The organism is Erythrobacter fulvus (assembly GCF_028595285.1).
Lineage (GTDB): Bacteria > Pseudomonadota > Alphaproteobacteria > Sphingomonadales > Sphingomonadaceae > Erythrobacter > Erythrobacter fulvus.
In genome coordinates this window covers 164714-219903 of the sequence record NZ_JAQQXQ010000007.1, presented here as the reverse complement: position 1 = coordinate 219903, position 55190 = coordinate 164714, and the positions used below count along the sequence as shown (strand labels likewise).

Annotated in this window: 57 protein-coding genes and 1 tRNA gene (1 of these 58 cut by a window edge); 30 read left to right on the top strand and 28 right to left on the bottom strand. The window is 64.6% G+C overall.

What is annotated here, in order from left to right:
- The first annotated feature begins 41 nt into the window (after positions 1-41).
- From OIK40_RS11025 to OIK40_RS11015, 3 genes are read left to right on the top strand one after another with little or no spacing between them, the layout of a single operon-like run.
- Complete coding sequence (locus OIK40_RS11025; protein WP_273678378.1) at positions 42-446, top strand: hypothetical protein; 405 nt, start codon at positions 42-44, stop codon at positions 444-446.
- A complete protein-coding gene (locus OIK40_RS11020) occupies positions 446-910 on the top strand; it encodes a hypothetical protein (RefSeq protein ID WP_273678377.1) in 465 nt (154 codons plus the stop codon). The genes OIK40_RS11025 and OIK40_RS11020 overlap by 1 nt, the downstream gene beginning before the upstream one ends.
- A complete protein-coding gene (locus OIK40_RS11015) occupies positions 907-1743 on the top strand; it encodes a hypothetical protein (RefSeq protein WP_273678376.1) in 837 nt (278 codons plus the stop codon). The genes OIK40_RS11020 and OIK40_RS11015 overlap by 4 nt, the downstream gene beginning before the upstream one ends.
- Here OIK40_RS11015 and OIK40_RS11010 read toward each other — a convergent pair.
- From OIK40_RS11010 to OIK40_RS11000, 3 genes are read right to left on the bottom strand one after another with little or no spacing between them, the layout of a single operon-like run.
- Positions 1740-3077, bottom strand: a complete 1338-nt coding sequence (locus OIK40_RS11010; RefSeq protein ID WP_273678375.1) for a mechanosensitive ion channel family protein — start codon at positions 3075-3077, stop codon at positions 1740-1742. The two genes, OIK40_RS11015 and OIK40_RS11010, sit on opposite strands and share 4 nt — an antisense overlap.
- Positions 3078-3096: 19 nt before the next feature.
- Positions 3097-4437, bottom strand: a complete 1341-nt coding sequence (locus OIK40_RS11005; protein WP_273678374.1) for a serine hydrolase domain-containing protein — start codon at positions 4435-4437, stop codon at positions 3097-3099.
- A complete protein-coding gene (locus OIK40_RS11000; RefSeq protein ID WP_273678373.1) occupies positions 4418-5905 on the bottom strand; it encodes an alginate export family protein in 1488 nt (495 codons plus the stop codon). The genes OIK40_RS11005 and OIK40_RS11000 overlap by 20 nt, the downstream gene beginning before the upstream one ends.
- 121 nt (positions 5906-6026) lie before the next feature.
- Between OIK40_RS11000 and OIK40_RS10995 the strand changes: the two genes are divergently transcribed.
- On the top strand, positions 6027-6455 hold the full coding sequence (locus tag OIK40_RS10995) for a helix-turn-helix domain-containing protein (RefSeq protein ID WP_273678372.1): 429 nt from the start codon (positions 6027-6029) through the stop codon (positions 6453-6455).
- Positions 6456-6982: 527 nt separating this feature from the next.
- Here the strand turns inward: OIK40_RS10995 and OIK40_RS10990 are convergent.
- Positions 6983-7058 (bottom strand) — tRNA-Val (locus tag OIK40_RS10990).
- 141 nt (positions 7059-7199) lie between these two features.
- Here OIK40_RS10990 and OIK40_RS10985 point away from each other — a divergent pair.
- The 3 genes from OIK40_RS10985 (at position 7200) to OIK40_RS10975 (ending at position 9986) form a co-directional block, all read left to right on the top strand.
- On the top strand, positions 7200-7781 hold the full coding sequence (locus OIK40_RS10985) for a GNAT family N-acetyltransferase (protein WP_273678371.1): 582 nt from the start codon (positions 7200-7202) through the stop codon (positions 7779-7781).
- A 39-nt stretch (positions 7782-7820) separates the two neighbouring features.
- Positions 7821-8807 carry an asparaginase gene (locus OIK40_RS10980; protein ID WP_273678370.1) on the top strand — a complete coding sequence of 329 codons (987 nt, stop codon included), beginning with the start codon at positions 7821-7823 and terminating at the stop codon, positions 8805-8807.
- Between the two features lie 84 nt (positions 8808-8891).
- Complete coding sequence (locus tag OIK40_RS10975) at positions 8892-9986, top strand: 2OG-Fe(II) oxygenase (RefSeq protein ID WP_273678369.1); 1095 nt, start codon at positions 8892-8894, stop codon at positions 9984-9986.
- 54 nt (positions 9987-10040) lie between these two features.
- Here OIK40_RS10975 and OIK40_RS10970 read toward each other — a convergent pair whose 3' ends face one another.
- The 3 genes from OIK40_RS10970 to fmt all read right to left on the bottom strand — a co-directional run bounded on the left by OIK40_RS10970 (position 10041) and on the right by fmt (position 12896).
- Entirely contained in the window at positions 10041-11153 is a 1113-nt protein-coding gene (locus OIK40_RS10970; protein ID WP_273678368.1) for a zinc-binding dehydrogenase, read from the bottom strand.
- Positions 11154-11912 (bottom strand): tRNA pseudouridine(38-40) synthase TruA, encoded by a 759-nt coding sequence (gene truA, locus OIK40_RS10965; RefSeq protein WP_273678367.1) that lies wholly within the window; start codon positions 11910-11912, stop codon positions 11154-11156.
- 78 nt (positions 11913-11990) lie between these two features.
- A complete protein-coding gene (gene fmt / locus OIK40_RS10960; RefSeq protein ID WP_273678366.1) occupies positions 11991-12896 on the bottom strand; it encodes a methionyl-tRNA formyltransferase in 906 nt (301 codons plus the stop codon).
- A gap of 53 nt (positions 12897-12949) precedes the next feature.
- Between fmt and recR the strand changes: the two genes are divergently transcribed.
- From recR to OIK40_RS10940, 4 genes are all read left to right on the top strand, one after another.
- Positions 12950-13546, top strand: coding sequence for a recombination mediator RecR (gene recR, locus OIK40_RS10955; protein WP_273678365.1), 597 nt, complete (start codon positions 12950-12952; stop codon positions 13544-13546).
- Positions 13543-13758, top strand: a complete 216-nt coding sequence (locus tag OIK40_RS10950) for a hypothetical protein (RefSeq protein ID WP_273678364.1) — start codon at positions 13543-13545, stop codon at positions 13756-13758. Before recR ends, OIK40_RS10950 begins: the two co-directional genes overlap by 4 nt.
- A gap of 51 nt (positions 13759-13809) precedes the next feature.
- Positions 13810-14382 (top strand): peptide deformylase, encoded by a 573-nt coding sequence (locus OIK40_RS10945; protein WP_273678363.1) that lies wholly within the window; start codon positions 13810-13812, stop codon positions 14380-14382.
- A gap of 246 nt (positions 14383-14628) precedes the next feature.
- The gene (locus tag OIK40_RS10940) at positions 14629-16071 is read left to right on the top strand and encodes a DNA recombination protein RmuC (RefSeq protein ID WP_273678362.1); all 1443 of its coding nucleotides are present in this window, start codon (positions 14629-14631) and stop codon (positions 16069-16071) included.
- A 250-nt stretch (positions 16072-16321) separates the two neighbouring features.
- Here the strand turns inward: OIK40_RS10940 and OIK40_RS10935 are convergent, their stop codons facing one another.
- From OIK40_RS10935 to OIK40_RS10905, 7 genes are all read right to left on the bottom strand, one after another.
- Positions 16322-17119: a TrmH family RNA methyltransferase gene (locus OIK40_RS10935; protein ID WP_273678361.1), complete on the bottom strand. Its 798-nt coding sequence runs from the start codon at positions 17117-17119 to the stop codon at positions 16322-16324.
- Positions 17120-17153: 34 nt separating this feature from the next.
- Positions 17154-17432: an HPr family phosphocarrier protein gene (locus OIK40_RS10930; protein ID WP_273678360.1), complete on the bottom strand. Its 279-nt coding sequence runs from the start codon at positions 17430-17432 to the stop codon at positions 17154-17156.
- Positions 17433-17443: 11 nt separating this feature from the next.
- Positions 17444-17869, bottom strand: coding sequence for a PTS sugar transporter subunit IIA (locus tag OIK40_RS10925; protein WP_273678359.1), 426 nt, complete (start codon positions 17867-17869; stop codon positions 17444-17446).
- A gap of 106 nt (positions 17870-17975) precedes the next feature.
- The gene (gene rapZ, locus OIK40_RS10920) at positions 17976-18899 is read right to left on the bottom strand and encodes an RNase adapter RapZ (protein ID WP_273678358.1); all 924 of its coding nucleotides are present in this window, start codon (positions 18897-18899) and stop codon (positions 17976-17978) included.
- Positions 18900-18962: 63 nt separating this feature from the next.
- Complete coding sequence (locus OIK40_RS10915; RefSeq protein WP_273678357.1) at positions 18963-19385, bottom strand: HPr kinase/phosphorylase; 423 nt, start codon at positions 19383-19385, stop codon at positions 18963-18965.
- A 14-nt stretch (positions 19386-19399) separates the two neighbouring features.
- Positions 19400-20956, bottom strand: a complete 1557-nt coding sequence (locus OIK40_RS10910) for a sensor histidine kinase (protein ID WP_273678356.1) — start codon at positions 20954-20956, stop codon at positions 19400-19402.
- A complete protein-coding gene (locus OIK40_RS10905; protein ID WP_273678388.1) occupies positions 20949-21656 on the bottom strand; it encodes a response regulator transcription factor in 708 nt (235 codons plus the stop codon). The genes OIK40_RS10910 and OIK40_RS10905 overlap by 8 nt, the downstream gene beginning before the upstream one ends.
- Positions 21657-22049: 393 nt before the next feature.
- Between OIK40_RS10905 and OIK40_RS10900 the strand changes: the two genes are divergently transcribed.
- Together OIK40_RS10900 and OIK40_RS10895 are read left to right on the top strand one after the other, a co-directional pair.
- Entirely contained in the window at positions 22050-23663 is a 1614-nt protein-coding gene (locus OIK40_RS10900; protein ID WP_273678355.1) for a phosphoenolpyruvate carboxykinase, read from the top strand.
- Positions 23664-23740: 77 nt separating this feature from the next.
- On the top strand, positions 23741-24064 hold the full coding sequence (locus OIK40_RS10895; RefSeq protein WP_273678354.1) for a hypothetical protein: 324 nt from the start codon (positions 23741-23743) through the stop codon (positions 24062-24064).
- A 20-nt stretch (positions 24065-24084) separates the two neighbouring features.
- On the opposite strand, the gene OIK40_RS10890 is transcribed toward OIK40_RS10895, so the two are convergent.
- The 3 genes from OIK40_RS10890 to OIK40_RS10880 form a co-directional block, all read right to left on the bottom strand.
- The gene (locus OIK40_RS10890) at positions 24085-25644 is read right to left on the bottom strand and encodes a hypothetical protein (RefSeq protein ID WP_273678353.1); all 1560 of its coding nucleotides are present in this window, start codon (positions 25642-25644) and stop codon (positions 24085-24087) included.
- 107 nt (positions 25645-25751) lie between these two features.
- A complete protein-coding gene (locus OIK40_RS10885) occupies positions 25752-27377 on the bottom strand; it encodes an FAD-dependent oxidoreductase (protein WP_273678352.1) in 1626 nt (541 codons plus the stop codon).
- A 59-nt stretch (positions 27378-27436) separates the two neighbouring features.
- Positions 27437-29281 (bottom strand): DUF885 domain-containing protein, encoded by a 1845-nt coding sequence (locus OIK40_RS10880; protein ID WP_273678351.1) that lies wholly within the window; start codon positions 29279-29281, stop codon positions 27437-27439.
- A gap of 73 nt (positions 29282-29354) precedes the next feature.
- Here OIK40_RS10880 and OIK40_RS10875 point away from each other — a divergent pair, with 73 nt between their 5' ends.
- Positions 29355-29567: a hypothetical protein gene (locus OIK40_RS10875; protein WP_273678350.1), complete on the top strand. Its 213-nt coding sequence runs from the start codon at positions 29355-29357 to the stop codon at positions 29565-29567.
- A gap of 21 nt (positions 29568-29588) precedes the next feature.
- Here OIK40_RS10875 and OIK40_RS10870 read toward each other — a convergent pair whose 3' ends face one another.
- Entirely contained in the window at positions 29589-30269 is a 681-nt protein-coding gene (locus OIK40_RS10870; protein ID WP_273678349.1) for an energy transducer TonB, read from the bottom strand.
- A gap of 166 nt (positions 30270-30435) precedes the next feature.
- Complete coding sequence (locus tag OIK40_RS10865) at positions 30436-31092, bottom strand: alpha/beta hydrolase (RefSeq protein WP_273678348.1); 657 nt, start codon at positions 31090-31092, stop codon at positions 30436-30438.
- Positions 31093-31262: 170 nt separating this feature from the next.
- Between OIK40_RS10865 and OIK40_RS10860 the strand changes: the two genes are divergently transcribed.
- From OIK40_RS10860 to OIK40_RS10850, 3 genes are read left to right on the top strand one after another with little or no spacing between them, the layout of a single operon-like run.
- Positions 31263-32186, top strand: a complete 924-nt coding sequence (locus OIK40_RS10860; RefSeq protein ID WP_374211809.1) for a cysteine desulfurase family protein — start codon at positions 31263-31265, stop codon at positions 32184-32186.
- Positions 32183-33280: a cysteine desulfurase family protein gene (locus OIK40_RS10855; RefSeq protein WP_273678347.1), complete on the top strand. Its 1098-nt coding sequence runs from the start codon at positions 32183-32185 to the stop codon at positions 33278-33280. Before OIK40_RS10860 ends, OIK40_RS10855 begins: the two co-directional genes overlap by 4 nt.
- The gene (locus OIK40_RS10850; protein WP_273678346.1) at positions 33277-33612 is read left to right on the top strand and encodes a 2Fe-2S iron-sulfur cluster-binding protein; all 336 of its coding nucleotides are present in this window, start codon (positions 33277-33279) and stop codon (positions 33610-33612) included. The genes OIK40_RS10855 and OIK40_RS10850 overlap by 4 nt, the downstream gene beginning before the upstream one ends.
- Positions 33613-33684: 72 nt before the next feature.
- On the opposite strand, the gene OIK40_RS10845 is transcribed toward OIK40_RS10850, so the two are convergent.
- Positions 33685-34248 carry a type 1 glutamine amidotransferase domain-containing protein gene (locus OIK40_RS10845; protein WP_273678345.1) on the bottom strand — a complete coding sequence of 188 codons (564 nt, stop codon included), beginning with the start codon at positions 34246-34248 and terminating at the stop codon, positions 33685-33687.
- Between the two features lie 160 nt (positions 34249-34408).
- Here OIK40_RS10845 and parC point away from each other — a divergent pair, with 160 nt between their 5' ends.
- Positions 34409-36700 carry a DNA topoisomerase IV subunit A gene (gene parC, locus OIK40_RS10840; RefSeq protein ID WP_273678344.1) on the top strand — a complete coding sequence of 764 codons (2292 nt, stop codon included), beginning with the start codon at positions 34409-34411 and terminating at the stop codon, positions 36698-36700.
- 74 nt (positions 36701-36774) lie between these two features.
- On the opposite strand, the gene OIK40_RS10835 is transcribed toward parC, so the two are convergent.
- The 6 genes from OIK40_RS10835 to OIK40_RS10810 form a co-directional block, all read right to left on the bottom strand.
- Positions 36775-37371, bottom strand: coding sequence for a hypothetical protein (locus OIK40_RS10835; protein WP_273678343.1), 597 nt, complete (start codon positions 37369-37371; stop codon positions 36775-36777).
- 245 nt (positions 37372-37616) lie between these two features.
- Positions 37617-38807, bottom strand: a complete 1191-nt coding sequence (locus OIK40_RS10830) for a CCA tRNA nucleotidyltransferase (protein ID WP_273678342.1) — start codon at positions 38805-38807, stop codon at positions 37617-37619.
- Positions 38797-39423: a CoA pyrophosphatase gene (locus tag OIK40_RS10825; RefSeq protein ID WP_374211806.1), complete on the bottom strand. Its 627-nt coding sequence runs from the start codon at positions 39421-39423 to the stop codon at positions 38797-38799. The genes OIK40_RS10830 and OIK40_RS10825 overlap by 11 nt, the downstream gene beginning before the upstream one ends.
- A complete protein-coding gene (locus tag OIK40_RS10820) occupies positions 39420-39974 on the bottom strand; it encodes a DUF1285 domain-containing protein (RefSeq protein WP_273678341.1) in 555 nt (184 codons plus the stop codon). The genes OIK40_RS10825 and OIK40_RS10820 overlap by 4 nt, the downstream gene beginning before the upstream one ends.
- 46 nt (positions 39975-40020) lie before the next feature.
- On the bottom strand, positions 40021-40566 hold the full coding sequence (locus tag OIK40_RS10815; RefSeq protein WP_273678340.1) for a GNAT family N-acetyltransferase: 546 nt from the start codon (positions 40564-40566) through the stop codon (positions 40021-40023).
- Positions 40563-41717, bottom strand: coding sequence for a PQQ-dependent sugar dehydrogenase (locus OIK40_RS10810; protein ID WP_273678339.1), 1155 nt, complete (start codon positions 41715-41717; stop codon positions 40563-40565). The genes OIK40_RS10815 and OIK40_RS10810 overlap by 4 nt, the downstream gene beginning before the upstream one ends.
- Between OIK40_RS10810 and rnhB the strand changes: the two genes are divergently transcribed.
- The 4 genes from rnhB to OIK40_RS10790 all read left to right on the top strand — a co-directional run bounded on the left by rnhB (position 41716) and on the right by OIK40_RS10790 (position 46127).
- Positions 41716-42339 carry a ribonuclease HII gene (rnhB, locus tag OIK40_RS10805; RefSeq protein WP_273678338.1) on the top strand — a complete coding sequence of 208 codons (624 nt, stop codon included), beginning with the start codon at positions 41716-41718 and terminating at the stop codon, positions 42337-42339. The genes OIK40_RS10810 and rnhB overlap by 2 nt on opposite strands.
- Before the next feature lie 264 nt (positions 42340-42603).
- Positions 42604-43734: a site-specific DNA-methyltransferase gene (locus tag OIK40_RS10800; protein WP_374211808.1), complete on the top strand. Its 1131-nt coding sequence runs from the start codon at positions 42604-42606 to the stop codon at positions 43732-43734.
- A gap of 18 nt (positions 43735-43752) precedes the next feature.
- The gene (gene folP, locus OIK40_RS10795; protein WP_273678336.1) at positions 43753-44865 is read left to right on the top strand and encodes a dihydropteroate synthase; all 1113 of its coding nucleotides are present in this window, start codon (positions 43753-43755) and stop codon (positions 44863-44865) included.
- 83 nt (positions 44866-44948) lie between these two features.
- Positions 44949-46127, top strand: coding sequence for an alkaline phosphatase D family protein (locus tag OIK40_RS10790; RefSeq protein WP_273678335.1), 1179 nt, complete (start codon positions 44949-44951; stop codon positions 46125-46127).
- A 69-nt stretch (positions 46128-46196) separates the two neighbouring features.
- Here the strand turns inward: OIK40_RS10790 and OIK40_RS10785 are convergent, their stop codons facing one another.
- Both OIK40_RS10785 and OIK40_RS10780 read right to left on the bottom strand, forming a co-directional pair.
- On the bottom strand, positions 46197-46955 hold the full coding sequence (locus tag OIK40_RS10785) for an SDR family NAD(P)-dependent oxidoreductase (RefSeq protein WP_273678334.1): 759 nt from the start codon (positions 46953-46955) through the stop codon (positions 46197-46199).
- A gap of 32 nt (positions 46956-46987) precedes the next feature.
- Positions 46988-48433 (bottom strand): sigma-54-dependent transcriptional regulator, encoded by a 1446-nt coding sequence (locus OIK40_RS10780; protein WP_273678333.1) that lies wholly within the window; start codon positions 48431-48433, stop codon positions 46988-46990.
- A 269-nt stretch (positions 48434-48702) separates the two neighbouring features.
- Here OIK40_RS10780 and OIK40_RS10775 point away from each other — a divergent pair, with 269 nt between their 5' ends.
- The 8 genes from OIK40_RS10775 to OIK40_RS10740 form a co-directional block, all read left to right on the top strand.
- Positions 48703-48825 carry an aa3-type cytochrome c oxidase subunit IV gene (locus tag OIK40_RS10775; RefSeq protein WP_273678332.1) on the top strand — a complete coding sequence of 41 codons (123 nt, stop codon included), beginning with the start codon at positions 48703-48705 and terminating at the stop codon, positions 48823-48825.
- A gap of 13 nt (positions 48826-48838) precedes the next feature.
- The gene (locus tag OIK40_RS10770) at positions 48839-49963 is read left to right on the top strand and encodes an NAD(P) transhydrogenase subunit alpha (protein WP_273678331.1); all 1125 of its coding nucleotides are present in this window, start codon (positions 48839-48841) and stop codon (positions 49961-49963) included.
- Positions 49964-49966: 3 nt separating this feature from the next.
- Positions 49967-50248, top strand: a complete 282-nt coding sequence (locus OIK40_RS10765) for an NAD(P) transhydrogenase subunit alpha part 2 (protein WP_068862622.1) — start codon at positions 49967-49969, stop codon at positions 50246-50248.
- Between the two features lie 3 nt (positions 50249-50251).
- Positions 50252-51712 carry an NAD(P)(+) transhydrogenase (Re/Si-specific) subunit beta gene (locus tag OIK40_RS10760; RefSeq protein ID WP_273678385.1) on the top strand — a complete coding sequence of 487 codons (1461 nt, stop codon included), beginning with the start codon at positions 50252-50254 and terminating at the stop codon, positions 51710-51712.
- Positions 51712-52053 (top strand): hypothetical protein, encoded by a 342-nt coding sequence (locus tag OIK40_RS10755; protein WP_273678330.1) that lies wholly within the window; start codon positions 51712-51714, stop codon positions 52051-52053. The genes OIK40_RS10760 and OIK40_RS10755 overlap by 1 nt, the downstream gene beginning before the upstream one ends.
- A 90-nt stretch (positions 52054-52143) precedes the next feature.
- Positions 52144-53346, top strand: coding sequence for a parallel beta-helix domain-containing protein (locus OIK40_RS10750; protein WP_273678329.1), 1203 nt, complete (start codon positions 52144-52146; stop codon positions 53344-53346).
- Positions 53343-54359 (top strand): SO2930 family diheme c-type cytochrome, encoded by a 1017-nt coding sequence (locus tag OIK40_RS10745; RefSeq protein ID WP_273678328.1) that lies wholly within the window; start codon positions 53343-53345, stop codon positions 54357-54359. The genes OIK40_RS10750 and OIK40_RS10745 overlap by 4 nt, the downstream gene beginning before the upstream one ends.
- Positions 54359-55190 carry the 5' portion of an alpha/beta fold hydrolase gene (locus tag OIK40_RS10740; RefSeq protein ID WP_273678327.1) on the top strand. The gene runs 149 nt beyond the window's last position, so the window shows 832 of its 981 coding nt (coding positions 1-832); the start codon lies at positions 54359-54361; the stop codon falls past the right edge of the window. The genes OIK40_RS10745 and OIK40_RS10740 overlap by 1 nt, the downstream gene beginning before the upstream one ends.

Sequence of the window (55190 nt, the reverse complement as noted above, 5' to 3'; positions counted from 1 at the left end):
AGCATATCTTTCGCCGTGGGACGACATTCACGGGAGGGAATATGATCAAGGTTCATCTGCACTTCGCGGCGTGTTGCGGCTTGCTGGCACTCGCAGCGCCGGGGATTGCGGCGCAAAAGGATGCCTCGGCTGAAAGCGGCACGGCACAGGCGGCATCGGCCGATGGCGAGGAGCGGCTCGACGATGCGCTCAAGCGGTTCGGCTATCTTGCAGGCCTCGCCCGCGGGTGCGTGGTGGACGAGCAGCAGGCCGCGCTGGAACGCGAAGTGCTTGACCTCAACGGTTCGATCACGCGGCTGTTCGGCATTGATCGTGCGTTCCTGTTTTCCTCGGCTTTCGGCTACGGCACCTCGCTTGAAGTGAGCACCGACGAATGCGTCGAGGTGATGAAGAATTACGAGCTTCGCGTGGCGAGGCACCGCGCGGCGGCGGGAGGGGTCAAGTGATGCGCAGAGCATTGCGGTTCCTCCCGCTTTTCGCCTGCGGTCTGGCCGCCACGATTGCCATTCCCTCGGCCGCCAGTGCCCAGAGCTGGGAAATCCGGCGGGAAATCCGCGAAGCCAATCGCGAAGTCGCGCGAGAGCGTGCGGAAGGCGCGCGCGAGATCCTGCAATGTAAGACCCGCGCATGTGCCGAGCGTGAGTATCGCGAAGCCAATCGCGAGGTCGCACGCGAACGTCGCGAGGCCCGGCGCGAAGTCAGCCGCGAGATCCGCGAGGCCTATCGCGACCGCTGGTACCGCGGGAATGACCGCTGGTACCGCGACGGTCGGTACTGGAACCGCAACGACTACGAACGGCGTTATTACTCTCGGCGCGACAAGGACGGCAATATCCTGCCGGGCCTGCTAGTGGGCGCTGCGGTCGTCGGGGTGGTGGCAGCCATTGCCAATGCGGATGACGACGATTGAGCGCATTGCCGATGCTGCCTGCCGCGTTGCTGGCAGCCGCACCGCTTCCTGCTGATGCACAGACTGCTCCGGCTGCCGACGCGGCCGGAGCAGCGGTTCTTGTAGGGACCGAGGAAGCAGCGCCAGTGGTGGCGCCTCCCGCGCAGCAGAAGGAAGACGACTTTACCGTCATCGTCAGCCCCTATGTCTGGGTGCCCATGGTAACCGGCAAGATCGGAACCTCCGCGCAGGGTCTCGACTTCCGGCTCGATGCCGGGGACCTGCTCGACGTGTTCGAGTTCGGCGGGCTTATCCACGGAGAGGTGCGCCACAAGTCGGGTTGGGGTCTTGCGACCGATTACATCTTTGCCAATCTGGGCACCGGGGTCGATATCGTGATCGGCAATGTCGATGCCGATATCGATGCCGAGGTTCACGAGCTCGCGATTGTGCGACGGATCGATCTCGATCGCCACGCGCTCGACATTTATGGCGGCATCCGGCGCTGGGACGCCGATGTGGCTATTGCAATCGAAACCTTCTTTTTCGACGACACCATCGTGACCGGCGACGAATGGGTCGATCCGATTATCGGCGCGCGTTACCAGCACGAAGTCTCGCGCAAATGGAAACTGCTGTTCCAGGGCGACATCGGCGGCTTCGGTGCCGGATCGGACTTCAGCTGGAACGCGGTCGCAGGCGCGAGCTATTCGCTTTCGGACAAGGCCTCGTTCCAGCTTGTCTGGAAGACGCTGAGCGTCGATCGCAAGAGCCCTGCCATCGGCAACGGCGCGCCGATCGATCTGGACATCACGATCACCGGCCCGCTGATTGGCTTCGCCTACAGGTTCTAGCGCGCCGGCAATGCGCCTTTGATGCGCACTTCCTGCGTCGGGTAGGGCATGGTCAGTCCCTGCGCGTCGAAGGCTTCCTTCACCTGCCGGGTAAGATCCCAGTAGACTTCGAGGTAGTCTCCGGCCTTGACCCACGGGCGGCAGACATAGCTGACCGCGCTGTCACCGAGCTCGTTCGCTGCGACCTGGGTGGCGGGCTCGGCGAGGATCTTCGGATGCGCGGCAACGACCTGATTGATCGTGTCGAGCACCTGCTGGATCGGGTCGTCGTAGGACGCACCGAATACCAGATCGACCCGCCTGATGTCGCTGGCCGAGGCATTGACGATCACGTTGCCCCAGACATTGCGGTTGGGCACGACGATGATCTTGTTGTCCGCGGTGGCGATGGTGGTGGCGACGATGCTCACATTCTGCACTGTCCCGCTTACCCCGCCGACATCGATATAGTCGCCCTCGTCGAAGGGCTGGTTGACGAGGATCATCAGCCCGCTTGCGAGGTTGCCAAGCGTGTCCTGAAAGGCGAAGGCAAGGATGAAGCTTGCTCCGCCGATCAGCGCGAAGATCGGGGTAACGTCGACATCGATCGAGGCCAGCACCAGCAACAGCCCGATGACGATGAACAGCCAAAAGAACAGCATCGCGATGAAGTTCTGGAGCAGCCGCGAAAGCTGCGAGAAACGTCCCAGCCAGACATGCGCGAAGCCGCGCACGAAGCGCGCGACGAGCACGATGGCCACCAAAGCCAGCAACGCGATACCGATCCGCTTGAGCAGCGCCACTCCGCCGTCGGACCGGCCAGCCCAGGTCAGCAGCGCCCCGGCCAGCGCGCCGGTGCCGGCCTGCGCGGTCTCCTCGAACAGCACCGCCTCGCGATAGGCGCGAAGGTCCGCCACGCGCGCGGGATCGCCGCCTTTGCGTTCGAAGGAATCGACCGCCATCGAATACCTCGAAAGCAGGCCCGCGCGGTGCTCCACCATGCGCGCCAGACGGCTAAAGCGCGGGTCGCCCGGCTTGGCGGGATTGCGTTTGATCTCGGCTTGCAGGTCGGCGATTTCCTGCGTCGCAGCGCGGACATTGGCGAGCCAGCTATCGGTGACTTCGGCAAGCTCGGGCTTGGTCAGGGGGATCAGCAAATGCGCCAGTTCGCCCTGCGTCACGTCCGGATCGGTGACGCGTGCCGCGCTGGCCACGGCCTCAGAAGGCTCGTCGCCTGTCTGCGCTTCGACTGTTTCGACCGATGGCGAGGGCGCCGCCTCCTGCGCCAGAACCGGCCCTGCCAGCAGCGCCAGCACAAATATTGCCAGCGCGCGTAACAGCCTGCCGGTGATCATGGTTTCGCCCTCCCGGCGGTCAGTCCTTCGTCATCAGATATTCGGCCAGCGCCTGGTAGGCCGGTAGCGAGGTCGGATCGATCCGGCCGTTCTGTGCAGCCGGGAACGAGGCGAACCGCACCAGCACCATTTCCGCGGTCGGATCGACATAGATCGTCTGCCCGTGCACGCCGCGCGCGGCATAGGCGCCGTGCTTGTTATGGAACACCCACCACTGGCTGGTGTAGCTGCCGCCGGGAATGGTCGGGAACCCGGCAAACTTGGCCGGATCGCCGCCCTTGGCGATGCGCTCGGCAACGGCCGCCGGGAACAGCCGCTCGCCATTGATCTCGCCCTTGTTCAGCATCAGTTGGCCCAGCCGCCCCAGATCGCGCAAGCCCGCCGAGATGCCGCCGCCGGCGAAAGGCACGCCCTTGCCGTCAACCGTCTGATAGGCGTCCTGTTCGGCCCCCATGCGCCGCCACAGCCGTTCCGAGGCCAGCTCGGTCACCGACTTGCCGCTGACGCGCGAGATGATCCAGCCGAGCATGTCTGAATTGATCGTCTTGTAGTGGAAGGCGTCGCCGTGCTTGCCCTCGGGCGCGACCTGCTGGAGATATTCCCAGTAACCGTCTGGGCCGGAATAGCCCTCGGGCTTGGGCAGCGGGCTGGCAGCCTTGGAATAGAGCCAGATATCGGCATTGGGATCGGAATAGTTTTCCGAATATTTGACCCCGGTCGTCATATCCATCACCTGGCGGATGGTTGCGCTGGCAAAGGCGCTGTTGCCGATTTCCGGGATGATGTCGCGCACGCGCTTGGTCTCGTCCAGCTTGCCCTCGGCCACAAGGATCTGCGCCAGCAGGCCGGTAACCGACTTGGTCATCGACATTGCCGCGTGCTTTCCGTCCTCGTCCAGACAGCCGAAATAGCGTTCGTAGACGACCTTGCCCTTGTGCAGCACAAGGATGCCGTCGGTGTAATTGGCGTAGAGCGATTGCTCCCACGTCATCGGCGTGGTGCTGCCGATCGGCATGAAGGTGAGCGCGTCGATTTTCGCCCGCTCGTCGGCAAAGGCGCTGGGCGAGAGATAGGGCAGGGGCACCGGCGCGCCCGTGCCGCGGCTGATCTCCTCGGTCGGCAGGAATTCGCGCAGGTGGCACACCGACCAGCGCAGTTTGGGGAAGCTGAAATAGACCGAATCCGGCTGGGTGATGATCTTGTCGGCCGGCGGCGGGAAGCCCTGCATCCAGCCCATCACCCGCGGATCGGATTCCTGCGCCGAAAGCGGTGCCTGCTGTGCCGCGCCGGCGGCGGGCAGCAGCGCGGCGGTCAATGCCAGCGTCGAAGCAAGGGCCAGCCTAGAAATTGAAGACGACATTGACGAATCCTCCGGTCCATGCGGGCACACCGCCCGGTACGACATTCTCGATCCCTTCACCCGGTTCGGACACGCTCAGACCGGCGGTGAGGAACAGGTTGCGGGTGATGATCCTGCTGTATTCAAGGAACAGGTCGTCCGACACGTGCGACGCAGTCACCCCTGCGACCACGTTAGCAAGATCGCCGCCGTTCCCGAAATCGACCCGCTCGGCCTGTCCGAATTGCAGCGGGCTGCGCAGTTCGTTGGCATCGATGCTGTTATAGCGCAGCGTCAGCGTGTCCTTGGGCGATGGCTGCACCCGCAAGGCAACGCCGTGAGCGCGCACGTTCGAATTGATGAACACCATCGATGACTTGGAACCGGTTGACCATGCGCTTGGCGATCCTTCGTAGAACAGCGGATCGAAGCGTTCGAGTTCGGGCGTATCGGGATCGTCACCCGAAAAGGTCTGGTAGCTGTAAGTGATCGAGGGGCGCCATTTCGCGTTCGCGAAGGTGTAGCCAACCTGCACCCGTCCGGCCCATGCCGACTGGTCGATCCGGTTGTTCCACTGGTAGGCACCGTCGATCGCGAACAGCCAGTTTTCCAGCGCGCCCTGAAGCTTGCCGGTGCGCGCGTAGAAATTGACCGTGTTGGCACCGTCGCGTCCGCCCGGGATAAAGGTCGGCGCGCCGATCCCTCCCGGCGCGGCCTGGATGTAGGGCGTGCCGCTGCGCGTTACCGCGATGAAACTGCCGCCGACAAAGCCGCCGCTTTCGAAATCATGGCGCAGGTCTGCCCCGTAAAGACGGTTCTTGTTGTCGATGACCGGACGTTCGTTGGGGTTGAGGAAGAACCCGGTGATGCTGGTTCCGCCGGTGGTGACGCGGCCGATCACCGACATGTCCCACGCCTTGCGCGGCCCGAACTTGAGCGCGCCGAGTTCGAACCCGCTTGATCCGCCGCTGGCGATCAGCATGCCTGTGCCCAGCTTCAGCTCGCGCGCGCCGACCGAAAGATCGAGATCCAGATCATCGCCTGCCGCGAACTTCAAGCCGAGATAGGCTTCTTCGAGCGTGATCGCTCCCTGGTTCCGGAAATCGAAACCGTCGGTGCCCTCGGTGTAGGAAGCGACGCCCGAAACCTTGCCATAAACCTGCGCCGGCCCTTCGCCATTGGTCGTGAAACTGACCCCGGGTTTGAAATAGAATTCTAGCCACTGCGTATCGGGGTCGAACCCTTCCTGCGGGGCAAAGGCATCCGACAGGTTCCAGAACAGGTTGGTTTCGGCCACGGCATTGACGCCGCCCTGCAGGTGCCCGCGCACTGTGATCGGCCCATCCTCGGTCAGCACCATCGGATCGCGGTCTTGCGCGATTGCCGGCGTTACGGCTGCCGTCGCCGCCGCTGCCAGCAGCGCCGCCTTGACCGGCAGAAACGGAATTCTGCCGGTTGATTGCCGGATTTCGGCTTTGTTGCAGCGCACGATCTACTCCCCCAAGCCCGTGAGTGACGAGGATTTGTTACGCGAAGGGTTCTGGCAAGCGGGGCATTGCCCATTTTGGGCGCAGCGTTATTCTGCGCGGCGGGCAGGAGTGTTTCGAAGAATGGGAATTTCGCAGGCTAGGTTTGGCCGGATCTGGCCGGGACACGTGGATGGGCTGATCGCGTTCCTCACGCATCTGCGCGCCGCATTCGATGGCGATCTCGACGCGGCGTTGATTATGGCGGTGATCGGATCGGCTGCGTTGCCACGCGGACGGATGCCCGATGATCTGAGCTATGCCGAATTTCGCCGGATGGATAAGCGCGACGAATATTATTCGCCGCTTAACACCTTTTCGATCGCTCAGATCACCGGCATCCCGCGCGAGACCGCAAGGCGCAAACTGGCGCAGATGGCGCGCCGCGGCTGGATCATAAGGGACGAGCGCGGACATTGGCATGTCGAACCGACCGGCGCGGCGGAGCTTGAGCCGATGACCCAATATTCGCTCGAATATCTCAACCGCCTTGCCACGCTCCTGCGCGAGTAGGTCAGTCTTCAGGTCGCCCTCCTGTGATGGGGTGTGAAGGCTTTCGCAATTTCGCTGGAACTATATTGCAGATGGTTGTTGAGTGGGTCTTACATACCCCTGCGCCATATCTGCCTCATTGAAGATCGGGCAGCTTGAGCGTTGTGTCCCACAGCTGCTGCGTTTCCCATGACCGCCATTAGGGGCGCTTCCTGAATGTCGGATTTCAGGAAGCGGGCACGAGATAGCTGCAATCTTTGCCGCTCAACAGGGTCGTGTCCGCTTCTGGTGAAACCAGTCTTCCGGCAAGATGCTATTCAATGGCAGCAAAGTCCCAGACCCCGCCACTCAGGCCGATTGGAAGCGATGTCCGCTTTCGAACGATCGGTAGGCCATCCGCAATGATGTGGATGACGGCGCAAAAACGGTTATTGAATTGTGCGCTTCGAATAGATTCGCTGGATACACGGGGGATACACAGACCTGAGCGGGTCTGGTGGCTGGATCGTCTAAAATATCCGGAAACCGCGCTTTTCCGCGGTTTTGTGTGGTGGGCGGTGACGGGCTCGAACCGCCGACCCTCTCGGTGTAAACGAGATGCTCTACCAACTGAGCTAACCGCCCCTGTATCCGGGACCCATCGTCTGGAGTGTGTGCGATGTAGCGGCGAAGTCGCGGCGGTCAAGCGTCTGCTGCGCCCGCGCTGCCGGATCGGGCACAAAGCTGCTAGAGGAACAGGCTGGCACCAGCGGGATTGACGCTGCAATGATCATCGAGACCCGACTCAATGATGGTACGCCCGTGTGCATCCGCCGGGTGCGGCGCGAGGACGAGGCGCGGCTGAAGGCGGGAATCGCCCGACTCTCGCCGCAATCGCGCTATCTCCGGTTCTTCTCCGGCATGCGCGAGGCGCCGCCGCAGGTGTTGCGAGCATTGGTCAGCGTCGACGGGTACGATCATATCGCCTGGGGTGCGCTGCGTTCGGACCTTGCCGATACGCCAGCACTGGGCGTGGTTCATGCCTTCCGCGACAGCGATGAGCCGGATACGGCCGAATTTTCCGTGGCGGTGATCGATGACTATCACGGTCGCGGCCTTGCACGGCTGCTTACCGCAGTGCTGTTGCTTGACTGCGCCCGCGAAGGCCTGTCGCAATTCATCGTCCATATCCTGCCCGAGAACCGCCCGGCACTGACGCTGGCGCGATCGCTGGGGGCCGAGGGGGTGAAGCAAGAGGCGGGCGTGTCGGTGCTGGAGATCGACATTGCCGAGGCGCTGGCATCGCTCAGGAAGCAATCCGACGTGCCCGGGCTTGCCGCTGTATTCGCCGCTTTCGATGGATCCTGACCCTAGGCGCGGGGCCTGCCAGCGGCTAGGAGCGGCGCCATGAGCACCCCCTGCATTCTTGTTCTGGGCACCGGCGGCACGATCGCGGGGTCGGCCGGTTCGGCCACCAGCGGCGGATATAGTGCAGGCGGTTTGCCGTTGGAGACCATGCTGGCGCCGCTTGCCGCGCTCGGCCTTGATGCCGCGCTGAAGGGGCAGGAGATTGCGCGGATCGGCTCGCAGGATATCGGCTTTGCCGAATGGCAGGCGCTCCACGCGGCCTGCGCGGACGCCATGAACGATCCGGCGATCACCGGGATCATCATTACCCACGGCACCGACACTGCCGAGGAAACGGGCTTCCTGCTCGATTTCACCTTGCCGACCACAAAGCCGGTGGTGCTAGTGGGCGCAATGCGTCCGGCCGATGCGGTGGGTACGGACGGGATGAGGAACTTCGCCAATGCGGTGAAGGTGGCAAGCGATCCGCAGGCCGCCGGACGCGGCGTGATGCTGGTGATGGGCGATGCGGTGCTCGCCGCGCGCGATGCCCGCAAGGCTGCGACCGCCGCAATCGACGCGTTCCGCAGCTTTCCGCGCGGGGCCCTGGCGCGCGTCACACCGGCACGGCTCGACTGGTTCGGCCCGCCGCACCGTGCGGGCGAGGGCGCGCGTTATCCGTTCCCCGAAAGCCTGCCGCGCGTCGCGATCCTTACGGCGGGCGCGGGGATGGATGAACAACCGGTCGAGGCGCTGCTCGACATCGGGGCCAAGGGCATCGTGCTGGCCGGTATGGGGCAGGGCAATGCGCCCGGCGTGGTGATCGCAGCTCTCGCCCGCGCGGCGGCGCGCGGCGTTCCGGTGGTGCGCGCCACGCGGGTGGACGAAGGGCTGGTCGATCGCAATGTCGAGGTTGACGACGACCGCCACGGCTTCGTCGCCGCTCGCGCGCTTGGCCCGGCCAAGGCACGGGTGCTGCTGATGGTTCTGGCGGCAAACGGAATCACCGATGCAGGTGCAGTGCAGGCGGCATTCGACGCGGGATGACTGCGCGCGCCGTGCCGTGCCGCGGATCAAGGGCCGCAGCAAACCCGCTTTTGATTTCTCGGCAGTCAGTATAGAGCGGCGCGCATGGCCGATATACGACCGTCATACGAGATCGCATCGCCCTCGATCAGGCCCTATGTCCAGCCGCTGTGGCCGGGCGCGTTGGCGATGCCGTTCGACACCCGCGACGAAGAGGGCCGGCGGATCGGCCTCGCCGACGATCACCTTTCCGGGCAATATCTGCTGCTCGTTTTTCTCGGCGAGCCGGAGCACGAGCGCACGGTGCCGCTGCTGCGTGCGCTGGCCGGGCGCGAAGCGCAATTGGATGCGGCGAGGGCGACGGTCCTTGCCGTCAGCGCGTCCACCGATGCGGCGCGCAACCGCGCGATGCAGCGTGAGGCGGGTTTTCCATGGCACGTGGCCAGCGATCCTGCGGGCGGCTTGTTCGCTTCCTACGGCCTGCACAAGGGCGGCGATCGGTTCGATCGCCTTGTCCTGATCACGCCGTTCCGGCAAATCCGCACATGGTTCGATCTGGAGGGGGACGCAGCTTCTGCGTTGGATACGATTATGGACATCCTGCAAAACGCCCGCGCCCATGACGAAGCGCAGTGGTCGCCGCCGCACGCGCCGATCCTGATCGTTCCCAACGTGCTTTCGCCCGAAGAATGCGGGAAGCTGGTGGAATCGGTGGTGACCGAAACCCCCTTCCTCGTCCGCCAGCCGCGCGCGGGGGAGATTGCGGGCAATTACCGGATCCCGGTTTATGACCATTTCCGACAGGACCGTATCGATCTGATCATCAAGGACCCGCGCACGCTGGCTTTCCTTGACGAGCGTATCTTTGGCCGGGTGACGCCGATGATCAAGAAGGCCTTTGCCTTCGACGTGACCCGCCGCGAGGACCTGCACATCGCCCGCTACGTCGGCAAGCGCGAAGGCATCACGATGGGGCACCGCGACAACACCGAACCGCCCGGTGCACACCGGCGTTTTGCCCTGTCGATGAGCCTCAACGACGATTACGAGGGCGGCGAGATCACTTTCGCCGAATTCAGCCCGCGCGGCTACCGGGTGCCCGCCGGGACGGCGATGATATTTTCCTCATCGCTGCTGCACGAGGTGCAGGAGACGACATCGGGGGTGCGCTACAATCTGATCTCGCACCTGTTCAGCTGATCCGGAATATCCGGGTGTGGGCCCCCGCGGATGCGCAGGGGCCCAAGCCGCGTTTTACCCCCAGGGCGTGACGAGATATTTCTCGCCGGTCTTCATCTGGCGGTAGTCGGTGATGGCGGGCTTTTCCAACATGCCTTCCAGCGTCACCTTGGCCTTGTAATGGCTGGCAAAGGTGGTGGTCAGGTTGGCCTGCACCCGCGCGCGCATCCGCGCGACGGTTTCCATGCCCGCACGCTGGAGGAACGGGGTCAGCAGCCAGCCGGCGATGCTCCACTGCAGCCCGTAGGAAGGCGTCAGGATGGTCGGCGACAGGTCGAGCCGGCCGTAGATATACATCTTCTTCTGCTGGTTCGAACCATAGCGCGAAAACTCGCTCATCTGGCTGACCGCGACCTGTTCCATCGCCTTCAGCACGCCGTCCGAGGCCTGCCCGCCGCCGATCGGATCAAAGCCGAGGAACGCGCCGGTCTCGGCAATCGCGGCGCGCAGATCGGCCATGTAGGTGGGGGCAGAGGAGTTCACGACATGGGTCGCACCCTGCGACTTCAGCAGTGCGACATGCTCGTCCTTGCGCACGATATTGACCAGCTTCATCCCGTCCTCGATGCAGATGCGGTTGAGCATCTGGCCGAGGTTCGATGCGGCGGCGAGGTGGATGATCGCCGAATGGCCTTCCATCTTCGCGGTCTCGACAAAGCCCAGCGCGGTCATCGGGTTGACGAAGCTCGACGCGCCGACCTCTGCCGAATGGTCGCCCAGCGGCAAGCACATCATGGCGTCGGCAAGCGCATACTGGCTAAAGGCATTGCCCGGGACGCAGGCGACGCGCTGGCCCATCAGGGCCTTGGCCATATCGCTGTCTCCGGTCGCGATGACGGTGCCGGCGCCTTCGTTGCCTGCGGGCAGGCGCTGGCCGTGGCGTGCCTTCTGGCCCGACAGGAACGGCTCGGGCATGGTCGCGACGACTTTGCCGGGGGTGTATTCCGCAGTCTCGAAATCGGCCGCACTAGTGAGGATCGCGAGGTCCGACGGATTAATCGGCGCGGCTTCCATCTTGACCAGCACCTGATTGCCGGTGGGCGCGGGGAACTGGCTTTCGGCCACCTCCAGCGTCAGCTTGCCGTCGGCGGTGAGGGTGGTGAAGAGCTGCTTTCCGGTAGTGGTCATTTATGATTCCTCTCGCGAATCCGGGTAGGTTGCCTCAACGAAGTAGAGGCCATGGGGCGGGGCGTTAAGCCCCAAAGCGTTACGGTCACGCGCGGCGAGCGCCTCTGCGATACGGCTTTCGGGCCATGTGCCCGCGCCGACCAGTTTGAGGCACCCGACCATGGAGCGCACCTGATGGTGCAGGAAGCTGCGCGCGGCGGCATGGATATGGATCTCCTCGCCGACGCGCTCCACGTCGAGCAGATCGAGCGACTTCACCGGATCGGCGGCCTGACAATGCACCGAGCGGAAGGTGGTGAAGTCATGCCGCCCGACCAGCGCCTGCGCGGCGCGGTACATCGCCTCGGCGTCGAGCGGCTGAGGAACATGCCACGCCCGGTCGCGCGTCAGAGTGAGCGGCGCGCGGCGGTTGGCGATGCGGTAGAGATAGCGCCGTCCGGTGCAGGAAAAGCGTGCATGCCAGTCATCCGGCACCACCTCGCACGCTGTCACAGCGACCGGATCGGGGCGTAGCTGCGCATTGATCGCTGCCATCAGGCGGAAGGGATCGAACGGCTTTTCGATATCGACATGGCTGCGCATCGCCAGTGCATGCACGCCTGCATCCGTGCGGCCCGCACTGTGGAGCGTCACGGCTTCCCCCGTGATCCGCTGGATCGCATCCTCAACCGATTGCTGCACGCTCGGCCCGTGGGACTGGCGTTGCAGCCCGAAAAACGGCGTGCCGTCGAATTCGAGAGTGAGGGCGAAGCGGGTCATGCCGCCCCACTAGCCGTTCGTGTCGAGCGAAGTCGAGACACCCTGAAAGACCTCTCGACTGCGCTCGAGGCGAACGGATCAGGCAAGCACCGTCCCCGCCGCCACTGTCCGCCCGCGCAGGAATTCGCGGCGTTCCAGCACCGGCTTGCCCGCACGCTGGAGCCGCAGGGGGCGGATCGCGTCCGTTCCGCAGGTGATGGTAAGTTCATTGTCCAGCACTGTGCCGGGGGTGCCTTCGCCTTCGACCACCTCGGCAAGCAGCAGCTTCACGCGCTCTCCTTCCAGTTCGAACCATGCGCCGGGGAAGGGGGCAAGGCCGCGCACCTTGCATTCGATCACGTCGGCGGGCTCTGCCCAGTCGATCTTGCTTTCAGCCTTGTCGATCTTGGGCGCATAGATCGCTGCAGCATCGTCCTGTGCCTCGGGCGGGAAGGCGGAAAGGTCGGCCAATACCTCCACCATCGCAGCCGCGCCGACTGCGCCCAGCTCGCCAAACAATTCGCCTGTCGTCTTGCGATCTACCGGCACGGCGACCTTGTGGAGCATCGGCCCGGTGTCGAGCCCCGCTTCCATCTGCATGATGGTGACGCCCGTTTCCGCATCGCCCGCCATTACCGCCCGGTGGATCGGTGCCGCCCCGCGCCAGCGCGGCAGCAGCGAGGCGTGGATATTGATGCAGCCGTGGCGCGGCGCGTCGAGCACCGCCTGCGGCAGGATCAACCCATAGGCTGCGACCACCGCCACATCGGCGTCCAGCGCGGCGAACTCCGCCTGCGCCTCCGGCTTCTTCAGTGACAGGGGCGATCGCACCGGAAGGCCCAGCCGTTCTGCTTCGACCTGAACGGGGGAGGGCATCAGCTTCTTGCCCCGGCCCGCAGGGCGCGGCGGCTGGGTGTAGACGCACGCCACCTCATGCCCCGCCGCGTGCAGCGCGCTCAGCGCAGGCACCGCGAAATCGGGCGTCCCCATGAAGATGATGCGCATAAGCCTTGCCCGCAGCCTTTGTGAAGCGAAGCGCAGCCCCTATCTCTCCCCCCATGGCATCGCAAGAGATCGAAGCGCTGAGTTCCGCACTTGCCCGCCTGCCGGGTCTGGGTCCGCGTTCGGCGCGGCGGGCGGTGCTGTGGCTGGTGAAGAACCGCGAAAGCGCGCTGCCTGCACTGCTGGAGGCGCTTGCCGCGGTGTCCGAAACGTTGGTCGAATGCGCCAGCTGCGGCAATGTCGATACCTCCGACCCATGCGGCATCTGCGCCGATCCGCGCCGCGATGCGCGCTCGCTTTGCGTGGTGGAGGATGTCTCGGACGTCTGGGCGCTGGACCGTTCGCGCTTGTTCCCCGGGCGGTATCATGTTCTCGGCGGCAGGCTGTCGGCGCTGGATGGCGTCGGGCCGGAGGATCTCAACATCGCCAGCCTGCTCGCCCGCGTCGAAGTCGGCGGCGTGGACGAGGTTGTGCTTGCGATGAACGCGACGCTCGAAGGCCAAACCACCGCGCATTACCTCGCCGAACGGCTGGAGGCCTTTCCCCTGCGCGTCACCCAGCTTGCGCATGGCCTGCCGGTGGGCGGAGAGCTGGATTACCTCGACGAAGGCACGCTCGCACAGGCTTTGAGGGCAAGAAGGCCAGTGGGATGAACGGCACGCAACGCTTCTTTACGTGGCTGTTTGGTGCCGGGGTCGAGCGCGAGTCCCGCGAATGGATGGTGGAATGCGTCCATTGTCACCATACCGACAGCGTCTGGGACCTCGGCGGCATCCGTTACAAGGCAAGCGGGACCAAGCGGTCCGGCGGGATTTGCCGCCATTGCGGACGGTTCTCGATGCGCAAGGTCTATCGATCACCGTGATCGCACCATCGCGCTTGCTCGCAAGGGTGCGCATGCCTATTTAGCGCCATTATGGCTATCCGCGAAATCCTCGAAGTGCCGGACCCCCGGCTGAAGACCGTCTCGACCCCGGTTGAACCGCATGAGTTCAACGCCGATCTGCGCACCCTCGTCGAAGACATGTTCGAGACGATGTATGATGCCCCCGGCATCGGCCTTGCCGCAATCCAGGTCGGCGTGCCCAAGCGGGTGCTGGTGATCGATCTCCAGCCCGAAGACCCGGATGGCGAGCCCGTGGAGTGCAACCATAACGGCCACAAGCACACGCATCCCGCCACCAAGAAGGAACCTCGGGTGTTCATCAACCCCGTGATCCTCGATCCGGCGGACGAGCTTTCGACCTATCAGGAAGGCTGCCTTTCGGTCCCAGAAATCTACGCCGATGTCGATCGTCCCGCGACCTGCCGCGTGCGCTATCAGGATCTTGATGGCAACACGCACGAGGAAGCGCTCGACGGGCTGATGGCGACCTGCCTGCAGCACGAGATGGACCACCTCGAAGGCATCCTGTTCATCGATCACCTCTCGCGCCTCAAGCGTGCAATGGCGCTGAAGAAGCTGAAGAAGATCCGTCAGGCGGCGTGATTTGTTTTTCGCTCGCCCCTCCGGGCGAGCGTCCTCGCTGCGTTTCGCGCTTCGCGCGAGCAGCTGCGGGCGGCCTTGCAGGTGTGCTTCGCACGTCTGCGCCTTTGGCTTCGACTCCGGCCTTGCTGCGCTTTGCGCCGATCCAGCCTATCTCCGTCACCCCGGCTTGATCCGGGGGCCATCTTTCTTGGGATATCGCGTCCGCGAGGGCTGGCGTTCTCTATACGTTCCGTGTAGGAATTGGGCATGGACCCTTCGATTCTCCCGCTCCTCTCCCTGATTATCGGTATTGCTATGGGCGGCGCTGTCGCTTGGTTCCTTGCCTCGCGCCCGCTGGCTGATCTGCGGACCCGGCTGGCCGAGGCCGAGCGGCAGGCTGCCGAGCAGGAGGGTGAATTCAAGCGCGCCATTGCCGAACTGGGCGAAGCGCGGATCGAGGTGGCGGCGCTGGGGGAACGCGCCGCGCGGGCGGACGGGTTGGCGCAACAGCTTGATGCCGCGCGCGAGGAAAACGCCCGCTTCCGCGCCGAACGCGCCGCTTTCGAAGAACAGAAGCGGCTGCTGGAAGAATCGCGCGCGAACCTGCTCAAGGAATTCGAGAATACCGGCGCGCAGGTCTTGAACCGCGCGCAGGAAGCCTTCCTCAAACGCGCCGAAGAACGCCTCGGCCATTCCGAAAAGGCGAGCGAGGAAAAGCTGAAGGCGCTGCTTTCACCGGTTGGCGAAAAGCTGGCGAATTACGAAAAGCAGGTCGCCGATCTGGAGGCCAAGCGCACCGATGCCTTCGGGCAGCTAACGGGTCTCATCCAGTCGATGAAGGAAGGCCAGGAACAGGTGCGGCGCGAGGCGCAGCGGCTCGGCAATTCGCTCACCAGCGGGCCCAAGGCGCGCGGTCGTTGGGGGGAGCGAGCATTGCAGAACGTGCTCGAACAGTGCGGGCTGGCCGAGCATACGGATTTTCATCTCGAACAATCGATGGACACCGACGAAGGGCGCTTGCGGCCGGATGCGATTGTGAATGTGCCAGGCCAGAAGAAGCTGGTGATCGATTCAAAGGTATCGTTGAATGCCTATCAGGCCGCCTTCGAAACGGACGACGACACTGAACGCAAGCGCCACCTCGATCTCCACGCCAAGTCGATGCGCGGCCATGTCCAGACGCTCGGCTCTAAGAGCTACCAGAGCCAGTTCGACGATGCGCCCGACTATGTGGTGATGTTCGTCCCGGGCGAGCACTTTGTTGCTGCCGCGCTCGAACATGATCCTGAATTGTGGGACTTCGCCTTCCGCAACAAGGTGCTGCTGGCGACGCCGACTAACCTTGTTGCGATTGCCCGCACCGTGGCGCAGGTGTGGCGGCAGGACAAGATGGCCAAGGAAGCCGCCGAAATTGGGCGCATGGGCGCTGAGTTGTATGGGCGTCTTGAAGTTGCAGCGCAGCACCTCAAGCGCGTCGGCGGTGGGCTTGAGACGGCAGTCAACAATTACAACAAGTTCGTCGGAAGCTTCGAAAGGAACGTCTTGTCGTCCGGGCGGCGGCTGGCTGAAAAGGGCATAGAGACCGGCAAGCGCGAAATTGACGAAGTGCCGTTGGTGGAAAGCGCCCCGCGCTACAATGCCGAGGACGTGGCCGCGCTCGAAGCCACCGAAGACGACGTGCCGGAAAACAAGCGCGACGCGGCGGAATAGGGCAGCGCCCTTCTCCGCGGGGCTGTCGTCTGCGCGTCCGGCGTGCTTGGTGCGGCTTTCCTACCTGCGGGCCGGATGACATCCTCGCGCCCGCTCTTTCCCATTGTCGGCACCAGGCAGATCGTCGCAAAACCGGTTTTCCGCGCCGCGCACACCTGTTCGCCTCCTTGCGCAAGGGGAGTACAGGTATCTGTAAATATGAGGAAAAATCGTATCTGCAAAAGGTGACACCGTGTCACCTTTGTATACTTTACCGTTCCACGCCTGCCAGCACCTCGTAGGCCAGCACTGCCCCCGCGACGGCTGCGTTGAGCGAATCCGCGCGGCCCTTCATCGGCATGGTGACGCGCAGGTCGCACGCTTCCTCGTATTCCTCGGGCAGGCCTTGCGATTCGTTGCCCACCAGAATGAAGCACGGCGCGCGATAATCGGCCCCGCGATAGGGCACGGCATCGCGCAGCGACGCCGCGACAAGCTGGCCCTCTCCCGCGCGCAGCCACGGCAGAAACTCGTCCCACCGCGCCTGCGCCAGCCCGACGGTGAACAGCGCACCCATGCTCGCTCGCACAGCTTCCGCGCTGAAGGGATCGGCGCAATCGTCGATCAGGATCAGCCCGCCTGCGCCCACCGCATCGCAGGTGCGCAGCATCGTGCCCAGATTGCCCGGATCGCGCAGCGCCTGTGCCGCCAGCCAGATGGGCGCGGCGGTCCGGTCCAGCGCCGCCAGCGAGGTGTCCCATTCGTCGAACACGCCCGCGACGCTCTGCGCATTGTCCTTGCCGGTGATCTTGGAGAGGATGTCGGGCGTGGTGGCGATCACCTCGCCACCTGCTGCCATGACATCAGCCTCAAGCCGGGCGAGCAGCGCGTGTTCGCGGCCTTCGGCCATCACCAGCACTCTGGGCAAGCGCCCCGAAGCGCGCGCATCTTCCAGCAGGCGCAGACCTTCGACCAGAAACTGGCCCGCGCGCTTGCGATGTTTCTTGTCGCGCAGGGACCGCAGGTATTTAACGGTGGGATTGGAAAAGCCGGTGATGTGCTTGCGCATGGATTTACATCGCTTTCGGCTCGCGCCTATCGCGTCAATCCTCGCCGAAGCCGGATTCGACCAGCGCCACCAAATCGTCCAGCACGCCTTCCGCGCCCTCTCCGGTTACCGCGACCTCGATCGTATCGCCCTTCGCCGCGCCCAGCATCATCAGTCCGAGGATCGATCCGCCCGCGGCACTGTTCGGCGTCTTGGTCACCGTGACGCTCACCCCGTCCGGCAGCGACGCGACCGCGCCGACGAACTTGGCGCTTGCCCGCGCGTGGAGCCCGCGGCGGTTGACGATGGTGACCTGCTGGCGAGCATCCCCCACGGCGCGCTCCTTTAGGCTTTGGCTCTCGCCGGCGCGGAATCCTGTCCGAGCAGTTCGCTGGCGATGGTGATGTAATTGCGTCCGGCGGCCTGCGCGGCCTGCACCGCCGCGGTCACGTCCATGACCTTGCGTGCACCCGCGAGGCGGATCAGCATCGGCAGGTTGATCCCGGCGATCACCTCGACATGGCCGGTCTCGAGCAGCGAGATCGCGAGGTTTGATGGCGTGCCACCGAACAGGTCGGTCAGGATGATGACACCGCTGCCGGTATCGACCGACTCGATCGCCTGCGCAATGTCGGCGCGGCGTTGTTCCATGTCGTCATTGGGGCCGATGCACACGGTGACGATCCCGTCTTGCGGGCCGACGACGTGCTCCATCGCCTCGACGAACTGGTCGGCGAGGCGACCGTGAGTAACCAGGATCAAGCCGATCATGCGTGAAATTGGGTCCGTTAACTGCCCGCCCTCAAGCAAGGCCTTACGCGTTTCAACCTGACAGAACAATGCTGCGACTGTCTTTGTTATTGCCGCCTGTACCCGCCTAGCGCCGATCGCGTTCGATCTCGTCCGCTGCGCGGGAACCCAGGTTGCGATGGCGGACAGTGGGCGAAAATCCGGCGCTACGCAAGCTTTCTGCCATGCGTTCGGCGGTGTAGACCGAGCGATGTCTCCCGCCGGTACAGCCGAAGGCGACATGGACATAGGGTTTGCCCTGCGCGGCATAGCGCGGGAGCAGCACCAGCAGCAGGTCGCGGATGCGCCCGAAGACGTCGGCAAAGGCCGGGTCGCGTTCGATATGTGCGCCCACTGCCGCGTCCTGTCCGGTCAGCGGGCGCAGTTCTGGCACCCAGTGCGGATTATCGAGAAAGCGCATGTCGAACACCAGATCGGCGAGCGGCGGCATGCCGCGCGCGAAGCCGAAGCTCGACAGGGTCAGCGTCGTCGCGCCTTCGCGCGAGTCGGTTCCGAACAGCTGGCGGATATGCGCCTGAAGATCATTGCTGGTCATCGCCGAGGTATCGACCATGATCTCCGCCCAGCGACGCAGCGGTTCGAGCAGTTCGCGCTCGGCGGCAATGCCTTCCATCACCGGGCGCCCCGCTGCCATCGGGTGACGGCGGCGGGTTTCGTTGTAGCGGCGTTCGAGCTCGCTCCCCGAACAATCCAGAAACACGAAAGTCAGCGCAATATCCTCGCGCGCGGCGAGGTCCTTCACCAATGCGATGATGTCGGCGGGAACGAAGCCGCGGGTGCGCGAATCAAAACCGATCGCCAGCGGTCCGCGCGCCTCGTCGGGCATCGCCATCAATCGTTTGAGCAGGCGCACCGGGAAGTTGTCCATCACCTCCCAGCCCAGATCCTCCAGCACGGCGAGGGCAGTAGATTTACCGGCACCGGCCATCCCGGTGACAAGCAGCAGACGCTGCGGTGCGGCGGGGGAGGGGGCTTCGGTCAAGGTGTCCATGGTGCCTATTTCGTCGCACTCACCATTGAAGGGAAGCGCAATTTGCGAAGGCGTCCTTTGCGCTCACAATGCCAACCCGTGCTGGCGCAGCGCCCATTCGGTGCGCAAGGCAGGGGCTATTGTGCCGGGGGCGAAAGGTAACACGGGGATCGGCACCCCGAAAAAATCGCGCGTCACCAGCCTGCCCGGCAGGCGCTCGGCATGGCCTTCGCCGACGAGCGAAAGGATCAGCGCAAGCGGCATATCCGCAACAGTCGGCAGCGTCACCAAACCAACACCGCGGATTTCGAGCAGACCGGCAATATTGGGCGGCGGGCTAGCGAGAACGCGGCTCCCTTCGCGGGCCAAAGCTACGCCATCATCGCCGATCAGAGTCGCGCCCCGGTCGATCAGGGCCAGTGCAAGGCTCGACTTCCCGCTTCCGGACGGGCCTTCAAGGATCAACGCGCGTCCCTCGATTGCGACTGCGCTGGCCTGGATCAGCATCCTGCTTCCTCCGATCAGACCGCCGGCAGCCGCAGCCGCAGGCAAGCCCCGCTACCCCCGTCGGGCCGCGCATGGGCTGTCAGACTGCCATCATGCGCCTCGGCAATCGCGCGCGCAATGGCGAGGCCAAGACCGGAGTGGTTGCCGAAATCCTCCTCCGCCGGACGGATCGAGTGGAACCGATGGAACACCTTTTCGCGCGATTCCTCGGGAATGCCGGGGCCGTGATCGCATACGGTCAAGGTTACCCATTTGGCGTCGTTGTCGATCCCCACCTCGATCGGTGCATCGGGGGGCGAAAAGGAAACGGCATTGTCGAGCAGGTTTTCCACCACCCGTTCAAGCCGCGCGCCCACGCCGCGAACATTGGCCGCAAAGCCGCTGGTGGACAGCGCGATCGGGCGGCCCGCGTTCTCGGCCCGGTCCTCGCGCCCGCCGATAATCGCGCGAACGAGAGTGCCGAGGTCGATCCGTTCGAGTGTGGCGCGGCTCATTTCGGCGTCGATCCGGCTGGCATCGGAAATCTCGGACACGAGACGATCGATCCGGCGCACGTCGTGGGTGGCGATCTGAACCAGTTCGGCGCGTAGCGCGGGATCCTCGACGCGGGGCAGGGATTCGATCGCGCTGCGCAAGCTGGCGAGCGGGTTCTTGATCTCATGTGCGACATCGGCGGCGAAACTGTCGACAGCATCGATGCGGTGCCGCAGCGCACCTGTCATATCCGAAACCGCGCGGGCGAGCAGGCCGATCTCGTCGCTGCGCTGGGGCAGGCGCGGCACCTCGACCTCGCGTTCGCGCCCCTGCCGCACCCGCACCGCAGCGCGGGCCAGCTGGCGCAGCGGAGTAACAATGGTGCGTGCGAGGAACAGCGAAAGCAGCGCCGAAGCCGCTAGCACCAGCAGCATCGCAAAGCCCAGCGTGGTGCGCGCCGCGCGTACGCTTTCGGTGATGTCGACTGCGTTGCGCACGGTCAGCAAGGTTGCGCCATTAAGGCCCACGGGTGCGGCCGCCGTGATGACCGGCGTGCCGTCGCGCCAGTCGTAAAGCCGCACCTGCGACAGGCCAAGCTCGCGCGCGCGGGCAAGTTCGGGCCAGGCGTCGGCGTCCTGCGCCTCGGGCTCGACATAGTCCTGAACCGGTTCGGCCGCGACGATGGTGTCCACTGTGCGATCGAGCCAGCGGGCAAATTGTTGTTCCCAATCGTCGTCGGTGATGTCGTTGAAGCGGAATGCCGGATCCGCGAGCGCGAAGCTGTCCGCTGTCAGCCGCCCATCGGCATCGAACATGCGAAGACGCATTCGTTGTTCCTTGCCGATCTGCACCAGCAACGCCTCCTGCCGCTCCCGCGTGGCGCCGGCCAGCGCCTCGGCGGTGATCTGCGCCTCGATCCGCGCCAGCTTGAACCGTTCGTTGATGAGCTGGGTACGATAGCTGTCGAGATAGAGCAGTCCGCCGCCCATGATCGCCAGCGGCAGGATATTGACGACCAGAATGCGCGCGGTCAGCGCAAACCGGCCGGTCGCGGTAAGCTGCTCGCCGCCTGTGGCGGTCCGTCCCGGTTCAGCCATCGGTGAAGCTGTAACCCGCGCCATAAAGCGTATCGATCGCGCCGAATCGCGGATCGACCATGCGGAATTTGCGCCGCATCCGCTTGATATGACTGTCGACCGTGCGATCGTCGACGAAGACATCATCGGGATAGGCTGCATCCATAAGCTGGTTGCGGCTTTTGATGACGCCGGGACGCACGGCCAGCGCTTCGAGGATAAGGAACTCTGTGACGGTGAGGCTGACGGGCTGGCCATCCCAGGTGACGTGGTGGCGCGCCGGGTCCATGAACAGCCGTCCGCGGGTAAGGCTGGTCGGAATTGGTTCGTCCGGATCGACATTGCCGGCCCCTTCGCGCAGCGGCTCGGCACGGCGCAGGATCGCGCGGATACGGGCAACCAGCAGACGCAGCGAGAATGGCTTGGCGATGTAATCATCCGCGCCCTGTTCGAGCCCTGCCTCCTCGTCGCTTTCGTCATCCTTGCTGGTAAGGAAGATTACCGGCAGCGCCGAATGTTCGCGCAGGCGGCGCAGCAGCTCCATCCCGTCCATTTTCGGCATCTTGATGTCGAACACGGCCAGATCGGGCGGATTGTCGAGCAGCGCCTTCAATGCAGTCTCTCCGTCGGAATAGAGACGGGTGGCGAAACCTTCGGCCTGCAGCGCTATCGAAACGGTGGTGAGGATGTTGCGATCATCGTCGACCAGCGCGATCTGCATCGCGCGCTCATCCGCGCTCGCGGCCTCGGGAGCCGCGTCGGCAATGTCGGGGGTGCTTTCGGACATCGTGCCTATCCCTCTCGCCGCCGTCGGAAGGCCTGAGAGGTAGCGCCATTGCGCGTTCGAGACAATCGTTGCGAGGTGCAGCCAGAGCCGCTGTTGCAGGTAGCAAGGCGAAGCTCGTAAAAATGTCATGCGCCTGACGGTTTGACGCGCGCAGCGCCGCAAATTAAGGGCGCCGCGAAAAGTACGGGGCAAGTTGCGGATGACGGTGCGGCTGGATGTTGCATACGTATGCGCAAATGCTACTTGGAGCGCTGCTTTGGGCGCTGGGGATTCGCGCCTCCGTCCTTTTGCATTGCCGCTATTACGTCCGGCTCAGGAGACACGACCTTGACCTCGCTTGCACACCCGCTGGCCGCCCAGAACCTGCACACCCGGGCCACCATCCACGCCAATCTCGGCACGCCCGCGCTGGTCGAACACGCGCTTGCGAAGGGTGAAGGCAAGCTGACCAAGCACGGCGCGCTGCTGGTGGAAACCGGTAAGTTCACCGGCCGCAGCGTGAAGGACAAGTTCATCGTCCGCGATGCCGAGACCGAAAACACGATCAACTGGGGCGCTATCAACCAGCCGATGAGCGAAGAGCACTTCGCCAACCTCAAGGCGGATTTCCTCGCGCACCTCGAAGGGCAGGAAGAACTCTACGTTGCCGATCTGTTCGGCGGCTCGCAGCCGGAATACCGCGTCAACGTGCGCGTCATCAACCAGATGGCGTGGCACAATCTGTTCATCCGCACCCTGCTGGTGCGCCCGACGGCCGACGAACTGACGAATTTCGTCCCCGAATATACCATCATCAACTTGCCCAGCTTCAAGGCGAACCCGGAACGCCACGGCTGCCGCAGCGACACGGTGATCGCGGTGAGCTTCACCGAAAAGCTGATCCTGATCGGCAACACCGAATATTCGGGCGAAATGAAGAAGGGCGTGTTCGGCCTGCTCAACTACCTCCTGCCGGCGCAGGGCGTGATGCCGATGCACTGTTCGGCCAACATCGGCGCCGACGGCAAGAGCGCGATCTTCTTTGGCCTGTCGGGTACCGGCAAGACCACGCTTTCGGCTGATGCCAGCCGCACGCTGATCGGCGATGACGAGCATGGCTGGTCGGACACCGCCGTGTTCAACTTCGAAGGCGGTTGCTACGCGAAGATGATCAACCTGTCCGCCGAAGGCGAGCCGGAGATTTTCGCCACCACCCGGATGTTCGGCACGATCCTCGAAAATGTCGCGATCGACGAGGAAACCCGCGAGCTCGACTTCACCGATTCGAGCAAGACCGAAAACACCCGCGGCGCGTATCCGATCGAGTTCATCCCGAACACTTCGGAAAAGAACCTCGGCCCGGCGCCGTCGAACGTCATCATGCTGACCGCCGATGCCTTCGGCGTGCTTCCCCCGATCGCGCGGCTGACCCCCGATCAGGCGATGTATTACTTCCTCAGCGGCTACACCGCCAAGGTCGCGGGCACCGAAATCGGTGTGACCGAGCCGGAAGCGACCTTCTCGACCTGCTTCGGCGCCGCCTTCATGCCGCGTCACCCGTCGGTCTATGGTAACCTGCTGAAAGAACGCATCGCCAAGGGCGGCGCACAGTGCTGGCTGGTCAACACCGGCTGGACCGGCGGCAAGTACGGCACCGGCAGCCGCATGCCGATCAAGGCGACCCGTGCGCTGCTCAATGCCGTGCTCGACGGCAAGATGGATGAAGTCGAATTCCGCAAGGATCCGAACTTCGGCTTCGATGTGCCGGTGTTCGTCCCCGCGCTGGCCGAGGCCGGGCTGGATCAGACCATCCTTGATCCGCGCAAGACCTGGGCCGACGGGGCGGAGTATGATGCGACCGCCAAGAAGCTGGTGCAGCTGTTCATCGACAATTTCGCCCAGTTCGAAGCCCATGTCGACGAAGGTGTGCGTCAGGCTGCTCCTGCACCCGTCGCTGCCTGACAGACTCGCGTCCGGCGCCATGATGGCGTAACCTTGGCGGCGGAACATGGCGTTTCCGCAGCTAAGGGAGGACAGGCATGAGCATTCTCGACGGGATTTTGAAGAACATCGGCGGTGCGCCCGACGATGTGGTGAACCTGGCCAAGCAGGTCGGTCTTGATCCGGCGATTGTCGAAAAGGCGATTGCCACGCTCGGCCACACCCATCAGCTGAAGGGCGACACGGTTGAGCTGGCGGCGGAGAAAACCGGGCTCGGCACCGACGTGCTTGGGCAGATCGTCGCGGCGATCGGCGGCGAGGGTTCGCTGTCCAACTTCGCTACCATTCTCGACCGTGACGGCGACGGTAATCCCGTCGACGACATCATGGATATGGCCAAGGGGCTGTTCGGCAAGAGCTGAGCGGGCGAGCGCCCGATCTGTCAGGCGTCCTCGCCCGACAGATCGGGGGTGGGCACATCCTCGCGCACGTCGTTGATGTCGAGCCGTTCGCCATCCGGCGTCCTTTCGAGCGCCGCCACAAGCCGCTTTGCACGTTGCGCACGTCCGCTGCCGTGCGGATCTGCGGCCAATGGCGCAAGCATCTGGGCGGCCAGCGTATTCTTGCGCTCTGCGATCATCATCATCGCCACATTCAGCCGCAATTCCTGATCAAACGGCGCAAGCTGCGAAGCGCGTTCCAGCGCGGCGCGGGCGTTTTCGTCGGGCACTTGGCGGCGCCCGGTAAAGCTGCGGAAATAGTAGATCAGCGGCAGCGGGTGATCGTTCTCGATCGCGTTCAGTGCCTCGAACGGCTTCATCGCCTCGGCATAGGCCGCATCCACCGCATCGCCTTCGGCATCGCGCGCACGGCGGAACAGGGCAAAACCTTTCTGCACATAGGCGTTCTTCTGCTGCGGATCGCGCGCGATTGCCCGGTCCGCAGCGGCGATCGCCTCGGCATCGTTGCCCGCATCATATTCGGCCTCGGCCAGGGCGGTCAGCACGCCCGGATCATCGGGGAAGCGGGCGGCAATGGCGCGGGCATCCGGCAGCAGTTCGAGCGCGGTCTCGCGGTTCACGCCGCGGCGAGAGCGCAGAATGACATCCATCATCGCGTCCATCCCGGGGCTCAGGGCCTCAACCGCGATCGGACCGATCGGCAGTTGTTCGGCGGTCAGCCGCAGTGCCGGAATGCGCCGGCTGCGCTGATAGGCACGGACTTCCCGCTCAAGCTTGTCGAGATCGCCAAAGGACTGTTCCGCGGCCTCGAGCCCCGGCACGCCCTGCATATAGCGCCGGACATAGTCGCCATATTGTTCAAGCCGCTGCTGGTTGAACATGACATAGTGGAACAGCAGCCAGGTCTGACCGTAAAAGCCGTCGCGCCGCAGTCCCGGACCTGCCACACGGTCATAATCCATGATCTCCCGTACCGAGAGTTTGTCAGCGAAATTGAGGTCGCCAACACGGTGATTGGCTGCAAGCCCGATATCGACCCCGCCATCGGACGCGAAGCGGGCCGCAGCAAAAAATTCGGCTGAACCTTCGGTGACCCAGCGCGGCAGGGCATAGGGCATCGAGGAAAGGATGAAGTGGTGGGTGTATTCGTGCAGCAGCACGATCATGCTGAAATCGGTCTCGCTGCCGCGCAGCCGGACATTGGGAGTAAAGGCCACCGACGAGCCCGCGCGGGGGATATAAAAACCTGCGACGTTGGAACTGGTGTCTCCGTAAAGCCGCTTCAGCGTGCGATCGCTTCCCACAGCATAGACAGTCACCCGGTTCGAAGGGCTGGGCTTGGGCGGATTGAAGCCCGTCACCTTGGTCATCGCAACGTGGAAGCGTTCCAGCCGCTGGGCGAATTCCTCGATATGTTTTGCGTCACTGTCCGAATAGATCACGAAATGATCGCTTTCGGCCTTGTGCCATTCGGCCCACGCGGGCTGGGCCGCCAGCAGCGCAAGTGCGGCGGCGATCATGCGGAAAATCACGGAATTCACTTTGGTTGTCCCCTTCGCCATGCCTGCGACTGCAATGCGAATGCGGCCCAGCATAGGGCCTTTGTCGGGCTTTGCCAGAGGCTTGTGACGGAGGGTGCGGCTGTCGGTCAGTCCACCGGAGGACGGGTGTCCTCGAGATATTGCCAGATCCGGCTGACCACCACCGAACCTTCGCCGACAGCGCTCGCCACCCGTTTCACCGAACCTGCACGCACGTCCCCGACCGCGAAGATGCCGGGCGAGGTGGTGGCATAATCATCCGCTTGTCCGGCGGCGCTGCCGGTAAGGACGAAGCCCTTTTCGTCGGTTGCCGCGAGACCCGAAAGCCAGCCGGTGTTCGGCGCTGCACCGATCATGATGAACAGCGCGCGCGTGTCGATCCGGCGCTCGGCGTCGCGCGTTTTCAGCGTGATGCCGTCAAGCCACGTGTCTCCGTGCAGCGCCGTGACCTCGCTGTGATAGTGGATGGTGATGCGCGGATCGGCCTCCAGCCGCTGGGAGAGATAGCTCGACATGGAGGCGGCCAGACTGCCCGAACGCACCACCAGATGCACATGCGCGGCTGCGCGGCTGAGGAACATCGCTGCCTGCCCCGCCGAATTGCCGCCGCCGATCACCACGACTTCGGTATTCGAACAGAACCGGGCTTCCATCTCGGTAGCGGAATAGAACACGCCCGCGCCCTCCAGCTGCTCGAGATGGTCGAGCGGCAGGCGCCGATATTGCACCCCCGTCGCCACCAGCACCGCGCGGGCGCATAGTTCATCGCCATCGTCGAGGGTGATGCAGTACGATCCGTCCTCGCGCCGCGAGAGGCCCCCGACCCGGCGCGGCATGACGAAGCGCGTACCGAACTTCATCGCCTGCACTTGTCCGCGCCAAGTCAGATCGGTGCCGCTGATGCCTGTCGGGAAACCCATATAGTTTTCGATCCGGCTCGACGTGCCGGCCTGCCCGCCCACGGCGGTATCCTCGATTACCAGCGCCTCGATCCCCTCGCTGCCGGCATAGACCGCCGCCGCCACCCCGGCAGGCCCGCCGCCGACGATCAGCAATTCGTAGGTGCGCTGCGAACAGATATCGAGATCGAGCCCGAGATATTGCGCGACCTTGCGCGGGGTCGGGTCGTCCAGCCGCTTGTCCGTTCCGAGGATCACAGCCGGTTCGTGCCCGATGGCCGAACACAGCGTCACCGTCTCGCGATCAGTCGCGTCGAGATCGAAGCTGCGGAACGGGATGCGGTTGCGCGACAGGAAGCGTTCGACCGCCTGTACCTTGGGATCGCGGTCTGCGCCGATCACCTTCACGGCGCTGTTTTTCAGCTCGAACTGACGACGGCGGCGCGCGGCGAAGACGGTGATGATGTGGTCGGACAACTCCGGCACCCTGCTCATCAGGTCGAGCATGGGTTTGCGCGATGCCTCGATCACGCGGGTATCGACCGCCGCGCGCATCTTGAGATAGTTGGTCGCGCCGCTCAGGAAGCCGATTTCCCCCATGAACTGCGTCGGGCCGAGCGCGTGCTGGAACATTCGTTCGTCAGTGTAGGGATCGACCACCTCGATTTCGCCTTCGAGGATGTAGGCGAAGCGATCATGCGCTTGGCCGATGTCGAGCACGATCGAGCCGGCAGGATAGAAAACCTCGCCCCCGATTTCGCAGATCGCTTCGACATGCGCGGGCGCGAGCGGCACCCGGCGCATTGTTTCAAGGTCTTGTCCGAGTGTTTCCATGCGCACCTCCGGCGGCCATTCCGGCAAAGGGAATGCCCGCCGGAGGTTGCAAGATGGGGTCAGCCCTTCGCGTTGGCAATATAACGGCTTACGGTATGTTCGACGACATTCAGCGGCGCGTTCCCGCCAAGGATGACGGCGGTGTTGAACGCCTTGAAGTCGTAAGCGCCGCCCAGCTCGGCCTGCGCCCGCGCGCGCTGGCGGACGATTTCGCTATGGCCGATCTTGTAGCCGCAGGCCTGCCCCGGCCAGCTGCAATAGCGATCGACCTCGCTTGCGACTTCCTCCGCCTTCGAACCATTACGCTCGACGAAGAACTGCCGGCCCTGTTCACGCGTCCAGCGCTTGGAATGCAGGCCGGTGTCTACCACCAGACGGCAGGCGCGGAAGGCGAGCGACTGGAGGTAACCAAGGCGTCCGACCTTGAATTCGTCATAGGCGCCCAGCTCGTCCGCTAGTTGTTCGGCATAGAGCGCCCAGCCTTCGGAGAAGGCATTGAAGGCAAGGATCGAGCGGATCAGCGGCAGGCGGTTGGAGAATTCGCCCTCCCAGACGTGGCCGGGAATGCTTTCGTGGAAGGTAAGGTCGGCAAGGTCGTATTTGCGGTGCAGATCGGTGGTGCGCAAATTGATCCAGAAGCGCCCGGGAATGCTGCCGTCCTTGCTGCCCGCGCCGCCATAGGCGCCCGGCGCGCCCGGCTCCTCGGCCAGCGGCAGGCGGCGCACCTCGAGCGGCGGATCGACCAGACGGTTGAAAGCGCGCGGCATCTGCGCCTTGATCCATTCAAGCCGCTCATCGATGAAGGCGAAGATTTCCTTTCGGCCCGGATCGCCTTCAGAAAACTGGTAACGCGGGTCGCGGCTGAGGGCCTGCATCCGTTCGCCCACACTGCCATTGGTGTAACCGATTTCCCTAAGGATCGGGTCCATCCGACCGTGGAGTTCCTCCAGCTCGGCGAGGCCCTGCCGGTGGATTTCGTCCGGTGTCAGTGTGGTGGTGGTCGATGCCCTGACGGCCCAGGCGTAATATTCCTCGCCCATCGGCTGCGCCCACATGCCGGCGTTGTCCTTGGCATCAACACGCTGGCGCTTGAGTTCGGCCAGCTGGCGTTCGAGCGCGGGGACGATGCCGCCGGCGACGATGCGTTCGGCCTGTGTCGCGGCGCGGTCGGCCCCGCTGATGCCGGATGCCGACAGCGGCCCGGCATAGCCGTCCTTCGCCTGTCCGAGGCTCGCTTCCATCTGGGCGATCGCCTTGTCGAGCAGGAAGGACGGCGGCACCACGCCCATGCCATGGGCGGAACGTATGCGGTCGAGTTCTCCGTCAAGAATCGCCGGGACTTCGGCAAGGCGGTCCATATAAGGGCCGATGTCCTCGGCCGTCTTGAGCGGCTGCGAGGAGCCGAAAAAGCGCGGCAAATCGATATAACCGCCGACATTCTGGATCACGACATAGGGCGCATTGCGCCAGCTGCCCACGGCGACGTCGCCATAGGGCATGGCCATGCCTTCCAACGCCCGGGTAAAGGCGGTTTCGACCACTTCGAAACCGATCTGCTGGTCGCTGGTCAGGCCGTCCTTGGGATAGGCGCCGGCTTCCGCCACCAGCTCCTTCAACGTGCTGGCATAGTCGCTCCGGCCCTCTTCACCGGGGGTGCCGAAGGTCGATCGCCATGCGGCATATTCGCCCGTATCGACGCCAAGCCCGGTGGCGCGGCCCGGTTCGTGGGCCAGCATCCGGTAGGCGATCGAATCCAGCGCGGCGTCGGGTTCGAGCGCCGCGATCGGGGCATTGGCAAGCCCGGCCTGGCCACGCGCGCAGGCGGGCAGCAGGGCGAGGGTGGAAACGCCGCCCAGCCCGGCGAGGGTCTGGCGGCGGGTGAAATCGGCAAATCTCTCTCTCATGGCCGCAGGGTTTGGCGGCGCGACTTGTCCAAGTCAATTGCGCTGCGAGCGCCAGGCGCGCTAGGGGCTGCGCATGACCGATATCGTGCTCTCGATTGTGATGCTGGCCGCGCTGGCGCTGCTGGCAGGTGCTTTCGCGTTGTGGCGGCGCACCGGCCAGCTGAAGCAGCCCGCGCTGATGGTGTTGCTGGCGGTGATTGCCGTGCTCAACGTCCTGATCTGGACGGTTCCGAGCAAGGACGGCGAAGCACCGATCGACCAAATCAAGGCTGCCGGGGGCGAATAGAACGCCCCCGGCGCGCGGCTATTAATCAGGTATGCGCCAGTTGATCGAGCCGGAGAAGCTGCCCGCCACCGGCTTGCCCGTCCCGTCGCGCGCGGCATCGAAGCGGGCGCGCTTGGTCACCAGCTCGCAAGTCGCCGCGTCGAGCACCGGATGCCCGGTCGAGCGGGTGATGGTGCAGTCGGTTACCTTGCCCGCCGCGTCGATCCTCAGCGTGAAGCTGGCGTTGCCGGTCAGACCTTCGCGGATCCAGCGCGGGCGGTAATCGCTATCCGTGACCCAGCGTCCCGGATTGTTGCGCGGGGCCGCGCCGACGGGATCGAACGGCGATGCGCTAGGCGTCGGGCCGGGGATGCCGAAGTCGACCGGGCCGATTATCGGGCCGGTGATTTCGCCCACGCCGGGCAGCGTCTCGATCGGGTTGTCACTGCCCAGACTGATCGGGATGTTGTCGGGCCGGGTGATGGTGGTCGAAGTGCTGCTCGCCTGTTTCTTCGTGGTGGTGGCGGTTTCGACCGGTTCGGGCGGAGGCGGGGGGATCGGGATCGGTTCGAGCGTAAAGCCTTCGAGCGCAGGCGGTTTTTCCGCAATCACGACCTTGACCGCGAGGCCCACCACCAGCAGCGCGGCAAAGGCAGCCGGGATAAAAAGCGCGCCCGCCAACGCTGCGGGGTTGGGACGGCGGGTGTTGGAGGCATAGTTCATCAGGGGGACTCCTCTCTCCATCTTCGTGGGAGCGGTGGCCGGAGCGCCCTAGGGGTAGCGTGAACCCTCCGGCCCCGCTCGGGAGCCAGAGTACTATGACTTTTGATAGGGGCGAAGAAGTTTCGCGTTGCAAATCAGAACCGTCTCCGGTCCTGATTTGCCACTTTTACTTGATCGGGCAGTCCGGCGAGAGCCGGAAGTCGAGGTAATTGTCGACCGATGCCATCAGTTCCTCGAGCTCGTTCTCGAAGAAGTGGTTGGCGCGCGGGATTTCCTCGTGGTGGATGGTGATGTGCTTCTGCGTGCGCAGCTTGTCGACCAGCTTTTGCACTGCGGCAGGCTGCACCACGGTATCGGCCGCGCCCTGCACGAAAATGCCGGAGGCGGGGCAGGGGGCGAGGAAGCTGAAATCATACATATTGGCCGGCGGTGCGACCGAGATGAACCCGCGCACTTCGGGGCGGCGCATCAGCAGCTGCATGCCGATCAGCGCGCCGAAGCTGTAGCCCGCGATCCAGGTGCTCTGCGCTTCGGGGTGGATCGACTGCACCCAGTCGAGCGCGGAGGCTGCGTCGGACAATTCACCAACGCCGCTGTCAAACGAGCCCTGACTGCGTCCCACGCCGCGGAAATTGAAGCGCAGCGTGGCAAAGCCGCGGTCGGCAAAGGTCTTGTACAGCCGCTGCACGATGCGGTCGTTCATCGTGCCGCCGCCTTCGGGGTGCGGATGGAGGATCATCGCCACCGGCGCGCGCGGGCGCGGGGGCGGAGAGAAACGGCCTTCGAGGCGGCCTTCGGGGCCGGGAAAGATGACTGAGGGCATCGGTAAGCCTTGTATACGAGAAGCCGCGCCGGGTGGCGCTTGCCATTGCGCGGTCTATATAAGCGCGAACGCGCAAATCGCAATTTTTTGTGAGGATGTCTGCCATTCCCGACCGGGTCTATCTCGATCATGCCGCCACTTCGCCGCTGCGCCCCGAGGCGAAGGCAGCGATGGAGGAGGGATTCGACATCTGGGCAAACCCCTCCAGCCCCCACGCCGAAGGCCGCCGCGCGCGGGCGGCGTTGGAGGATGCGCGCGAGCGGATCAAGCGGACGCTGGGGTGGGAAGGGGAGCTGATCTTCACCAGCGGGGCAAGCGAAGCGCTGTGGATCGCGCTCAATCGCGCAAAGGTGGAGCGGAGGATCGTCAGTGCAGTCGAGCATGACGCCGTGTTCCGCGCGGCACCGGGTGCCGAAATCTTTACCGGCGACGAACCGCTCGATGCACGCACTTTGCTTGCGGTGCAGCACGTCAATTCCGAAACCGGCACCATCAATCCGGTGAGCGACATGGTCGAAACGGTCCGCGATAATGGTGTGATAACGCTTTCGGACTGCGCCCAATCCGCAGGCAAGCTGGGTTTGCCCAAGGCCGACATGCTGGTTGTATCGGCGCACAAGTTTGGCGGCCCGATCGGCATCGGCGCTTTGCTGGTCCGCGACTTCAACCTGCTCGAGCCTGTCGGCGGGCATGAGCGCGGCTACCGGCAGGGTACCGAGAACCTGCCCGGTGCAATGGGCATGGCGGCGGCGCTGGAAGCGGACGAATGGCGCACGACATCCGCGCAGCGCGCGGCTTTCGCCGACAGGGTATCGGCGCAACGTCTGACGATCGGCGAGCAGGTGGATTACATATTTGCGCTGACCCACCCTTCCATCAGCGCGCAGGCCCTCCTGATCCGCCTCGACGCGATGGGCTTTGCTGTCTCGGCAGGGAGCGCGTGTTCCTCCGGCACGCTCAAGAAAAGCCGGGTTCTCGATGCCTTCGGCGTGCCGGACGATGTGGCCGCGCGCACTATCCGCGTCAGCCTTGGCTGGAATACCACGCCGGACGAACTTGACCGCTTTGCCCAATCCTGGGCTTCGCTGGCATGATCTACCTCGACTATCAGGCCACCACGCCCCTTTGCCCCGAAGCGCGCGAGGCGATGTTGCGCTGGCTGGGCGGGCCGGACAGCGACACTTTCGGCAACCCCCATTCATCGCACCGCATGGGCCGCATGGCGGCAGCGGCGGTCGAGACAGCGCGAGAGCGGGTGGGCGCGCTGCTTCCGGAAGGTGGTAAGCTCGTCTTCACTTCGGGTGCGACCGAGGCGATCAACATGGTGCTGCAAGGCACGCCCGGTGATGTGATTACCTTCGCCACCGAACATGCCGCCGTGCTCGATTGCGCACGCGCTGTGGAAGCGCAGGGGCGCCGTTTCACTATCTTGCCCGTGACTTCCGATGGCCGCGCCGACACACAGGCGCTTGCCGCCGCGATCACGCCGCAAACCGGTCTGGTGGCGGCGATGGCGATCAACAACGAAATCGGCGTGCGCAACCCGCTGGCCGAGATCGCCCGCATCGCGCGCGGCGCCGGGGCGCGGGTGCTGGTCGATGCAGTGCAGGCCTATGGCCGGGTGCCGGTGGAGATTGCGGCGGATTACATCGCCATTTCCGCACACAAGATCCACGGCCCCAAGGGCATCGGGGCGCTGTGGCTGGGCAAAGGGGCGACCGGGCCCGATCCGCTGGTGCTGGGTGGCGGGCAGGAGGCGGGGCTTCGTTCGGGCACTTTGTCGCCGGCTTTGTGCGCAGGTTTCGGCGCTGCTGCACAGGTGGCAGCCGATCGCATGAGCGAGGATTCGCTGCATGTCGAACGCCTTTGGCGCAGCGCCCGCGCGGCTTTTGCGGGGTGGGCATTGAACGGCAGCGCCGAACACCGCTGGCACGGCAATCTCAACATCCGCAAGGACGGGCTCGATGTCGCCCGGCTGATGAGCGATTGTCGCTCCGTCATGTTTTCAGCCGGTAGCGCCTGCGCCAGCGGATCGGGGCGGCCCAGCCATGTGCTGCGCGCAATCGGCCTCAGCGACGTTCAGGCAAAAAGTTCGATACGTCTGGGCTTTGGCCGCTATACCACCCGTGAGGACATCGAAACCGCCGCCGCCGCGATCAATGCCGCGGCCAAGGAGCAGGGCCTGTGAGCATCACCGTCACCTTCATCGATCCCCATGGCAAGCCGGTCATCGCCACGGCCGAGCCGGGTGACAACCTGCTGCGGGTAGGGCAGGCGGCGGGCCTGCCGCTTGAAGGCACCTGCGAGGGGCAGATGGCGTGTTCGACCTGCCACGTGATCGTCGCGCCCGAGTGGTTCGACCGTTTGCTGCCGGCTGCCGAGGAAGAGGAGGACATGCTCGATTTTGCCGCGGGCGCGCGCCGCACCTCGCGCCTTTCGTGCCAGATCGAGCTTTCTGCCGAAATGGACGGACTGACTGTGGGCGTGCCGAGCGAAAGCAACGACCTGCGGCGGATGTAGCAAACGAAAAACCCCGCCACGCGCACTGGCGGGGCGGGGTTCGTCAATCTTGGCGTGATGCCACGTTCGTTGTCAGGCGGCCTGTTTCTGGACGTCGGCTTCCCGGCCGGTCTTGCGCATCCCCGCCGCATCCATCAACGCCTTGGTGAAGGCCGGAATGTCCGACGGCATGCGGCTGGTGATGATATTGCCGTCGACCGCAACCATCTGGTCGATCACGGCGCCCCCGGCATTGGTGAGATCGGTGCGGATCGAGGGCCAGCCGGTCACCACCTTGCCGCGAATGATCCCTGCTTCGGCCAGCAGCCACGGCGCGTGACAGATCGCGGCGATGGGCTTTTCCGCCTTGTCGAATTCGCGCACCAGCCGGATCACGGTATCGTTCATGCGCAGGATATCGGGGTTCATCTGGCCGCCCGGCAGCAACAGCGCGGCGTAATCATCGACGCTGACATCATCGACCAGCATGTCGACGGTAACGTTTTCGCCCCAGTTGCCGTCCTTCCAGCCCTTGATTGCGCCTTCGTCGAGGCTGGCGATGACGGTTTCGGCTCCGGCATCCTCCAGTAGCCGTTTCGGCTCCGTCAGTTCGGACTGTTCGAACCCGTCGGTGGCGATGATGAGGATCGGCTTCATATGCTATCTCCTTGTTTTTACGTCACCTGATCAACGGGCTTGGGTGGGCGATGTTCCTTCCGGCGGGGCCGGGCGTGGCTGTGTCGCGATGGGCCGTGCCGCAGCCAAGCCTGTGGAAAGACCTCTCCCTGCGCGGGGCGCGGATTGCTAGACAATCGGCATGTCCGATCCTGCCACCACCGATTCAGACCCGTTCGACGCGATCGTCGATGCGCCCTTCGATGCGGCGCTGTCCGAGCGTTATCTGGTCTATGCGCTGTCCACCATCACCGCGCGCAGCCTTCCCGATCTGCGCGACGGGCTGAAACCGGTGCACCGCCGATTGCTGTGGGCGATGCGGCAGCTGAAGCTCGACCCGTCTTCCGCGTTCAAGAAATCCGCGCGCGTCGTCGGCGATGTGATCGGCAAGTATCACCCGCATGGCGATGCATCCGTCTATGACGCCATGGTGCGCCTCGCGCAGGATTTCGCGCTGCGTTACCCGCTGGTCGAAGGGCAGGGCAATTTCGGCAATGTCGACGGCGATAACGCCGCCGCCTACCGCTACACCGAGGCGCGCCTGACCAGGACCGCGCTCGAACTGATGGCGGGGCTGGACGAAGGCACCGTCGATTTCCTGCCCACTTATAATGGCGAGGAGATCGAACCGGAAATCTTCCCTGGCCTGTTCCCCAACCTGCTCGCCAACGGGGCAAGCGGGATCGCGGTAGGCATGGCAACCTCGATCCCCAGCCATAATGTCGCGGAAATCATCGATGCGACGCTGGAACTGATCGACAATCCCCATGTCACCCACGAACGGCTGATGGAGCTGTTCCACGGCCCCGACTTCGCCACCGGCGGGCAGGTGGTGGATAGCCCTGCCGTCATTTCCGAGGCCTATCGCACTGGACGCGGCAGCTTCCGCCTGCGCGGGCGTTTCCATGCGCCCGAGGCCAAGGACGCCGCCGATGTCGAAGCCGGGATCGAAAGGCTGGGCGGCGGGCAGTGGCAGCTGGTGATTTCGGAAATCCCGTATCAGGTGCCCAAGTCCAAGCTGATCGAGCAGATCGCCCAGGCGATTGCCGATCGCAAGTTGCCGATCCTTGAGGATGTGCGCGACGAAAGCGACACCGCAATCCGTATCGTGCTGGTGCCCAAGAGCCGCAATGTCGATCCGGAACTGCTCAAGGAAAGCCTGTTCAAGCTGACCGATCTGGAAACGCGGTTCAGCCTCAACCTCAACGTGCTGGACGCGACGCGGACCCCGATGGTGATGGGGCTGAAGGAACTGCTCGACAACTGGACGGTGTCGCAAATCGACATCCTTCAGCGTCGCGCCCGCCACCGGCTCGAACAGATCGCCAAGCGGCTGGAGCTGGTGCGCGGCTATATCATCGCGTTCCTCAACCTTGATCGGGTGATCGAAATCATCCGCACCGAGGACGAGCCCAAGCCGCTGATGATGGCTGAATTTGAGCTGACCGACCGGCAGGCCGAAGCGATCCTCAACATGCGGCTGCGGTCTTTGCGCAAGCTGGAGGAAATGCAGCTGCGCAAGGAGCAGGACGAACTGCTGGCCGAACAGGACGATCTGGAAAAGCTGCTTGAAAGTCCGGCCCGCCAGCGCACCCGCCTGAAGCGCGATCTGAAGGCGCTGCGCAAGGACTATGCCGAGGACACGGTGATCGGCCGCCGTCGCACGTTGATTGCCGAGGCCGCTGCGACAGTCGAATTCAGCATGGACGCGATGATCGAAAAGGCGCCGGTGACGGTGATCCTCAGTCAAAAGGGCTGGATCCGCGCGGCCAGCGGCCACGTCCCGCTGGATCAGGAATTCAAGTACAAGGAGGGCGACGGGCTGGCCTTCATCTGCCACGCGCAGACCACCGACAAACTGTTACTGGCGGCATCGGACGGGCGGTTCTTCACGCTGGGCTGCGACAAGCTGCCCGGCGCGCGCGGCTTCGGCGAGCCGGTGCGGACCATGATCGACCTGGAGACCGAGGCGACCGTCGTTGCCATGCTGGTGCATCGCGCGGGTGGTCGGCTGCTGCTGGCATCGAGCCACGGCAAGGGCTTTGTCGCGGAGATGAACGAGCTGCTGGCCGAGACGCGCAAGGGGCGTCAGGTGGTGAACCTGAAGGACGGCGCGAAACTGGCGGTGATCCGGCCGATTGCCGAAAGTCACGATCACGTTGCTTGCGTCGGCGACAACCGCAAGCTGGTGGTGTTTAATCTGGAAGAATTGCCGGTGATGACGCGGGGACAGGGGGTGCAGTTGCAGCGTTACCGCGATGGCGGGCTGTCGGATGCGACCACCTTCGTGCTGGCCGACGGCCTCAGCTGGCAGATGGGCGGATCGGGCGAGCGCACCCGCACCGAAACCGAGATCCGGATGTGGAAAGTCGCGCGCGGCGCTGCCGGACGGATGCCGCCGCAAGGCTTCCCCAAGAACAACCGCTTCGACTGACGCGAAATGCAAAAAGCCGCGGGCACCCGTGACGGTGACCGCGGCTTTGTGTGTCCCGCAAAGGGAGCGCGTGCTTACATGCTGGCGCCGGTAGCCGCCTCGCCTTCGCTCGAGGAGGCCATTTCGGCTTCCTTGGCGCGGGCCTGCGCCGGGGTGAGGATTTCCGCACCTTCGGGCACCGACACGGTGTTGGCGGTCAACTGCTGCGCCGAATAGAGCGCCATCAGCGCACCTTCGGGGCTGACGGCGAAAGATTCGCGGGTCAGCGTGACGATCCCGGCATCGTTCTGGACGATCACGGCGTCTTCGCTGTCGATGGTGTAGACTGTGCCTGCGGGCATGCCGTCGGCGCTGACCACCGCTGCGCCCTCGACCAGCGCGGCATCGCGCTTGGCATTGGCTTCGGCGACCTGCGCATCCATCATCGCATCGATCTGGCCCTTGGTGGCGTTGATGCTGGGGCCGGTTTCCCCGGTGCCGATCAGGTCGGCGGGGATCGGTGCCTTGTGCTTGCCGGTGTCGATCGTGACGACGCCGTTGGCGACGCTTTCGACCGTGCCGATGGGATTCCCGTCATTGCCATAGACGGTAGCGCCGACATCCTGCGCGTGAGCCACAACCGGAGCGGTTGCAAGAAGGGTGGCCAGCAGCGCCAGCTTCGCGGATTTCATTGATGTTGTCTCCATCTTTGCACTTCATCGGAACGCTGCCGGGGGGTGGCAGCGGCGGCGGGACACGCGGGATGCCGGATGGCCGGGAGAGGCCGGGCGAGAGGCCGACGCAAAGCGCCGGTTGAGTAGGAGCGCGCATGCAATAAATGCACGAAACCCGCATGTGGTTCCTAGACCGGGCAAGTCGCCGATGGCAAGCGCATGAAGGCATGCGGCAAGGGCATCCATCGCCCCTCAGGCGCGGTTCACCCCGCCGGGGGCTGATCGGCCAGCGCCTCGGCCAGCAATTCCTCGACCCGGGCGGCGCCGGGAAAGCCTTCCGCGACCCACTTCGCCTCGATCGTCTGAAGGATACGCGCCACCGCCGGGCCCGCGGTCACTCCGCGCGCGACGATAGCGCCGCCTTTCAGGGGAAACACCGGAACGGTCCACGAAGCGATCGTCCGCGCATCGGCCCCCAGCAGCAGCAACCGGTCGATCGCGCTTGGAGGCGTGATGCGATAAGCGAGCGCCTGCGGATGCTCGGCGTCGGTCGCGCTGCGCTCGGCTGCAGAAACCAGCCGGCCACGCTGGGCCTTGGACAGCCGCAGCCGCGCAGCGACCGTTTCGGCAACGTCGGGCGAGGGCGGCAGCAGCGCCGCCAGCCGCCGCACCGGATCCGGGGCAAAGCCCTGTCCGGCTTCGGTGACGATCAGCCGCCCCAGCGCGGCAAGCTGGGCAGGGCAGGCTTCGGGCAGGATCACGCCGAGCACCCCGCCGGACCGCATACGCTCCAGCGTCGCATACGGATCGGGCAGAGCAAGCAATGCCAGCAATTCGGCAGCGATGCGTTCGCGGCTGAGGCCTTTCAGCGTGTGGGCGAGTTCGCTGCACGCTTCTTCGGCCTGCGGATCCAGTTCGGCACCGAAACGCGCCTGGAAGCGGAAATAGCGCAGGATCCGCAAGTGATCCTCGGCAATCCGGGCGCGGGCATCGCCGATGAAACGCACCCGCCGTGCCGCAAGATCATCGAGCCCGCCGAAAAAGTCGCTGATCGCCAGTGTCACCGGATCGGCATAGAGTGCGTTGATGGTGAAATCGCGCCGGGCCGCATCCTCGCGCCATTCGGACGCGAAGGCGATGGTCGCGCGCCGCCCGTCGGTCGTCACGTCGCGTCGCAGCGTGGTAATCTCGACCGGGCCATCCTTGAGGATGGCGGTAACGGTGCCGTGCTCGATCCCGGTCGGCACGGTGCGGATACCCGCCGCCCGGCACAGGTCGATGACCTTGTCGGGCGTAAGCAGGGTCGCGCAGTCGACATCCTGCACATCGGTCCCCAACAGGCTGTCGCGCACCGCACCGCCGACCCAGCGGATATTTTCCGCGCCCAGCGCTGCCGTCAGCATGGCGAGGCCTTGGCGGCGGGGCCATTCGGCCTGCGACAGATCATGCAGCATCGCGCAAACCCTCCACCGCGATCCGGCGCGCCAGATTGGCGATGATCGCCGCGGTCACGCCCCAGATGCGGAATCCCTGCCAGTCCATTTCGAGATAGCGCCGCGTCGCTCCGCGCCAGAACACCTCGTTCGCCGTCCAGCTGGTCGGATCGAGCAGCATCGTCAGCGGCGCCTCGAACCAGTCGGCAACCTCGACCGGATCGGGCTTCAGATCGAGATCGGGCGGCACCACGCCAACCACCGGCGTGACGATGAAGCCGGTGCCGGTGTGATAGAGATCGCTGGTACCGATCACCCGCACCGCTTCCCGCGGGAGAGCGAGCTCCTCCTCGGCCTCGCGCAGCGCGGCGGTGACGGCATCCTCGCCCGGATCGATCTTGCCGCCGGGAAAGGCGACCTGTCCGGGGTGATCGCGCATTCCGCGGGGACGCTGGGTGAGGATCACCTGCGGATCGTCCGGCACATCGGTAATCGCGATCAGCACCGCGGCGGGCGTGGCGCGTCCTTCGCGGGCGAAGGCGGCATCGCTCAGCAGGTCGGGAATGTCGCGCGCGTGCCCTTCCGCGAACAGGCGGGCTAGCGGTTCGTAAAGGCTGGGGCGGGCCGACATCGTCATGACAGCAGCGAGAACGTCGCGCCTTTGCTGGCGATCTGCCAGCCATTGTCCTCTGCCCCTTCGGCAAGTGCGATTTCGGCCAGCTGTGCCCATGTCGACCGGTTGAGCCGCGCTTCGCACCCGCGCCGCACCTGCAAATAGGCTGCCGGGGATTCCGCATCCCCCGCGATCCGCAAGGGATGCTCTGGCCCGGCGATCACCAGATCGTCCGTGTTGAGGCGGAACGCCAGCGCATCATCGGCGCGCGCGCAATCGACCGCGATGAAGGCGGCATCCTCGACCGCGATGGTCAGCTTCTCGAACGGGGTGACGAGCCAGTGCTGCCCGTCCTCATCGCGCTTCAGCAGGCCCGCGAAGGCGCGCACCATTGCCTCGCGCCGGATAGGCTCGCCTTCGTGATACCACGTTCCGTCGGCGGCGATCCGCATCTGGCTGTCGCCGCTCTGCTGCGGTGCCCAGCCTTCGACGGGCGGCAGCTTGCGCTGCGCAACGAGGTCGGCAATTTCCGCGAGGGTCAGTTCGGCAAGATATGGTGGCGGTTCGTAAGGCATCGGTTGCTAGCAGCGATGCCAGAACAGCGCGGGAAGGTGAAGGGGCTTAGCGCCCCGCCGCCATTTCCCACGGCCCGAGCATGCCTTCGGCGGGCATGGCGGCCAGCGATGCGCCGCGCGCCAGCAGGCGTTCGGGCTCATAGGGGCCGGGGCAGCGCCATCCGCCGGTGAACGCCGCCGAGAAGCCCCAGCGGCCATAATAATCCGCATCGCCGATCAGCACCTGCGCCAACGCGCCGCGCCCGCCTTTTGCAAGATCGGCATCCGCTGCAATCATCGCGCTCATCAGCCCGATGCCGAAGCCTTCGCCCTGGCGTTCCGGCACCACCGCCACCGGCCCGACCATCACCAAGGGCACCGGCCCCTGCTTGGTCTGGAGCGCGATCGGCCAGCACTGGATCGTGCCGACCAGCAATTCGTTCTCGTCGAGCGCGGCAAAGCTCAGTGCCGGCAGCCACGGCATGCCTTCGCGAATGCGATAGGCGGTGCGCGCATGGCGATCCGGCCCGAACGCACGGTCGAGTACTTCCTCGATCATGGCAGGCTCGACCGCCTCGAGCGGGATCAGTGTGGCGGTGGCAGCGGCGCTCATTCGGCGGTGAGCTTCAATACCCGGCCGTCCTTGCCGTCTTCGGCAACCCAGATCGCGCCATCCGGACCCTGCTCGACCGAGCGCAGGCGGGCGCCGAAGTCGTAACGGCCGGCCTCTTGCGCGCTTTCGCCGTCGAACGCGACCCGCACCAGCGCCTGAGACCCCAGACCGGCGATCAGCGCATTGCCCTTCCATGCGCCGAACATGTCGCCCGAATAGATGATCATGTCGCCCGGTGCGATCACCGGAGTCCAGCTGAGGGCAGGCTTGGCAAAGCCGTCATCCGCGCTGTGATCGGGGATCGGATCACCGTTGTAATGATCGCCGTTCGAGCGCTCCGGCCAGCCGTAATTGGCTCCCGCCGCGACAAGGTTCAGCTCATCGCCGCCTGCCGGGCCATGTTCGACTTCCCACAAACGCCCGCTCGCATCCCAGTCCAACCCCAGAATGTTGCGGTGCCCGTAGGACCAAATCTCTGCCGTCACGCCGCCCTTGTCTGCCATCGGATTGCCTGCCGCAGGCGTGCCGTCGAGGTTGAGGCGCACAATGGTGCCGAGGGTGTTGGTGGTATCCTGCGCGGGCTGCATCTTCTGCCGCTCACCACTGGCGATGAACAGATACTGCCCGTCGGGCGAGATGCTGATGCGGTGCGAATAGTGGCCGCGGCCCGCCACCTTGGGGGTCTGACGCCAGATGACCGTGAGGCCTTCGATGGCGCAGCTTTCCGTCTCGCCGCACACCAGCGTGCCCTTGCCCACCACTGCGCCGCGGGTGTCGCCATCACCGGCTTCGGCCCAGCTCAGGTAGATCGTGCGGCGATCGAGCACATCGGAGGCCTCGCTGTCGAGAAAGGCGATGTCGCCAAGCCCGCCCTGGCCGCCATAGGCCACGTCCGGAAGGCCGCTGACGGTGCCGATGATGCCGGTTGCGGTATCGAGAAACTTCATCGTCCCCGATTTCTCGGTCACGAACAGCACCGGCGTGCCGGGCGCGAATTCGATCGCCCAGGGCTCGTTGAAGCTCGCCTTCTCGGTTATCGTGAAGGGCGCGGAGCCATCACCACTGCTTTCCCCGGTTTCGGCGTTGGCACAGCTTGCCAGCATCAGCGCGGGGACGGAAAGAGCGGTGAGGAGGCTGGATGAACGGATCATGCTAGGGGTCACTCCGGGTTTTGCGGTTACGGACGAAACGCTCGTCATCGGTGTTGACGAGGCCGGCCGCGGGCCGCTGGCCGGGCCGGTGGTGGCCGCGGCGGTTGTGTTGGGGCGCGAGATACCTGCGGGGCTCGACGATTCCAAGCGCCTTTCCGCAAAGCGCCGCGCAGTGCTCGACGAAGCGATCCGTGCGCATTGCTGCTGGGCCGTTGCAGTGGTCGAGCCTGAGGAGATCGACCGGGTCAACATATTCCAGGCCACGATGCTCGGCATGACACGCGCCGTCGCCAGCCTGATGTCCGCTCTGGGCGGGGTGCGATGCGAGGTGCTGATCGACGGCAACATGACCCCGGCGGGACGGTGCGGCGAATGGTGCTGGCCGGCAAGGCCGATCGTCGGCGGCGACGGGATCGAACCGGCCATTTCCGCCGCCTCTATCGTCGCCAAGGAATGGCGCGACCGGCTGATGCTCGAAGCAGCGCAGGCCTTCCCGCAATACGGGTGGGAACGCAACAAGGGCTACGGCACCGCCGAACACATGGAAGCGCTGCGGCTGCACGGCGCCAGCCCGCTCCATCGCCGCAGCTTTGCCCCCGTCGCGCAGCTCAGCCTGATCTGATCGGAATTTTTCGCCGATGATTGCGCGCAGGTGAGTCCTTCGCGCCACACCGCTGCATATCGAGTCACCGCAAGGGCGCGGGACTCAACATCTTGTGCCGATCACGCTTCGTTCCAGCTTTCGGCCACTGCATTTACCCTTTGTTAACCATAAGCTGCGCGAAATTAGACGCTTGACGCGGACTCTTCAGGGACTCATGCCTGTGGATAAGTCAAAGGCAAAACCAGCGGGGTCAATCCAGTGAGCGTTACAGAAAAGGCGAAGTTGCGGCAGGAAGTCGTTGGCAAAACGACAAAATCCGTGCGCGCACCCGAGCTTGCACGCGATTTGCCTCTGGGCCGTATCCTGCCCGGCGACTGCATCGAGGCGATGCGTTCGCTGCCCTCGGACAGCGTCGATCTGGTCTTCGCCGATCCGCCCTACAATCTGCAGCTCGGCGGCGATCTCAACCGTCCCGACGGCAGCCATGTCGATGCCGTGACCGATCACTGGGACCAGTTCGACAGCATGGCGGTGTATGACAAGTTTACCCGCGAATGGCTGACTGAAGCCCGCCGTGTGCTGAAGCCCGACGGCGCGCTGTGGGTGATCGGCAGCTACCACAACATCTTCCGCGTCGGCGCGATTTTGCAGGATCTGGGCTTCTGGATCCTCAACGACATCGTCTGGCGCAAGACCAATCCCATGCCCAATTTCAAGGGCACCCGCTTCACCAACGCGCATGAAACGCTGATCTGGGCAAGCATGGGCGAGAAGGCGCGGTATCATTTCAACTACCGCGCGATGAAGACTCTCAACGACGAATTGCAGATGCGTTCGGACTGGGTGCTGCCGATCTGCGCCGGGAACGAACGGCTGAAGGAAAACGGCAAGAAGGCCCATCCGACCCAGAAGCCCGAGGCACTGCTTTACCGCGTGCTGCTGGCCACGACCGAAAAGGGCGACGTGGTGCTCGATCCCTTCTTCGGCACCGGCACCACCGGCGCGGTCGCCAAGCGTCTGGGACGCGAATGGATCGGTTGCGAGCGCGAGGATTTCTACCGCTCCGTCGCCGAAAAGCGCATCGCCAAGGAACTGCCGCTTGATGAAAGCGCGCTGACCACGATGCAGTCGCCCCGCAGCGCGCCCAAGGTGGCGTTCGGCGCAGTGGTAGAAAACGGTTTGATCCCGCCGGGCAGCAAGGTGTTCGACAAGAAGCGCCGCTGGATCGCGACGGTGCGCGCCGATGGAAGCCTCGAATGTGACGGCAAGACCGGATCGATCCACGGCCTCGGCAAGGAACTGCAAGGCGCGCCGAGCTGCAACGGCTGGTCGTTCTGGCATTACGAAAACGCCGGCGAGGTGAAGCCGATCGACGCCGCGCGCCAGCTATATCTGCTGGCGAACGAGGACTGACCGGCCGTCCGTCCGCGCATGACCGAAAGCGTCTATCTCCACCCGCTTACGCTCGTCTCCGGCCCGCAGGCGGTGGAGGGCGATGCTGTGCGGCTGGGCGGCAGCATGGCCTATGCCCGCGAATTCGCGCTGGTGCTGCGGCGCGACGGAGACGTGGCGGAACGGATTGTCACCACTGCGGCGGCCCTTCCTGAAGCTATTGCGCGCCTGCCCGAAGCGGCGGCGCGCGAGGCGCAGCGGCAGCTCGCCAACCTGCGCAAGACCCATGCCCCGCTGCAACTGGGCGGGCGCACTATCCGGCTCGACCAGCCGCAAATCATGGGCATCCTCAACGTCACGCCCGACAGTTTTTCCGACGGCGGCAAGAACGACGATCCCGAGGCGGGCCGTGCCGCCGCGGCCGCGATGCTGGAAGCCGGTGCTGCGATCATCGACATCGGCGGGGAAAGCACGCGTCCCGGCGCAGCAGCGACGTTCGAGGACGAGGAAATCCGCCGGGTTGCCCCCGCGGTCGAATATTGTGCGGCGATGGGTGCCGCGATCAGCGTCGATACACGCCGCGCGGGCGTGCTGGCGGCTGCTCTTTCGGCTGGCGCCCATATGGCGAACGACGTGTCCGCGCTGCGTTACGACCCGCGCAGTATCGAGGTGGTGGCCGAGGCAGGCTGTCCTGTTGTCCTGATGCACGCCCCCGGCGCGGGCGAGGATCTGCACGCGGGCGGACAATATGCCGATGTGGTGAGCGCGGTTTTTGATTTCCTCAAGCTCGCGCGCGAACGGGCGGTGGCCGCGGGCGTGGCAGAGGATCGCATCATCCTCGATCCCGGGATCGGCTTTGGTAAGTCGCTGGGAGAGAATCTGGCGCTTCTCAACGCCCTGCCGCTGTTCCATGCGCTCGGCAGCCCGCTGCTGCTCGGCGTCAGCCGCAAGCGCATGATCGGCGCCTTGTCGGGTGAGGAAAGCGCTGACCAGCGTCTCGCCGGATCGATCGCGCTGGTGGTGAAGGGGATGGAGGCGGGCGTCCATCTGCTGCGCGTCCATGATGTTGCCGAGACAGTGCAGGCACGCAATGTCTGGCGGGGCTTGCGCGATGCGGCGCTGACCGATTTCTCCCAGCTCCCGCCGCTCTGACCAGAGATCTTTCGCGCCCGTCGCACCTGTGTCATGGAGCGCGGCCAGATCATCGCTTACCGCGAATCCCGAGGGAGTTTTCCATGCGTCCGTCGCTGCTTGCCGCCACCACTTTTGCTGCACTCGGCCTCGCTGCCGCGCCGCTCATGGCCGATAGTCTCGCTCCTGAAAGCGACGTTCCCGTCGCAGTCAGCCTTGCGCCCGATCAGCTGCTCGCCCCCTATTACGCTCAGCTGCGCAAGCAGGTAACCATGCCCGAGGCCGGGCCGAACCCCGCGCTGTCGCCCGCCACCACGCTCACCCGCATCGCCTTTGGCAGCTGCAACCACCAGTCCGCGCCGCAGCACATGTGGGCGCAGATCGCCGCGCAGAACCCGCAGCTGTTCATGATGATCGGCGACAATGTCTATGGCGACAACGGCTGGGACGCGGACGCAGGGCTGGAGTCCTTGCGCAAGGCCTATGCCTTGCAGGCATCGCACCCCGAATTCGCGCAGTTCCGTGCCCGCTTCCCGATGATAGCGACGTGGGACGATCACGATTTCGGCCTCAATGATGCGGGCGGCAGCTTCCCGATGCGCCGCTGGGGCGAGGAATTGTTCGAAACCTTCTGGAACGCATCACCCGAAGTGCGCTCTCGCCCCGGGGTCTATGACAGCTCCATCACCGGCCCCGAAGGCAAGCGGGTGCAAGTGATCCTGCTCGATACGCGGTTCTTCCGCTCCGATCTCAAGCGCATGGAATGGAGCAGGGAGCGTCCGCCGCTGGGCGGTTATCTGCCCGATGCCGATCCATCCAAGACGGTGCTGGGCGCGACGCAATGGGCGTGGCTGGAGCAGGAACTGGCCAAGCCCGCCGACCTGCGGATTCTGGTGTCGTCGACCCAGGTGATTACCGATGCCCACCAGTTCGAAGGCTGGACCAATTTCCCGACCGAGCGCGAGCGGCTCTATCGTGTGCTGGCGGACCGAGAGGATAGCGGGCTGCTGATCCTGTCCGGTGATCGGCATGCCGCGGGCATCTACAAGACCGAACAGGCGGGCGAGACATTCTGGGAACTGACCAGTTCGTCGCTCAACCTCGCCTTCGGCAACGACAACGACCGCAGCACTGCCCGCGAACCTGACCCGGCGCGCACGACCAAGTTTTTCTCGGTCGAGAATTACGGCCTGATCGATATCGACTGGAAGACAAAGCAGCTGACCATGACGCTCAAGGGCAATGACAGCGGCACGCTGGCGACGCAGGCCTTCAATTGGTGATGTTCTGCAAATGTTTCACGTGAAACATTTGTAGCCCTGGTTGGAATTGCGCAGAAAAATCCTCTTGAATCAGAGGATAAATCCGCCGTCCGAAACCATCACGTGCCCGGTAATGTTGGAAGCGGCATCGCTGAGCAGGTAGATGATGGTGTCAGCCATCTCCTCGGAAGAGGCAAACCGGCCCAGCGGGGTGGTCTTGGCCATGGCCTTGATCGTCGCCTCGCGGCCGATGCTGGCGACCGAGCGCTGGAAGTCCTCTCCGCTTTCCCAGATCGCGGTATCGACGCCGCCGGGCGCGATGGCGTTGACGCGGATGCCCTTCTTTGCGCTTTCGACCGCCGCGATCCGCGCCATGTGGGCAACCGCGGCCTTCGATACCCCGTAAGGCCCGATACCCGGCACCGGCTTGATACCCGTGACCGAGGCGACCACCACCGCGCTGCCACCGGTGCTTCCCATCGCGCGCAGCGATGTCGCCAGCGTCAGGAACGCCCCGTCGAGATTGACCGCCATCACCCGCCGCCATTCGGCCAGCGACAAATCGGCAATCGGGCCGCCCGCACCGATCCCGGCATTCACCACCGAATGATCAAGGCCGGCCATGCGCGGTTCGAGATCCTGCCACAGCGCTTCGTCCGCGACGCTGCCGTTGATGCGATGCACCTCACCCGGAAGATCGAGCGCGTCCAGTCCCGCACCGTCGACATCGACGAGGAACAGTTTCGCCGCGCCGCGTGCCGCCAGCGTTCTTGCACAAGCCGCCCCGATGCCCGAAGCTGCGCCGGTGACGAGCGCACTGCGCCCGGTGAAATCCTGAATTTGTGTCATCCCCCGGGCGCTAGGCCCGGCAGGCGCGACGATCAAGCCGCGTTGTCGATCCCGAGGTCGGAGAGCTTGCGGTAGAGGGTCGAGCGCCCAATCCCCAGCCTGCGTGCGACTTCGGTCATGCGGCCGCGATAATGGCCGATGGCGAGGCGGATGACGTCGGCCTCGATATCTTCGAGCGGGCGCAGGTTGCCGTCCTCGGTATAAAGCATGATGCCCACGCCCTCGTGGCTGGCGGGCAGGCGCATTTCGCCCTGTTCGCCGAGTATCTCGGAAAGCTGCGGGAAGCTGTCTGCAGTGAGGGTGTTGCTCTCGCAATATACCGCCGCGCGGAACAGCACCGATTGCAGTTGGCGGACATTTCCCGGCCAGTCATAGGCGGCCAGCAGCGCCAGCGCGCTTTCGGAGATCGACAGGTGATTGAGCCCCGGCTGCTCGCCGATGCGGGCGAGGAAGTGGCGGGTGAGAGAAGGAATGTCGCCGGTGCGTTCGCGCAAGGGCGGCAGGTGGAGGCGGGTCGACCCCAGCCTTGCGGCCAGCGCGGCATCGAACTGTCCCGCTTCGACCATGCGTTCAAGCCCGACATTGCTCGTCACCAGAAGACGCACATCGACGCGGAAGCCATAGCTGGCGCCGACAGGGCGGATGATGCCGCTTTCCAGCGCTTCGCCCAGACGTTGCTGGAGCACGGGGGTGAGCCGGTCGATGTCGTCGAGGATCAGCGTCCCGCCGTCGCAGTGCTGGAACGCGCCGATCTGGCGGTCAAACGCCCCGGGGAAAGAACCCGGCTCGTGGCCGAACAACACCGATTCGATCGAACCGGGCGGGATCCCGGCCAGATTGATAAGGCGCAGCGGTTCCTTGGATCGGGGGGACGCGCTGTGCATCGCGCGCATCAGCATTTCCTTGCCGGTGCCGGTTTCGCCCTCGATCAACACATGGCCCTGTCCGCGCGCGGCCTTGGCGGCCTGCGCCAGCGCGGCACGGAATTGCGGGGCAGTGCCGATCATCGCGTCGAAATCGAGGCTGGCCGACATCTTCTCGGTCAGCGGCGCAAGCTCGTCGCGCGGGGTTTCGCGGGTGGTGACAGCGCGCAGCGCCTCCATCAGCCGGTCGGGCGATACCGGCTTGACCAGATAATCGCTCGCGCCCGCGCGCATCGCCTCCACGGCGAGCAGCGGCGAGGCGCTGGTGGTAAGCATCAGGATCGGCAGGGCAGGGCGGCGGGATTTCAGTTCGGCGATCAGTTCGCAGGCATCGTCGCCCGGCACCCACTGATCGAGCAGAATCGCGCTGAGCTGCATTCCTTCACGCGTGCCGAGCATCGCGATGGCGGTTTCGGCATCAGGGGCCACCAGCGTGCGCCACCCGTTGCGCGCGGCGATCGCGGTGATGAGCCGCGACTGCGCAGGCTCATCGTCGATCAGCATGACGAATCGCGCATCGTCCTGTGCTTCAGGGTGGCAATCAATATCCGCCATCAGCCTTGCCGCTCGCCTCTCCGTTGGCCCGGGCGGTGAATCCCGGACTGATACACGCCACTGCATAAGGCGGGCAGGTAAAGACGGGATTAAGGCTGTTGCCCCGGTGCGCCCGGACCAGCCCGTGGATGGCAGGCTGCCTCTCATTAAAGGTGACTTGAGCGCAGGCCGCTGCTTCGATACGGGAACAGGCGCAAATTCGGGCGCCGCAAGATTTACTGCAACCAATTGCGGGCTGCGGTGTTCAGGAACCCAAGGGGAATAAAGACATGACCGTTCACGACATGGAAAAGGCAGAAGCAACCTACGGCGGGTTCATGGCCGCGCTGAAATGGGCTGTGCCGCTGATTGCGCTGATCGTGCTGTTCGTCATCATGCTGATTGCCGGTTAAGGCGGGCGCGCAGGTGAAGATCGCCATCCTGAAGGAACGCGCGCCGGGTGAGACGCGCGTTGCCGCAACGCCCGAAACGGTGAAGAAGTTCGCTGCCCTCGGGCTCGACGTGGCCGTGGAAAAGGGCGCAGGGCTGACCGCCTCGGTAGAGGATGCAGCCTATGCCGACGCGGGCGCGAGCCTTGGCACTGCCGCAGCGACGGTGAAGGATGCCGACATCGTGCTCGGTATCCAGGCGCCCGACCTGAAACTGCTAAAGGGCGCGAAGCCCGGTGCGTGGGTGGCGGCGCTGTTCGATCCCTTCATGAAGCGCGATCTGGTCGATGCCTATGCCGCCGCAGGCTTCGAAGCACTGTCGATGGAATTCATGCCGCGCATCACCCGCGCGCAATCGATGGATGTGCTGTCTTCGCAGTCCAACCTTGCCGGCTACAAGGCGGTGCTGGTCGCCGCGGACACCTATGGCCGCGCCTTCCCGATGATGATGACCGCCGCTGGCACTGTGCAGGCGGCCAAATGCTTCATCATGGGCGTGGGCGTTGCCGGCCTTCAGGCGATCGCCACCGCGCGGCGTCTGGGTGCACAGGTTTCGGCCACCGACGTGCGGAGCGCCACCAAGGAACAGATCCAGTCATTGGGCGCCAAACCGATCTTCGTCGAAAACGTCGCCGGGATCGAAGGCGAAGGCTCGGGCGGCTATGCCACCGAAATGAGCGAGGAATACCAGAAGGCGCAGGCCGAACTGGTATCCAGCCACATCGCCAAGCAGGACATCGTCATCACCACCGCGCTAATCCCGGGCCGGGCCGCGCCGCGCCTGATCACCGACGCGCAGATCGCGACGATGAAGCCGGGCAGCGTGATCTTCGATCTCGCGGTGGCGCAGGGCGGCAATGTCGAAGGCTCGAAGCCGGATGAAGTCGTGGTCAAGCACGGCGTTTCGATCATCGGCTATTCGAACACCCCCGCGCACCTGCCCGCCGACGCATCGGCGCTGTTCGCGCGCAACCACTACAACTTCCTCAGCGCCTTCTGGGACAAGGAGCAGGGCAAGCCCGTGCTCGACGAGGAAATCGGCAATGCGATCCGGCTCACACAGGGCGGGAAGGTCGTCAACGAGCGGCTTCAGGGGGCCTGATCCATGGATTTCATCTCAATTCTCAGCATCTTCGTGCTGGCCTGCTTCGTGGGCTATTACGTCGTCTGGTCGGTGACCCCGGCGCTTCACACCCCGCTGATGGCAGTGACCAACGCGATCTCCTCGGTCATCATCGTCGGCGCGCTGATCGCTTCGGCAGAGGCCGGTAGTCCGGCGGCCAAATATCTAGGCCTGTTCGGGGTGGTGCTTGCCAGCATCAATATCTTCGGCGGCTTTGCCGTGACCGAGCGCATGCTCGCGATGTACAAAAAGAAGGAGAAGTAAGTGATGGACTTCTCCCTGCTTTCCGCTGCTGCTGCTGCGGGCGAAGGTGGCACCCCGGCCTGGGCGATGCTCGCCTATCTTGCCGCGGGCGTGTTCTTCATTCTGGCGCTGCGCGGTCTTTCCAGCCCGGCAACCTCGCGCGCCGGCAACCGCAACGGCATGATCGGCATGGCGATCGCCGTGGCGACCACGCTGGTTACCCATGACATCGCCAATATCGCCGAGATCGGCATTGCCATCTTCCTCGGCGGGATCATCGGCGTGACGATCGCGCGGCGCATCGCCATGACGGCCATGCCCGAACTCGTCGCAGGCTTCCACTCGCTGGTTGGTCTGGCGGCTGTGGTGGTGGGCTTCGGCGCATGGCTCGACCCGCAATCCTTCGGCATTGTCGACGCTGCGGGGCAGATTCTTGCCGTCAGCCGTATCGAACTGGGTCTGGGCATTGCGATCGGGGCGATCACCTTCTCGGGGTCGGTCATCGCTTTCCTCAAGCTTTCGGGCCGGATGGGCGGTTCGCCCATCATGCTGCCGGCACGCCATATCATCAATCTTGGCACGCTGGCTGCGATCCTTGGTCTGATCGGCCTCTACACCGTATCGCCGCAGGGCGGCGCGGCCGAGGGCTGGATGATCTACGCCATCGCGGTGCTCGCCTTCATCATCGGCTTCCTGCTGATCATCCCGATCGGCGGGGCGGACATGCCGGTCGTGGTCTCGATGCTCAATTCCTATTCGGGCTGGGCAGCGGCGGCGATGGGCTTCACGCTGGGCAATTCGGCGATGATCATCACCGGCGCGCTGGTCGGCTCTTCCGGCGCGATCCTCAGCTACATCATGTGCCGCGCGATGAACCGCAGCTTCATTTCGGTGATTGCGGGCGGGTTCGGTGCCGACGCAGGCGCGGGCGGTGGCGGCGGGGCGCGTGAACAGCGCCCCTACAAGCAGGGTAGCGCGGAAGACGCCGCCTACATGCTCGAACAGGCCGAAAAGGTCATCATCATCCCCGGCTACGGCATGGCGGTCGCCCAGGCGCAGCACGCGCTGCGCGAGATGGCCGACAAGCTCAAGGAAAAGGGCGTGGAGGTGAAGTACGCCATCCACCCCGTCGCGGGCCGTATGCCCGGACACATGAACGTGCTGCTGGCCGAAGCATCGGTGCCCTATGACGAGGTGTTCGAGCTGGAGGACATCAACTCCGAGTTCTCGCAGTGCGACGTTGCCTTCATTATCGGCGCGAACGACGTGGTGAACCCCGCGGCCAAGACCGACAAGTCATCGCCCATCTACGGGATGCCGGTGTTCGATGTCGACAAGGCCAAGCAGGTGTTCTTCATCAAGCGCTCGATGGGCGGCGTCGGCTATGCCGGGGTCGATAACGACGTGTTCTACATGAACCAGACCGTCATGCTGCTGGCCGACGCCAAGAAGATGGTCGAGGAAATCGTCAAGTCTCTGGACTGATGCGCAAGCTGCTAATCGCAATCGCGCTGCTCGCCGCATTGGCGGGCGGCGCGATCTTTTCCAGGCTGGCCGATCCGCTGATTGAATGGCGGGTGCGAACCGCGCTGGTCGAAGCCGGCGTTAACGAGCGCCGCGCCGAATGCATGGCGGGACGCATTGTGGAACGGCTCACCCCCGTCCAGTTGTGGAAGCTGCGGCAGGGCATGGCCGCGCAGCCCGGAGAGCCGGACAAGGGCTATGGCCTTGGCGAACTGGTGAAGCGTCTGCGCCGCGTGGGTGACGGCGAAGTGGTCGCCGTGATTACCACCTCTACCGGACTGTGCGCGATCGGCATCGGCTGATGTTATTGCCCGCCTACCGCTGAGCTGCTTGAGACACTTGCCTTTTCTCCCTCGCTTGCGCCAGAGTGCTCGGCGGAGAGGGAGAACACCATGAACCGCATCGCTTTTGCCGCCGTGCTGCTCGCGTCAGCGGCGCCGCTCGCGGCCGAAACACACACCATCGCACCGGGCGAAGGCGCGCAGGAACGTTTGCAGGAAGCATTGATCCTTGCCGCGCCGGGCGACGAGATCGTGCTGGAGGCGGGGCGTTTCGTGCTGACCGACGGATTGAGCCTTGATGTCGACGGGGTGACGCTGCGCGGGCAAAGCGCCGATACCACGATCCTCGACTTCACCAGCCAGCAGGGCGCGGGCGAGGGGCTTCTGGTGACGTCGGACAATGTCACCTTGCGCGATTTCCGCATGGAAAATCCGAAGGGCGACGGGATCAAGTCCAAGGGCGCGGACAACATCGTCTATACCCGGCTGATCGTCACCTGGACCAACGGCCCCGATCCCTCGAACGGGGCCTATGCGATCTATCCGGTCGAAAGCACGGGCGTGCTTGTGGACGGGGTGATCGTTTCGGGCGCTTCGGATGCGGGCATCTATGTCGGCCAGTCGAGCAGGATCACCGTCCGCAATTCCATAGCGAAGGAAAACGTCGCCGGGATCGAGATCGAAAACAGCCGTGACGCGCTGGTTGAAAACAACATCGCGACCAAGAACACCGGCGGGATACTGGTGTTCGATCTGCCCGGCCTGCCGGTGATCGGCGGCGGCAATGTGATCGTGCGCAACAACATCGCGAGCGACAACAACACGCCCAATTTCGCGCCGCCCGGCAATATCGTCGCCGGGGTGCCCAGCGGCACTGGCATCATGGTCATGGCAAACGAGAATGTGCTGATCGAAGACAATATCGTCAGCGACAATGCGACCGCGCCCTTCATGATCATCGCTTACACGCAGACATTCGACGATGCGCGTTACAACCCGTTTCCGCGCAATGTCGTGATCGGCCGGAATATCGCCGAGGGCGGCGGGAAGGCACCTGATCTTCCGGGCGGAGAGCAACTGGCTGCCGCCCTTGGCGGGGCGATCCCTCCGGTGCTTTGGGATGGCCTGTCCGATCCCGAAACCGCGCCGCTGTTCGTCACCGGCGAGTTTGCAGGCGTTTCGCTCAACCTCAAGGCACAGGGTCAGGGGATGAGCGATGCACAGCCTTCTGTCCTGTCCGCTCCCGCCGATGCGCCCGCCTGGGACATGAGCGCGGTCGGCGCGCCTGCGGAACTGGCGGCGCGGCTTAAGTGAGGCGCGGCGCCGGCCTGCTTGCGCTCGCCTGCGTCACCTTCGGCGCGGCGCTCGGTCATGCGACCGGCGTCGATGTGCCGCCGGTGAATGGTGCGGCGGTGCAGGACGCGGCCTTTGCGCGCAACCTCAGCGATTACCGCTTCTTCACCGACGGCGCACGGCAGATGCCCAACAGCACTGTCACCCCCTATGCGCTCAACACCCCGCTGTGGTCGGACGGGGCAGAGAAGCTGCGCTTCATCTACCTGCCGCCGGGCACGCAATTGGTTGCCGATGGCGAGGGCCTGCTCCAATTCCCCGTCGGTGCGGCGATTATCAAGACCTTTGCTTTCGGTGAGGGCGGGGCGCGGCGGCTGATTGAAACCCGCGTGTTGCTGCACCGGGCGGATGGCTGGGTGGCGCTGCCCTATCGCTGGAATGCCGACCAGACCGACGCCACGCTGGCGCTGGCGGGTGGGCGGCTCGATCTGGTGACGCCTGCGGGCGCGGCGATTTCCTATGCCATCCCGAACAAGAACCAGTGCAAGACCTGCCATTCGAAGGACGGGCAGGTGATCCCGATCGGCCCCAAGGCGCGCAATCTTTCCGCGGCTTGGCTCGGCCAAATGGTGAAGGTCGGGGCGCTTGACCGTGTGCCAGTGGGGGCGGACAGTCTGCCCGACTGGAGCGCCCACGCAACCGGCCCTGCCGCACCGCTCGCGCGGGCCTATCTCGATGTGAATTGCGCCCATTGCCACCAGCCCGGCGGGGGCGCATCCAATTCGGGTCTCGACCTGCGGTGGGAACAGGACGACACGCACGCCATCGGCGTCTTCAAGCGACCGGTGGCGGCGGGGCGCGGCGCCGGCGGGCACGAATTCTCGATTAAGCCCGGTGCGCCCGACGCCTCGATCCTGCTTTACCGGATGGACAGTGCCGAACCCGGCATCGCCATGCCCGAATTGGGCAAGGCCAGCGTGGACGAAGATGGTGTCGCGGTGGTGCGGCGCTGGATTGCGGAGATGAAGCATTGATGAAATGGGTTGTTCGCGGATTTCTCGCCCTGGTGGCGGTGCTGGTGGTTGCCTTCGTGATTTTCCGCACCCCCGATACCGACGCGGCGGAAATGCGCGCCAAGTATGGCGGGCCGCCTTCGCAGTTCGTCGAAATCGGCAATGGCGTGACGGTACACCTGCGCGACGAGGGGCCGAAAGATGCCCCCGCGATTATATTGCTGCACGGCTCCAACGCCGATCTGCACACCTGGGAACCGTGGGTCGAGGCGCTCAAGGGGCAATATCGCGTCGTCCGCTTCGATCAGGTCGGCCACGGCCTGACCGGGCCAGCTCCCGACAAGGGTTACACCCAGTCGGACTTCAAGGAGTATGTTGGTTCCGTGGCCGATAAACTGGGCCTAGACCGGTTCGTTGTCGGCGGAAACTCGATGGGCGGCGGGGTCGCGTTGGAATATGCGCTGTCCGCGCCGGAGCGCGTAACCGGTGTTGTGCTGGTCGATGCGGGAGGCGGACCAATTCGGCGGGCTGACAGCGGCGGCGGCAATTTGGGTTTCACCCTGATGAGGGTTCCGGGCGTCCGGTGGATGGCCACGCAAATCACGCCGCGTGGGATCCTCGAGGAAAGCTTGCGCCAAAGCGTATCCAACCAGGAAGTCGCAACCGATGAAGCCGTGGATCGCTATTGGGAGTTGTTGCGATATCCAGGCAACCGCGCCGCGACTTTGGAGCGTTTTGGATTGCCGCGTACACCGTTTTCCAAAGAACGTTTGCGTGCCTTTGATCGTCCGGTGTTGATCCAGTGGGGGGATCAAGACCCTATCATCCCGGTTGGTAACGCTTCTTGGTTCG

Coding starts and splice junctions, on each gene's coding strand:
- OIK40_RS11020 (WP_273678377.1), top strand. CDS start 446: ATGCGCAGAGCATTGCGGTTCCTCCCGCTTTTCGCCTGCGGTCTGGCC.
- OIK40_RS10985 (WP_273678371.1), top strand. CDS start 7,200: ATGATCATCGAGACCCGACTCAATGATGGTACGCCCGTGTGCATCCGC.
- OIK40_RS10935 (WP_273678361.1), bottom strand. CDS start 17,119: ATGCGCAAGCACATCACCGGCTTTTCCAATCCCACCGTTAAATACCTG.
- OIK40_RS10855 (WP_273678347.1), top strand. CDS start 32,183: ATGATCTACCTCGACTATCAGGCCACCACGCCCCTTTGCCCCGAAGCG.
- OIK40_RS10790 (WP_273678335.1), top strand. CDS start 44,949: ATGCGTCCGTCGCTGCTTGCCGCCACCACTTTTGCTGCACTCGGCCTC.
- OIK40_RS10945 (WP_273678363.1), top strand. CDS start 13,810: ATGGCTATCCGCGAAATCCTCGAAGTGCCGGACCCCCGGCTGAAGACC.
- OIK40_RS10860 (WP_374211809.1), top strand. CDS start 31,263: ATGGAGGAGGGATTCGACATCTGGGCAAACCCCTCCAGCCCCCACGCC.
- OIK40_RS10925 (WP_273678359.1), bottom strand. CDS start 17,869: ATGATCGGCTTGATCCTGGTTACTCACGGTCGCCTCGCCGACCAGTTC.
- rnhB (WP_273678338.1), top strand. CDS start 41,716: ATGCTAGGGGTCACTCCGGGTTTTGCGGTTACGGACGAAACGCTCGTC.
- fmt (WP_273678366.1), bottom strand. CDS start 12,896: ATGCGCATCATCTTCATGGGGACGCCCGATTTCGCGGTGCCTGCGCTG.
- OIK40_RS10760 (WP_273678385.1), top strand. CDS start 50,252: ATGGACTTCTCCCTGCTTTCCGCTGCTGCTGCTGCGGGCGAAGGTGGC.
- OIK40_RS10835 (WP_273678343.1), bottom strand. CDS start 37,371: ATGAAATCCGCGAAGCTGGCGCTGCTGGCCACCCTTCTTGCAACCGCT.
- OIK40_RS11025 (WP_273678378.1), top strand. CDS start 42: ATGATCAAGGTTCATCTGCACTTCGCGGCGTGTTGCGGCTTGCTGGCA.
- OIK40_RS10810 (WP_273678339.1), bottom strand. CDS start 41,717: ATGATCCGTTCATCCAGCCTCCTCACCGCTCTTTCCGTCCCCGCGCTG.
- parC (WP_273678344.1), top strand. CDS start 34,409: ATGTCCGATCCTGCCACCACCGATTCAGACCCGTTCGACGCGATCGTC.
- OIK40_RS10775 (WP_273678332.1), top strand. CDS start 48,703: ATGACCGTTCACGACATGGAAAAGGCAGAAGCAACCTACGGCGGGTTC.
- OIK40_RS10825 (WP_374211806.1), bottom strand. CDS start 39,423: ATGACGATGTCGGCCCGCCCCAGCCTTTACGAACCGCTAGCCCGCCTG.
- OIK40_RS10765 (WP_068862622.1), top strand. CDS start 49,967: ATGGATTTCATCTCAATTCTCAGCATCTTCGTGCTGGCCTGCTTCGTG.
- OIK40_RS10870 (WP_273678349.1), bottom strand. CDS start 30,269: ATGAACTATGCCTCCAACACCCGCCGTCCCAACCCCGCAGCGTTGGCG.
- rapZ (WP_273678358.1), bottom strand. CDS start 18,899: ATGGACACCTTGACCGAAGCCCCCTCCCCCGCCGCACCGCAGCGTCTG.
- OIK40_RS10950 (WP_273678364.1), top strand. CDS start 13,543: ATGAACGGCACGCAACGCTTCTTTACGTGGCTGTTTGGTGCCGGGGTC.
- truA (WP_273678367.1), bottom strand. CDS start 11,912: ATGACCCGCTTCGCCCTCACTCTCGAATTCGACGGCACGCCGTTTTTC.
- OIK40_RS10895 (WP_273678354.1), top strand. CDS start 23,741: ATGAGCATTCTCGACGGGATTTTGAAGAACATCGGCGGTGCGCCCGAC.
- OIK40_RS11005 (WP_273678374.1), bottom strand. CDS start 4,437: ATGTCGTCTTCAATTTCTAGGCTGGCCCTTGCTTCGACGCTGGCATTG.
- OIK40_RS10910 (WP_273678356.1), bottom strand. CDS start 20,956: ATGGCTGAACCGGGACGGACCGCCACAGGCGGCGAGCAGCTTACCGCG.
- OIK40_RS10970 (WP_273678368.1), bottom strand. CDS start 11,153: ATGACCACTACCGGAAAGCAGCTCTTCACCACCCTCACCGCCGACGGC.
- OIK40_RS10980 (WP_273678370.1), top strand. CDS start 7,821: ATGAGCACCCCCTGCATTCTTGTTCTGGGCACCGGCGGCACGATCGCG.
- OIK40_RS10940 (WP_273678362.1), top strand. CDS start 14,629: ATGGACCCTTCGATTCTCCCGCTCCTCTCCCTGATTATCGGTATTGCT.
- recR (WP_273678365.1), top strand. CDS start 12,950: ATGGCATCGCAAGAGATCGAAGCGCTGAGTTCCGCACTTGCCCGCCTG.
- OIK40_RS10875 (WP_273678350.1), top strand. CDS start 29,355: ATGACCGATATCGTGCTCTCGATTGTGATGCTGGCCGCGCTGGCGCTG.
- OIK40_RS10915 (WP_273678357.1), bottom strand. CDS start 19,385: ATGCTGATCCAGGCCAGCGCAGTCGCAATCGAGGGACGCGCGTTGATC.
- OIK40_RS11010 (WP_273678375.1), bottom strand. CDS start 3,077: ATGATCACCGGCAGGCTGTTACGCGCGCTGGCAATATTTGTGCTGGCG.
- OIK40_RS10905 (WP_273678388.1), bottom strand. CDS start 21,656: ATGCAGATCGCGCTGGTCGACGATGATCGCAACATCCTCACCACCGTT.
- OIK40_RS10865 (WP_273678348.1), bottom strand. CDS start 31,092: ATGCCCTCAGTCATCTTTCCCGGCCCCGAAGGCCGCCTCGAAGGCCGT.
- folP (WP_273678336.1), top strand. CDS start 43,753: ATGACCGAAAGCGTCTATCTCCACCCGCTTACGCTCGTCTCCGGCCCG.
- OIK40_RS10750 (WP_273678329.1), top strand. CDS start 52,144: ATGAACCGCATCGCTTTTGCCGCCGTGCTGCTCGCGTCAGCGGCGCCG.
- OIK40_RS10975 (WP_273678369.1), top strand. CDS start 8,892: ATGGCCGATATACGACCGTCATACGAGATCGCATCGCCCTCGATCAGG.
- OIK40_RS10995 (WP_273678372.1), top strand. CDS start 6,027: ATGGGAATTTCGCAGGCTAGGTTTGGCCGGATCTGGCCGGGACACGTG.
- OIK40_RS10815 (WP_273678340.1), bottom strand. CDS start 40,566: ATGAGCGCCGCTGCCACCGCCACACTGATCCCGCTCGAGGCGGTCGAG.
- OIK40_RS10785 (WP_273678334.1), bottom strand. CDS start 46,955: ATGACACAAATTCAGGATTTCACCGGGCGCAGTGCGCTCGTCACCGGC.
- OIK40_RS10830 (WP_273678342.1), bottom strand. CDS start 38,807: ATGCTGCATGATCTGTCGCAGGCCGAATGGCCCCGCCGCCAAGGCCTC.
- OIK40_RS10885 (WP_273678352.1), bottom strand. CDS start 27,377: ATGGAAACACTCGGACAAGACCTTGAAACAATGCGCCGGGTGCCGCTC.
- OIK40_RS10820 (WP_273678341.1), bottom strand. CDS start 39,974: ATGCCTTACGAACCGCCACCATATCTTGCCGAACTGACCCTCGCGGAA.
- OIK40_RS10845 (WP_273678345.1), bottom strand. CDS start 34,248: ATGAAGCCGATCCTCATCATCGCCACCGACGGGTTCGAACAGTCCGAA.
- OIK40_RS10755 (WP_273678330.1), top strand. CDS start 51,712: ATGCGCAAGCTGCTAATCGCAATCGCGCTGCTCGCCGCATTGGCGGGC.
- OIK40_RS10880 (WP_273678351.1), bottom strand. CDS start 29,281: ATGAGAGAGAGATTTGCCGATTTCACCCGCCGCCAGACCCTCGCCGGG.
- OIK40_RS10780 (WP_273678333.1), bottom strand. CDS start 48,433: ATGGCGGATATTGATTGCCACCCTGAAGCACAGGACGATGCGCGATTC.